The 55,932-nt window shown below is 53.5% G+C and carries 58 protein-coding genes and 1 tRNA gene (1 of these 59 running past the window's edge); 29 read left to right on the forward strand and 30 right to left on the reverse strand.

From position 1 onward, the window contains the following. Positions 1-8: 8 nt before the first annotated feature. From H142_RS0105795 to H142_RS0105830, 8 genes are read left to right on the forward strand one after another with little or no spacing between them, the layout of a single operon-like run. A complete protein-coding gene (locus tag H142_RS0105795) occupies positions 9-1,451 on the forward strand; it encodes a Tad domain-containing protein (RefSeq protein ID WP_169331814.1) in 1,443 nt (480 codons plus the stop codon). After that, entirely contained in the window at positions 1,452-1,928 is a 477-nt protein-coding gene (locus tag H142_RS0105800; RefSeq protein ID WP_017931166.1) for a TadE/TadG family type IV pilus assembly protein, read from the forward strand. After that, on the forward strand, positions 1,925-2,542 hold the full coding sequence (locus H142_RS0105805; protein ID WP_017931167.1) for a TadE/TadG family type IV pilus assembly protein: 618 nt from the start codon (positions 1,925-1,927) through the stop codon (positions 2,540-2,542). Before H142_RS0105800 ends, H142_RS0105805 begins: the two co-directional genes overlap by 4 nt. 9 nt (positions 2,543-2,551) lie before the next feature. Beyond that, positions 2,552-3,412 carry an AAA family ATPase gene (locus H142_RS0105810; RefSeq protein WP_017931168.1) on the forward strand — a complete coding sequence of 287 codons (861 nt, stop codon included), beginning with the start codon at positions 2,552-2,554 and terminating at the stop codon, positions 3,410-3,412. Positions 3,413-3,421: 9 nt separating this feature from the next. Beyond that, on the forward strand, positions 3,422-4,906 hold the full coding sequence (locus tag H142_RS0105815) for a CpaF family protein (protein ID WP_017931169.1): 1,485 nt from the start codon (positions 3,422-3,424) through the stop codon (positions 4,904-4,906). A gap of 59 nt (positions 4,907-4,965) precedes the next feature. Next, a complete protein-coding gene (locus H142_RS0105820) occupies positions 4,966-5,865 on the forward strand; it encodes a type II secretion system F family protein (RefSeq protein WP_233341586.1) in 900 nt (299 codons plus the stop codon). A 9-nt stretch (positions 5,866-5,874) separates the two neighbouring features. Continuing rightward, positions 5,875-6,819: a type II secretion system F family protein gene (locus H142_RS14570; protein WP_083898944.1), complete on the forward strand. Its 945-nt coding sequence runs from the start codon at positions 5,875-5,877 to the stop codon at positions 6,817-6,819. Between the two features lies 1 nt (position 6,820). Further along, the gene (locus H142_RS0105830; RefSeq protein WP_017931172.1) at positions 6,821-7,696 is read left to right on the forward strand and encodes a tetratricopeptide repeat protein; all 876 of its coding nucleotides are present in this window, start codon (positions 6,821-6,823) and stop codon (positions 7,694-7,696) included. A 134-nt stretch (positions 7,697-7,830) separates the two neighbouring features. Here the strand turns inward: H142_RS0105830 and H142_RS0105835 are convergent. Further along, positions 7,831-7,905 (reverse strand) — tRNA-Gly (locus H142_RS0105835). A 189-nt stretch (positions 7,906-8,094) separates the two neighbouring features. On the opposite strand from H142_RS0105835, the gene H142_RS0105840 reads away from it, so the two are divergent. Together H142_RS0105840 and trxA are read left to right on the forward strand one after the other, a co-directional pair. Further along, complete coding sequence (locus tag H142_RS0105840) at positions 8,095-8,601, forward strand: prolyl-tRNA synthetase associated domain-containing protein (protein ID WP_017931173.1); 507 nt, start codon at positions 8,095-8,097, stop codon at positions 8,599-8,601. Between the two features lie 59 nt (positions 8,602-8,660). Continuing rightward, the gene (gene trxA / locus H142_RS0105845) at positions 8,661-9,599 is read left to right on the forward strand and encodes a thioredoxin (RefSeq protein WP_017931174.1); all 939 of its coding nucleotides are present in this window, start codon (positions 8,661-8,663) and stop codon (positions 9,597-9,599) included. 46 nt (positions 9,600-9,645) lie between these two features. On the opposite strand, the gene H142_RS14575 is transcribed toward trxA, so the two are convergent. The 4 genes from H142_RS14575 to H142_RS0105865 are packed head-to-tail and all read right to left on the reverse strand — an operon-like array spanning position 9,646 to position 11,430. Beyond that, positions 9,646-10,005, reverse strand: coding sequence for a hypothetical protein (locus H142_RS14575; RefSeq protein ID WP_017931175.1), 360 nt, complete (start codon positions 10,003-10,005; stop codon positions 9,646-9,648). Beyond that, complete coding sequence (locus tag H142_RS0105855; RefSeq protein WP_017931176.1) at positions 9,998-10,471, reverse strand: hypothetical protein; 474 nt, start codon at positions 10,469-10,471, stop codon at positions 9,998-10,000. Before H142_RS0105855 ends, H142_RS14575 begins: the two co-directional genes overlap by 8 nt. 3 nt (positions 10,472-10,474) lie before the next feature. Next, on the reverse strand, positions 10,475-10,933 hold the full coding sequence (locus H142_RS0105860; RefSeq protein ID WP_017931177.1) for a hypothetical protein: 459 nt from the start codon (positions 10,931-10,933) through the stop codon (positions 10,475-10,477). Then, entirely contained in the window at positions 10,933-11,430 is a 498-nt protein-coding gene (locus H142_RS0105865; protein WP_017931178.1) for a hypothetical protein, read from the reverse strand. Before H142_RS0105865 ends, H142_RS0105860 begins: the two co-directional genes overlap by 1 nt. A 22-nt stretch (positions 11,431-11,452) precedes the next feature. Here H142_RS0105865 and H142_RS0105870 point away from each other — a divergent pair, with 22 nt between their 5' ends. The 3 genes from H142_RS0105870 to H142_RS0105880 all read left to right on the forward strand — a co-directional run bounded on the left by H142_RS0105870 (position 11,453) and on the right by H142_RS0105880 (position 13,702). After that, the gene (locus tag H142_RS0105870; RefSeq protein ID WP_017931179.1) at positions 11,453-11,827 is read left to right on the forward strand and encodes a hypothetical protein; all 375 of its coding nucleotides are present in this window, start codon (positions 11,453-11,455) and stop codon (positions 11,825-11,827) included. A gap of 118 nt (positions 11,828-11,945) precedes the next feature. Beyond that, positions 11,946-12,977: an aspartate-semialdehyde dehydrogenase gene (locus H142_RS0105875; RefSeq protein ID WP_017931180.1), complete on the forward strand. Its 1,032-nt coding sequence runs from the start codon at positions 11,946-11,948 to the stop codon at positions 12,975-12,977. Between the two features lie 50 nt (positions 12,978-13,027). Beyond that, entirely contained in the window at positions 13,028-13,702 is a 675-nt protein-coding gene (locus tag H142_RS0105880; protein WP_017931181.1) for a hypothetical protein, read from the forward strand. A gap of 34 nt (positions 13,703-13,736) precedes the next feature. Here H142_RS0105880 and H142_RS0105885 read toward each other — a convergent pair whose 3' ends face one another. Together H142_RS0105885 and ggt are read right to left on the reverse strand one after the other, a co-directional pair. Further along, positions 13,737-14,486 carry a 16S rRNA (uracil(1498)-N(3))-methyltransferase gene (locus H142_RS0105885; RefSeq protein ID WP_017931182.1) on the reverse strand — a complete coding sequence of 250 codons (750 nt, stop codon included), beginning with the start codon at positions 14,484-14,486 and terminating at the stop codon, positions 13,737-13,739. 2 nt (positions 14,487-14,488) lie between these two features. Continuing rightward, a complete protein-coding gene (gene ggt / locus H142_RS0105890) occupies positions 14,489-16,279 on the reverse strand; it encodes a gamma-glutamyltransferase (RefSeq protein ID WP_017931183.1) in 1,791 nt (596 codons plus the stop codon). A 167-nt stretch (positions 16,280-16,446) separates the two neighbouring features. Between ggt and rimK the strand changes: the two genes are divergently transcribed. Further along, positions 16,447-17,352 carry a 30S ribosomal protein S6--L-glutamate ligase gene (gene rimK, locus H142_RS0105895; RefSeq protein ID WP_017931184.1) on the forward strand — a complete coding sequence of 302 codons (906 nt, stop codon included), beginning with the start codon at positions 16,447-16,449 and terminating at the stop codon, positions 17,350-17,352. A gap of 7 nt (positions 17,353-17,359) precedes the next feature. Then, positions 17,360-18,397 carry a succinylglutamate desuccinylase/aspartoacylase family protein gene (locus tag H142_RS0105900; protein WP_017931185.1) on the forward strand — a complete coding sequence of 346 codons (1,038 nt, stop codon included), beginning with the start codon at positions 17,360-17,362 and terminating at the stop codon, positions 18,395-18,397. 118 nt (positions 18,398-18,515) lie between these two features. Here the strand turns inward: H142_RS0105900 and H142_RS0105905 are convergent, their stop codons facing one another. The 3 genes from H142_RS0105905 to H142_RS0105915 form a co-directional block, all read right to left on the reverse strand. Beyond that, positions 18,516-19,622: an XRE family transcriptional regulator gene (locus H142_RS0105905; protein ID WP_026147830.1), complete on the reverse strand. Its 1,107-nt coding sequence runs from the start codon at positions 19,620-19,622 to the stop codon at positions 18,516-18,518. Beyond that, a complete protein-coding gene (locus tag H142_RS0105910) occupies positions 19,623-20,288 on the reverse strand; it encodes a hypothetical protein (RefSeq protein WP_017931187.1) in 666 nt (221 codons plus the stop codon). A 597-nt stretch (positions 20,289-20,885) separates the two neighbouring features. Beyond that, positions 20,886-21,200: a GIY-YIG nuclease family protein gene (locus H142_RS0105915; RefSeq protein WP_026147831.1), complete on the reverse strand. Its 315-nt coding sequence runs from the start codon at positions 21,198-21,200 to the stop codon at positions 20,886-20,888. Positions 21,201-21,789: 589 nt separating this feature from the next. On the opposite strand from H142_RS0105915, the gene H142_RS16790 reads away from it, so the two are divergent. Beyond that, the gene (locus H142_RS16790; protein WP_156811899.1) at positions 21,790-22,143 is read left to right on the forward strand and encodes a hypothetical protein; all 354 of its coding nucleotides are present in this window, start codon (positions 21,790-21,792) and stop codon (positions 22,141-22,143) included. Here the strand turns inward: H142_RS16790 and H142_RS0105930 are convergent. From H142_RS0105930 to gluQRS, 5 genes are all read right to left on the reverse strand, one after another. After that, the gene (locus H142_RS0105930) at positions 22,138-23,037 is read right to left on the reverse strand and encodes a CheR family methyltransferase (RefSeq protein ID WP_017931191.1); all 900 of its coding nucleotides are present in this window, start codon (positions 23,035-23,037) and stop codon (positions 22,138-22,140) included. The genes H142_RS16790 and H142_RS0105930 overlap by 6 nt on opposite strands. A gap of 3 nt (positions 23,038-23,040) precedes the next feature. Continuing rightward, positions 23,041-23,406, reverse strand: a complete 366-nt coding sequence (locus tag H142_RS0105935; RefSeq protein ID WP_017931192.1) for a response regulator — start codon at positions 23,404-23,406, stop codon at positions 23,041-23,043. After that, positions 23,403-24,371 carry a hypothetical protein gene (locus tag H142_RS0105940; protein ID WP_017931193.1) on the reverse strand — a complete coding sequence of 323 codons (969 nt, stop codon included), beginning with the start codon at positions 24,369-24,371 and terminating at the stop codon, positions 23,403-23,405. The genes H142_RS0105935 and H142_RS0105940 overlap by 4 nt, the downstream gene beginning before the upstream one ends. A 120-nt stretch (positions 24,372-24,491) precedes the next feature. Next, positions 24,492-25,145, reverse strand: coding sequence for a histidine phosphotransferase ChpT (gene chpT / locus H142_RS0105945; RefSeq protein ID WP_033315048.1), 654 nt, complete (start codon positions 25,143-25,145; stop codon positions 24,492-24,494). Between the two features lie 79 nt (positions 25,146-25,224). Next, on the reverse strand, positions 25,225-26,106 hold the full coding sequence (gene gluQRS / locus H142_RS0105950; protein ID WP_017931195.1) for a tRNA glutamyl-Q(34) synthetase GluQRS: 882 nt from the start codon (positions 26,104-26,106) through the stop codon (positions 25,225-25,227). A 204-nt stretch (positions 26,107-26,310) separates the two neighbouring features. Here gluQRS and H142_RS0105955 point away from each other — a divergent pair, with 204 nt between their 5' ends. The 5 genes from H142_RS0105955 (at position 26,311) to H142_RS0105975 (ending at position 29,015) form a co-directional block, all read left to right on the forward strand. Beyond that, complete coding sequence (locus tag H142_RS0105955; protein WP_051048575.1) at positions 26,311-26,886, forward strand: HNH endonuclease; 576 nt, start codon at positions 26,311-26,313, stop codon at positions 26,884-26,886. 5 nt (positions 26,887-26,891) lie between these two features. Continuing rightward, positions 26,892-27,086 (forward strand): hypothetical protein, encoded by a 195-nt coding sequence (locus tag H142_RS16795; protein WP_156811900.1) that lies wholly within the window; start codon positions 26,892-26,894, stop codon positions 27,084-27,086. Between the two features lie 38 nt (positions 27,087-27,124). After that, positions 27,125-27,745 (forward strand): peptidylprolyl isomerase, encoded by a 621-nt coding sequence (locus tag H142_RS14580; RefSeq protein WP_017931198.1) that lies wholly within the window; start codon positions 27,125-27,127, stop codon positions 27,743-27,745. Positions 27,746-27,747: 2 nt separating this feature from the next. Further along, positions 27,748-28,590 (forward strand): TIGR01459 family HAD-type hydrolase, encoded by an 843-nt coding sequence (locus H142_RS14585; protein ID WP_017931199.1) that lies wholly within the window; start codon positions 27,748-27,750, stop codon positions 28,588-28,590. An 89-nt stretch (positions 28,591-28,679) separates the two neighbouring features. Further along, positions 28,680-29,015: an endonuclease domain-containing protein gene (locus H142_RS0105975; RefSeq protein WP_017931200.1), complete on the forward strand. Its 336-nt coding sequence runs from the start codon at positions 28,680-28,682 to the stop codon at positions 29,013-29,015. Between the two features lie 113 nt (positions 29,016-29,128). On the opposite strand, the gene H142_RS0105980 is transcribed toward H142_RS0105975, so the two are convergent. Beyond that, positions 29,129-30,352 (reverse strand): MFS transporter, encoded by a 1,224-nt coding sequence (locus tag H142_RS0105980; RefSeq protein ID WP_026147833.1) that lies wholly within the window; start codon positions 30,350-30,352, stop codon positions 29,129-29,131. 99 nt (positions 30,353-30,451) lie between these two features. Between H142_RS0105980 and H142_RS14590 the strand changes: the two genes are divergently transcribed. Continuing rightward, on the forward strand, positions 30,452-30,904 hold the full coding sequence (locus tag H142_RS14590) for a MaoC family dehydratase (protein WP_017931202.1): 453 nt from the start codon (positions 30,452-30,454) through the stop codon (positions 30,902-30,904). An 11-nt stretch (positions 30,905-30,915) separates the two neighbouring features. After that, positions 30,916-31,854 (forward strand): bifunctional riboflavin kinase/FAD synthetase, encoded by a 939-nt coding sequence (locus H142_RS0105990; RefSeq protein WP_017931203.1) that lies wholly within the window; start codon positions 30,916-30,918, stop codon positions 31,852-31,854. On the opposite strand, the gene H142_RS0105995 is transcribed toward H142_RS0105990, so the two are convergent. The 4 genes from H142_RS0105995 to H142_RS0106010 all read right to left on the reverse strand — a co-directional run bounded on the left by H142_RS0105995 (position 31,851) and on the right by H142_RS0106010 (position 35,440). Beyond that, positions 31,851-32,156, reverse strand: coding sequence for a hypothetical protein (locus H142_RS0105995; protein WP_017931204.1), 306 nt, complete (start codon positions 32,154-32,156; stop codon positions 31,851-31,853). The genes H142_RS0105990 and H142_RS0105995 overlap by 4 nt on opposite strands. Before the next feature lie 68 nt (positions 32,157-32,224). Then, positions 32,225-32,737 carry a hypothetical protein gene (locus tag H142_RS0106000; protein ID WP_017931205.1) on the reverse strand — a complete coding sequence of 171 codons (513 nt, stop codon included), beginning with the start codon at positions 32,735-32,737 and terminating at the stop codon, positions 32,225-32,227. Next, positions 32,697-34,211 carry a tetratricopeptide repeat protein gene (locus H142_RS0106005; protein ID WP_017931206.1) on the reverse strand — a complete coding sequence of 505 codons (1,515 nt, stop codon included), beginning with the start codon at positions 34,209-34,211 and terminating at the stop codon, positions 32,697-32,699. The genes H142_RS0106000 and H142_RS0106005 overlap by 41 nt, the downstream gene beginning before the upstream one ends. A 323-nt stretch (positions 34,212-34,534) precedes the next feature. After that, positions 34,535-35,440 carry a hypothetical protein gene (locus H142_RS0106010; RefSeq protein WP_017931207.1) on the reverse strand — a complete coding sequence of 302 codons (906 nt, stop codon included), beginning with the start codon at positions 35,438-35,440 and terminating at the stop codon, positions 34,535-34,537. Positions 35,441-35,600: 160 nt separating this feature from the next. Between H142_RS0106010 and pheS the strand changes: the two genes are divergently transcribed. Together pheS and pheT are read left to right on the forward strand one after the other, a co-directional pair. Then, a complete protein-coding gene (gene pheS / locus H142_RS0106015) occupies positions 35,601-36,668 on the forward strand; it encodes a phenylalanine--tRNA ligase subunit alpha (RefSeq protein ID WP_017931208.1) in 1,068 nt (355 codons plus the stop codon). Next, positions 36,668-39,058 carry a phenylalanine--tRNA ligase subunit beta gene (pheT, locus tag H142_RS0106020; RefSeq protein WP_017931209.1) on the forward strand — a complete coding sequence of 797 codons (2,391 nt, stop codon included), beginning with the start codon at positions 36,668-36,670 and terminating at the stop codon, positions 39,056-39,058. The genes pheS and pheT overlap by 1 nt, the downstream gene beginning before the upstream one ends. On the opposite strand, the gene H142_RS0106025 is transcribed toward pheT, so the two are convergent. The 4 genes from H142_RS0106025 to H142_RS0106040 form a co-directional block, all read right to left on the reverse strand. After that, complete coding sequence (locus H142_RS0106025; protein ID WP_017931210.1) at positions 39,055-41,739, reverse strand: ATP-binding protein; 2,685 nt, start codon at positions 41,737-41,739, stop codon at positions 39,055-39,057. The two genes, pheT and H142_RS0106025, sit on opposite strands and share 4 nt — an antisense overlap. A gap of 660 nt (positions 41,740-42,399) precedes the next feature. Beyond that, positions 42,400-44,460, reverse strand: coding sequence for a peptidase domain-containing ABC transporter (locus tag H142_RS0106030; protein ID WP_017931211.1), 2,061 nt, complete (start codon positions 44,458-44,460; stop codon positions 42,400-42,402). Further along, positions 44,457-44,708: a hypothetical protein gene (locus H142_RS0106035; protein ID WP_017931212.1), complete on the reverse strand. Its 252-nt coding sequence runs from the start codon at positions 44,706-44,708 to the stop codon at positions 44,457-44,459. The genes H142_RS0106030 and H142_RS0106035 overlap by 4 nt, the downstream gene beginning before the upstream one ends. Further along, the gene (locus tag H142_RS0106040) at positions 44,689-46,266 is read right to left on the reverse strand and encodes a helicase HerA-like domain-containing protein (protein ID WP_017931213.1); all 1,578 of its coding nucleotides are present in this window, start codon (positions 46,264-46,266) and stop codon (positions 44,689-44,691) included. Before H142_RS0106040 ends, H142_RS0106035 begins: the two co-directional genes overlap by 20 nt. Positions 46,267-46,382: 116 nt before the next feature. Between H142_RS0106040 and H142_RS14595 the strand changes: the two genes are divergently transcribed. From H142_RS14595 to H142_RS0106060, 4 genes are read left to right on the forward strand one after another with little or no spacing between them, the layout of a single operon-like run. Beyond that, the gene (locus H142_RS14595; RefSeq protein ID WP_017931214.1) at positions 46,383-47,465 is read left to right on the forward strand and encodes an AI-2E family transporter; all 1,083 of its coding nucleotides are present in this window, start codon (positions 46,383-46,385) and stop codon (positions 47,463-47,465) included. Between the two features lie 54 nt (positions 47,466-47,519). Beyond that, entirely contained in the window at positions 47,520-47,801 is a 282-nt protein-coding gene (locus H142_RS0106050; protein WP_017931215.1) for a type II toxin-antitoxin system RelE/ParE family toxin, read from the forward strand. An 11-nt stretch (positions 47,802-47,812) separates the two neighbouring features. Further along, entirely contained in the window at positions 47,813-48,097 is a 285-nt protein-coding gene (locus tag H142_RS0106055; RefSeq protein WP_233341588.1) for a HigA family addiction module antitoxin, read from the forward strand. Positions 48,098-48,101: 4 nt separating this feature from the next. Further along, positions 48,102-48,677 carry an HNH endonuclease gene (locus H142_RS0106060; RefSeq protein WP_017931217.1) on the forward strand — a complete coding sequence of 192 codons (576 nt, stop codon included), beginning with the start codon at positions 48,102-48,104 and terminating at the stop codon, positions 48,675-48,677. Here the strand turns inward: H142_RS0106060 and purH are convergent. The 6 genes from purH to H142_RS14605 all read right to left on the reverse strand — a co-directional run. Next, positions 48,674-50,308: a bifunctional phosphoribosylaminoimidazolecarboxamide formyltransferase/IMP cyclohydrolase gene (purH, locus tag H142_RS0106065; protein WP_017931218.1), complete on the reverse strand. Its 1,635-nt coding sequence runs from the start codon at positions 50,306-50,308 to the stop codon at positions 48,674-48,676. The two genes, H142_RS0106060 and purH, sit on opposite strands and share 4 nt — an antisense overlap. Before the next feature lie 81 nt (positions 50,309-50,389). Next, complete coding sequence (locus H142_RS14600) at positions 50,390-52,276, reverse strand: polysaccharide biosynthesis protein (protein ID WP_017931219.1); 1,887 nt, start codon at positions 52,274-52,276, stop codon at positions 50,390-50,392. Next, on the reverse strand, positions 52,273-54,027 hold the full coding sequence (locus tag H142_RS0106075) for a heparinase II/III family protein (RefSeq protein WP_017931220.1): 1,755 nt from the start codon (positions 54,025-54,027) through the stop codon (positions 52,273-52,275). Before H142_RS0106075 ends, H142_RS14600 begins: the two co-directional genes overlap by 4 nt. A 12-nt stretch (positions 54,028-54,039) precedes the next feature. After that, positions 54,040-54,699: a ribulose-phosphate 3-epimerase gene (rpe, locus tag H142_RS0106080; RefSeq protein WP_017931221.1), complete on the reverse strand. Its 660-nt coding sequence runs from the start codon at positions 54,697-54,699 to the stop codon at positions 54,040-54,042. Between the two features lie 104 nt (positions 54,700-54,803). Then, the gene (locus tag H142_RS0106085; protein ID WP_017931222.1) at positions 54,804-55,361 is read right to left on the reverse strand and encodes a hypothetical protein; all 558 of its coding nucleotides are present in this window, start codon (positions 55,359-55,361) and stop codon (positions 54,804-54,806) included. Between the two features lie 69 nt (positions 55,362-55,430). Beyond that, on the reverse strand, positions 55,431-55,932 hold the end of the coding sequence (locus H142_RS14605; protein ID WP_017931223.1) for an RsmB/NOP family class I SAM-dependent RNA methyltransferase. It continues 854 nt past the right edge of the window; only the last 502 of its 1,356 coding nucleotides appear in the window; the start codon falls outside the window, past its right edge — the gene reads right to left on this strand; the stop codon is at positions 55,431-55,433.

Here is a 55,932-nt window from a genome sequence, read left to right on the forward strand (position 1 = left end):
GCGGTGTTATGATCTGGGCAGCTGTCGCTGCGCCGATTATGCTGTCTGGCGCGGCCTTGTCCGTCGATGTGTCACGTATTTATAATTTAGATGAGCAATTACAAAGTGCGTCCGATGCCTTGGCCAGAGCGGGCGCTGCTGAACTGGACGGACGTTCAGATTCAATTATACGCTCAACGCGCGCGGTAAATAGTCTTGTCAATAATAGCCAGAGTTATAGCGAGGCCGGATATGGTAAAGTGGAGGTCTCCAGTTTTCGCTTTTTAAAATCCCTTCCCGCCAATGATTACGACGCCCCGACAGCGGATATGGTCACGACCGATCCGCATGAGGCGAAATATATAGAAGTTAGTGTTAAGCCCGTCACCATTAGAACTCTCTTCCCGCCCAAATTATCCCAAGGCATCACGTCCGTGACGTTAAGCGCCACGTCAATTGCGGGGTTTACATTTGGCGTCTGCGGGGTCGCTCCCATCTTTGTGTGCAACCCTTACGAAGGGAGCGGCATATCCTTATTCGAAGCCTTGGAAGATCCGGCGCAGCAACGCCGCCAAATCCGGTTTATTGACGGCAGCGGCCCCGAGAGCAATTTGGCACCGGGCTCATTTGGGTTTCTTGACCCGTTTTCCTCAAACGGCACGAGCGGCGCTAATCTTATGAAAGATGCGATTGCAATGAGTACGCCGCCGACATGTTTTGGCGGTGGAGCCGATGGCGTCAATCTGCGTCCCGGGAATCTTTCCAGTGTCGGTGCTGCGCTCAATGTTCGTTTTGATATATATAAGGGCCGTTACAGCAGCGCGCAATATAGATCGGATCCGCAATACGCACCGGCTAAAAATGTGGTGAAAGGCTATGCTTCTGATAAAAATAAAACTTGTCAGATTAGCGAAAACGAAATGGCATTCGGGCTGCCTAAAGATGCGTGTTTCGCGACGAATAGTTGCACGGGCCTTGGCGGCAGCATGGGAGACGGTAATTGGAATTTTCTTGAATATGTCAGGATTAATCATAACGCTGCCCCGACTCTGGATATTTTCGGAACAGTCTATCATTTCAATTATAGCTCCGAAACGGTCACACCATCTGTGCCGCCAAGCCGGTATGCCATGTATCGCTGGGAAATCGAATCTGACCGCATTCCGGGCGAAATGTCTTATGGTATAGGCAATACCAACACGCCCGAAGAAGGCGCGCCGCAATGTCATGACTCAGGCGGCAGTTCCGGCGGAGCGGACCGCCGCATCATTCACGCCGCTGTGCTGAATTGCGGCGAACTGGCCCAAAGTTACGATAGTAAAACACAAAACCTCCCAGCGCAGGCTTTTGCAAAAGTCTTCATCACCGAGCCTATGGGGAATGGCGAAGATAATACAATTTACGGCGAGATGGTTGGAGTTGTTTTAGGCTCCGACTTTGTATCGCGTGATAATATTGCCGTCACCCGATAGATGCGGGCGCTCAATAATACCGCCTCCCGCTTTTTGCGGGATAAATTAGGGGCGATCACAGCCGAAGCCGCCTTGATCTTCCCTGTGCTCATCTTACTTGGATTGGGCGCAGTGGATTATTCCAACTTGCTTTATCAAAAGCATATGATGGAAACATCATTGACATCAGCGGGAATTTATTTGTCCAAAACACGCGACCCTCAGAGCCGTGAGGGCCAAGCTAAGGCGCTGGCGATAACCGGTCACATTATGGGCGGTGAGGCTAAGCTTCGTAATTGGACAGCTGATGACATCACGATTTCTTACGCCATAGTGGACAATACGAAGGGGGATTATCGTAGCGGCGAAACTGTCACGACTGTACAGCTTTCCACAGAGCTTGCTTATACCGGAATGGGTTTAATCAACGCGGTTGCGCCGGGCGACATCATAATGCGGGCGAATTATGAAGAGCGCATTGTCGGAGAAGGCGTATGATCGGTCTCTCCAAATTTTGTAAGGATAAACGCGGCGTCTCCAGCGTTGAGTTCGCTTTGCTCTCAACCGTCATGATATCTATAACGGCAATTGCGATTGATCTGGCCAGCGGCTTTTTCCAATATAATACCGCGCTTCAAGCCGCGCGCATTGGCGCGCGTCTCGCCGCAACCTCTGACCCTGTCTCCGATGATTTGAAAGATATGACCGGCATGGAGGACGGCGCGCAATCCGGGGACCCTCTTCCGGATTATACCCGCATTTGCAAAGCCTCAGAACGCACGTGTTCCGGTGGTCAGTATCACGCAAAAGCGATGAGCGATCTGATCTACGGAACGGATAACGACCAAACCTGCGGCTCTACAACGAAACGTCGGCGGGGCATGTGTGATGTCTTCAAGCCTCTTACCGAAGACAATGTTCATATTGAGTACCGCAGCTCCGGTCTGGGCACAGCAGGTTATCCCGCCACGCCTGCGCCTATGATTACAGTTAAGCTTACAAATGTAAGATTTAATTTCGTCCTCATTGGCGCGCTCACACCAAAAAGAATGGAAATTATGCCCGACATTGAGGTCACCGTTATGGCCGAAGATTTGAAGTCAGGTGCATAGGTCTAAATCATGAACCATTTTGACGCCGATATGATTATACCGACTCCTGTGCAAACACACGATGCGCAATGCTGGGCGTTTATGGGCGCCATGGGCGGGGCGGGCGTGACCAGTATAGCGATCCAGACCGCTTATAGCGCTATGAAAGCCCTTAGCGCCCGCGCCGGGGCGCCGGGGCGTGTGTGTTTGATTGATTTGGATTTTGAGGGAGGAGCGGTTGCACCCTATCTCGATCTTATTGCAGGCATAAAGTCAGAGCATTTAATGGGCGATGCCAGCCGTATCGATACGGATATGGCTTCGGCTTTTGTGTGTAAACATGAGACCGGCTTGCATGTGCTGGCTGCGCCGAATTTGTTAGGCGGAAATGACCGCGTCAGTCCGGATTGTGTCTTGGCGCTTATGGATGCGGCGAGCACATTATATGATATTATTGTGCTGGATATACCGCGCATCTGGCGGCCATGGACGCATGCCGCCATTGCTGCTGCGGATAAGTTTTATCTGGTGACAGAGCTCAATATTCCGGCCTTACATATAACCCGAAAACGGGCGCGAGATATTGAAATGCAGGCCAGTCTTCAAGATGGCGTCAAGATTATAATCAATAAATATGAGCGCAGGATTTTGCGGTCTTCCTTAACAGTTAAAGACGCGGCGCATGCACTTGAGCGCGAGATTGATCACTTAATTTGCGTTCACGAAGATGCGACGCGCGATGCCATGAATTGTGGCAAACCCGCAGGCAATCTGGATGCGGGCGGGCGTTTCGTCAAAGATGTAAATGCGCTGACGCAAAACTTTTTGAGCCTGCATGAACAGGGCATAGCTGAATATAAACGCAAGCTTTTAAAACATAGTGCGGCATAGGAGTAAGATATGGGACGGTTTAGTCAAATTATTCATGGGACGCCACAGGCCAAAGAGATAAAGGTTACAGATAAAACCGGATCCGCGCAGCGTATTGAGCCTGAATTGGTTTCTAACGCCCGGCCCATAATGCAGAGTCCCAAAGCTATTGACACAAAATCGGCCGTCGATTCTGAACGCGTCGATGCTAAAATGCGAATTCACAGTCGATTGATAGATGAAATTGATTTGTCCATGCTTGACCGTCTGGACGATGATGAATTGCGCGATCAGGTTTATGGTGTCGTGAAAGACCTCGCATCCGACGAAAAAATGATTCTCAACGCGAAAGAAAAAAAACAATTCGCCAGTGAAGTCTACGACGAAATGGTGGGCCTTGGTCCTCTCGAGCCTCTACTGCAAGATGATTCAATTGCCGATATTTTGATTAATGGCCATAAGCAGGTATATATTGAACGCGGCGGCGAGCTTGAAATAACGCCAGTGCGGTTCCGCGATGATGCACATTTGCTGCGCATTATTAACCGCATTGTCAGCCAGGTGGGGCGCCGAGTCGATGAGAGCATGCCGATGTGTGACGCACGTCTTTTGGACGGATCGCGCGTTAACGTCGCCATCGCGCCCATTGCGGTCGACGGTCCTCTTGTCTCTATTCGGAAATTTTCAAAAAAACCTTTTACCTTTGACAAGCTGGTTGAATTTGGCGCCATGCCCAAAGAGGTCGCCGAATTTCTTAAGGCGGCCTGCGCCTCGCGGGTCACAATCCTTATATCGGGCGGCACCGGGTCGGGAAAAACAACGCTGCTCAACGCCCTGTCTCAAAGTATAAGCCATAAAGAACGTCTCATCACGATTGAGGATGCGGCAGAGCTGCAATTGCAACAGCCCCATGTTGCGCGCATGGAGACCCGCCCGCCAAATATTGAGGGCAAAGGCGAAATCCGCCAGCGTGAACTGGTTAAAAATGCGCTGCGTATGCGCCCTGATCGCGTTATTTTAGGCGAAGTCCGTGGCGAGGAGGCATTTGACATGCTTCAAGCGATGAATACAGGCCATGAAGGCTCTCTCGCAACATTGCACGCCAATACGCCGCGCGATGCGATTACCCGTCTTGAGCAGATGGTGGCGATGGGCGATATGAAAATCACACCGGAAGCCGTTGCCGGACAAATCGCATCAGCTATCGGTATGATTATCCAGGCCACACGGTTGTCCGATGGTCAGCGCAAAATTACGTCTGTTGCCGAAATTACGGGCATGGAGGGCGCGATTATTCAGATGCAGGAGATATTTAAATATAAAAAGCTCGGAACGGACTCAGAAGGCAAGGTTATTGGCGAGCATCGCGCCACCGGCATTCGCCCTAAATGCTTGGATCACATTATAACGCGGGGCCTGAATGTTAATACGGACATTTTTGAGCCTAAAACACTTGGGCCTAAAGGGGTTATGCCTCAATCGGCGTCAAATTTAACGCATCCCGGTTTGGCTTAATGACTCCAAGCATCTCATATATCATTTATATTCTTATTTTCGCGTCGGCTTTCTTAGTCATGCAGGCAGTAATTGGAGGCGGGCGACAAGCCGTCGTTAAAGTGCGCCTGGCTAATGCGCGGCTCAAAAAGTTAGAGGCCGATGAGACGCGTATTCTTGTCGTGGAAAAGATGCGTAAAAGTCGGAGCCTGAACGCTGACGGAGATTTAGATGCCGTCAACAGATGGCTCAATACATTAGTTCTCCAATCCGGAGCCCCTCTGGGTAAAGGCGGCATTTATGTTATAATGGGCGGCTTGTCGGTAGCCTTGCCGGCCATATTTTTTACTCTGACCCAAAACTATTATTACGCTTTGGCCGGATTGGCTTTGGGGGCCCTTGGCCCCATATTCGGCCTGAAGGTCCTGGTGAAGCGCCGCCGCGCAAAGATCGGGTCGCAACTTCCCGAAGCTTTGGACGTCATCGTACGTTCGCTTAGCGCAGGGCATCCCGTACCCGTCGCTATGAATATGGTTGGGCGCGAAATGCCCGATCCTATTGGTTCTGAATTTGGCATGACAAATGACGAAATATCCTTTGGCGCAAGTCTTGGCGAAGGCATTCAGCGTATGGCGGAGCGTGTCGGTCATGCGGATTTTGATCTCTTTGCGGCCACTGTTCGCTTGCAAGAGCGCACGGGCAGTAATTTGGCGGATTTATTGCGGGCCAACTCCAAAACAATCCGTGACCGCCAGCGTATGCGCCTAAAGATCAAGGCCGCCTCTGCGGAAGGGCGCATGTCTGCGATGATCCTGAATCTCGCGCCTCTGTTGCTCTACATATCTATCCGCCTTGTCGCGCCTAATTTTTATGGCGAAGTCGCAGACAACCCTATGCTTAATTACGGCCTCGGCGCGGCCGTTATTTGGATGATCATTGGGAATCTTGTCATGCGAAAAATGATTGCTTTTCGGATTTAGGAGCGCGCTATGGATTTCCTCACATTGACTGTGCCACCGATGGCGATCATTACGATTTCAATCGTATTTTTAGCGGCGTCAATCACTTTGGTTTTTATGTCGATTAAAACGACATTGGAATATCAAAAAAATATTAATCGCCGTTTGAAGCCCCATACTACGGCCGGGGTCAAAACGTCTCAAGAGCCTTCATCAAGTATTTTCAAAAGATATAATCTAGCTAAATTCGCCACTAAGATCACTCTGCCTCATGAGGCAGAGATCACGCGTACACGTTATTTATTGTCACAAGCCGGATATTTTTCACCTAGCGCTGTCAAAACATTTTATGGCTTGCGGACGCTGGCTGTCATTGTGCCGCAATTTATCTTGATATCCTCATGGGGGTATCTTGCCAAGAACTATGAATTTTCGACACTTATTTTTACGTCTGCGACTTTTGCTATTTTAGGGCTTTTCGGCCCGGGCTTCATCGTTAAACGCAAAAAAAAGCGCAGGACATTACTATGCCGTGAGGGTTTTCCGGACATGATGGATCTGCTTGTCGCTTGCATTGAGGCCGGCTTGGGACTGGACGCAGCGATGAACCGCGTGGCGGAAGAGCTGGGACAAAGATATCCACCGCTCAAGGTTGGCCTGGACCTTATGAATTTGGAGCTTCGCGCGGGCCGGCCCCGCCACGAGGCCATGCTCAATTTCGCCAACCGGGTTGACCTCGAAGAAGCGCGGGCCCTGACCACCATGCTGAAACAATCCGAAGATATGGGCAGTTCTTTAGGCACGGCGTTACGCTCATTTTCAGAAGAAATGCGGTCCAAGCGTATGCTCTTGGCAGAAGAAAAAGCGCTCGCCTTATCCGCTAAGCTGACCGTACCTTTAATTCTATTTATTTTTCCAACAATCATCATTTTGCTACTCATGCCGGCCGGCATTCGCTTAGCCGGCGCGTTTTAAAATGCGCTATAGCTTTATAATTTTTGCAACTCTTCTTGCAGGCTGCGCCAGTTCTTCCACTCTATCCAAAATAGATGCATCGGCGCCTGATACAAAAATCGATGTGCGGCGGGTCGAAACGCCTCACCTTAGTGCCGAAGAGCGTAAGAATTTATTTATGCAAGCTCACCTATTTGTTGAAAATAACGCATGTGACAAGGCTTATGAAACCTTGCAGACGCTACACTGGGATGATCCCTCAGACTTAACCGTTCACCTGAAAATGGGGGATTGCGCGCTTGCCCTGTCCAATTTTCAGAGCGCGTTTGAACACTATGCCCAAGCGCCGGACAGCGCGCCGCGCTTAGCCGGTCAAACCTTGGTCGAAATTGCTCTGGGAAAAACGAAGACTGTCGAGCGAGACATTAATAAGGCGATTATTGTTAATCTGGCCGACCACCGTCTTTGGAATGCACGGGGCCGGTATCAAGACAGTCAAGGCCGGTGGATCGAGGCTGTGGAGAGCTATGTGCAAGCCTTAAGAACCGGCGCAGACCGCGCGCCGACAATTAATAATATGGGCGTATCGCTTATGATGCAGGGCCGCTACGCCGAGGCGCGGGAAAAATTTAATCAAGCCCTAAGCTTAAAGCCCGGCGTCATGATTTTTGATAATAATCGCCGCCTGAGCTTTGCGCTCGAACAAAATTATGACCGCGCCTTTGCGGGCTTAACACCGGAATTATCTGCGATACTTTTAAATGATGCCGGCTATATTGCGCTTCAAAACGGCCACACAACATTAGCGCGCCGTATGTTTGAAGAGGCATTAGTTCTCAGTCCTGTTCATATGCCCCAGGCGCAAGCAAATTTGGACGCTTCAAAGTCGCCGCCCTAGGAATAGATGCGTAGCAAGGTTAAGAGAGTCAAATACGACGCTAATTCACGCCACTACCTGCTTCTAAATAGCAATGTACACCAATTAAGCTTCACCACGAAAGCACATAAAGATCTGAAATATAGGATTAAGTCTGGAGCGGGCGATGAGATTCGAACTCACGACCCCAACCTTGGCAAGGTTGTGCTCTACCACTGAGCTACGCCCGCTCTTAGACGTTATATATGCAGCATGGGTAATCCGTAGCCAAACGGGAGCTGCAAGAGCGCGGTATATGTCAAATCGTAGCTGTAGAATCAAGCCGCTTTTACGGCAAAGCCAAAGTTTCTGCAGCCCGATTTGGCCGTTCACCGCGGCCGCGAATTGCGCTATGCCCCCTTTAAGCGCGGAGTAGGATTATGATCACAACGCAACAGGGCTGTCTGGCGCAGCTCACCGATATGGGCATATCGCATCAAACCCATGACCATCCGGCGGTGTTCACCGTCGAGCAGGGCGCGGACATCAAATCACGCCTGCCCGGCGGACATACCAAAAATCTGTTTTTAAAATCCAAAGACGGGCAATATGTTCTGGTTTGCGCTCTGGGCGGGACGGCGATTGAGGTCAATCAGCTCCATAAGCAGATCGGGACAAAGCGCCTCTCCTTTGGCAAGCCCGAGGATATGACCCGCCTGCTGGGCGTGACCCCCGGCTCAGTGACGTTATTCGGCCTGATGAATGATGCAGGCGGAAAAGTGCGGCTTGTGATCGATGCCGCGCTGGCAGCCTGCGAAATTGTGAATTTTCATCCGCTGCAGAACACAGCCACGACCGCCATCAGCAGCGCGGATATGATGCATTTTGCGCGCTCCACCGGACATGACCCGCTTGTAATTGATTTTTCTGCGACCCCATCACCTTAATAGCCCTTGCAAGCGCGCCGGGCGCGCCCACATAAGCCAGATAGATAAAGAGGTTTATTATGAATGATGCAGCCCCCGTTTCCACCGATATGATCAAAGACACTGATACAGCCAGCTTTGCTGCGGATGTGATTGAGGCGTCTAAAGATGTTCCGGTGATTGTCGATTTTTGGGCGCCGTGGTGCGGGCCGTGTAAACAGCTTATGCCCGTATTGGAGCGCGTTGTGCGCGCCCAAGAGGGCAAAGTTAAAATGGTCAAAGTCAATATTGACGATAACCAAGAGCTTGCCGGACAAATGCGCGTGCAGTCCATTCCGGCCGTATTTGCCTTTAAAGACGGACAGCCTGTTGACGGATTTATGGGCGGACAGCCTGAGTCTGAGCTGAAGAAATTTGTCGCGCGCCTGACCGGCGAAGCGGATACCGGGCAGGAAGCCGAGGCGCTGTTTTCGCGTGCCATGGGCACATTGCAATCCGGCGATATTGGCGGCGCGGCGCAGGATCTGGCGCAGGCCATTCATGTCCATCCCGAGCATACCGGCGCGCGCGCGGCGCTGGCGCGTGTTTATTTAGAGAGTGGCGGAATGGATGAGGCCCGGGCTTTGCTAACCGATGCGCCCGAAGAAGTGGCTGACCATCCCGACCTGGCGTCAGTGCGCGCCGCGCTCGATCTGCGCAGCGGCCGCGAAGGCGACGAAGACGGCGACGCTATTGATGAGGGGGAGGCGCAAGCTGATCCTGCTGTAACAGCGGCTTTGGCCAAGGTCGAGGCGAACCCCGATGATCTGGACGCACGTCTTGAGGCCGCCAAAGCGCTGGCCGCGACAGGCGATAACGGGGCGGCGATGGATCATTGTCTTTACGCCGTGGCGAAGAACCGCGCCCATGATGATGAGGCGGCGCGAAAATTCCTGCTGACATTATTTCAGGCTGAAGGCAGCGAGAGCGAGCTGGCCCGTGACGGACGTGCGCGCTTATCCTCAATCCTATTTGCCTAGGCTGAGAGGATTGCCCCTGGCGGGCAATCTTTAATTAAAACCCGGCTTAATCCACACACAGGCCGGGCTGGACCTCGCCGCCAATGATCTCGCTATTACAGCCAAACGGATTGGTGTCCGCCTCGCATTGGCCTGTGGCGTCATAGCCGGCCGCGTCGAAATCATTGGCCAGACAGCGGCCCTCACATTGACCGCTATCCGTGCAGACCTGGCCCGCATCACTATAGGATAAATTACAATAATCCATACCGGCTAAACCTGCGGGGCCATAGCTGCCGCCTTGGGCCTGACAGGCGGCCTTTTCACTCATCGCGCCATTCCCCGTAGCCCCATTCCCGGGCGCTGCGCAGGCTCCAAGCCAGAGCGCGGAAAGTATAAGCGCGGACGCGGTTTTAAATTTAGCCATAATAATCTTCACATGTTGAATAGTCGCCATTGGCGACGGATTTACTGCCCCAATTTGCCGGATTGAGCGGGGCGTCACCCGCAAATGTGACATTATCATAGCTATAAAGGCAAGACCCGCTGCGAAATTCGTAAAAACAATGAGCAAAGGCGCGGCCCTGCTCATCATATTCAAAACACATTTGATCATTTTCGATATACCAGATGCCGCCGGAGCGAGAATCGCCCTCGCGATAATCTGTTGTGCCGTTCGCTCCCATGGTTTCGGTAAATTGTTTCGTCACGCTGCGCGACGTCGGGTTTTTATAGACGCCGTAAATCGTTTTACCTGAATAGGCGGCGCGCAACTCATCGCCGCGCAGCCGCTCTAACGTCGCCGGGTCAGGAACATGGGACATGTCCTGCGCAAAAGCGGGAATGACGGAGACTAAGGGCAGAAGCAAAGCAATGCTTAATAAACCCCGCATGACCTATCCAATCAAATCATCACAGGTCGACACGTCGCCTTTGCGGATGGATTTAACGCTCCACGCATTGGCATTAACAGGGCCGAGCGCCGTGGTATCGCGCGGGTTATATCCATAAATACAGGTGCCGGAGCGGTACATGCGAAAGCAGTGGCGCCCCGGAAAATTTTCATATTCAAAGCACATGACATCGTCGACCAGAATATCCCAATAGCCTTTCAGGCGCATCGGGCCTTCGCGGTAATCTGTGCGCCCGTCCACACCCATCTTTTCGGTAAAACTGTCTGTGCCGGTTTCCTCGCGCGCGTCTTTATAAGTGCCGTAATGGGTCTTTCCGGCAAAGGCTTCGCGCAATTGCTTGCCTGATAACAGCGTCATATCTTCTGCGCCATTGAGCGTATATTGCGCTGAAGCGGGCATCGCGAAAAGACACGCCGTAAGGATCAAGAGCCGCGCGCGCATTAGCCGATCACCGGATCACAACTGGCGGTCTCGCCGGTTTTGACGGAGCGCGCTATCCAATACAGGCCGTCTTGCGCGCCCATAATCCCGGCAGCATTGCTGCCGTAATAATAATAGCAATTGCCAACCTGGTAGACATAGAAACAACCGCCGGCCATATGGTCTTGTTCGTAAGAATAGCAGATGCGCTCGCCAAAGCGCCGCCATTGTCCGGTCGCGACCATATCGCCTTCGTTATAGGTGACGGTTCCGTCGGAAAATGTGGTTTCGGTATAGTCTTTCGTTCCGGTGTTTTCGCGCAATATGGCGTAGCTGCCCTTATGGGTAACGCCTGAAAAAGCGGCGCTTAAGCTCTCGCCCGTCACCTGCTCTCCGGTCGGGCGGATATCAATATCCTGTGTCGGCTCGCCGGCATGGGCCGGAGCGGCAAAACCGGACGCGGCTACAAAGATAGCTGCGACGCGCAAAAACTGTGAAAGCGTACTCGTCAATCTCATATCGATAGCGTAACATAGCTTAATGACAGGCCAAAGTAACAAATCCGAAAGCCCCCCCGCGCCGCGAGTAAACCCTGATGCGCCGCGCGTACGCCGCAAAGACCGCGTTTTTCGCCGCAGCCGCGCCGCCCGCGCCCGCCGCGCGCAGCAAGATAAGAAAGACTTCCGTCTCGTCGTGATTATGCTGCAGCTCTCCGTTCTCGGCGCATTGGTTCTGGCCGCGCTGGGAATTGCCGGCGTTCGGGTTTTATCCGGCGACGGCGCGTCAGATCAGAACTGGCTTTATGCGGTGTCGGCGCCAGTCTTTATGGGATTGTCTTTGGCAGAGATTGGCGCGGGACTTTTCTTTTTCATTGTTATCGGCGCGCTGCTGTGGCGGGTGCGCCGCCCGCGGTAAAATATTCCACCGCCGCGAATTATCGCCGTCACTGCAGGCAAAACATTGCGCAAGGTACGAAAATCGCCTAAAGCGCGCCCCGCAAGCCCGCCCGCTTAACCCCATCCAAGGACATATTATGAGCCTGAATTACGCAATCGTCGGCGCGACTGGAAATGTCGGCACCGAAATGCTGCAAATCCTGTCTGAATCCGCTCTGGATATTGGCCAGGTTTATGCCGTGGCCTCACGTAAAAGCATTGGCCGCGAAGTCAGTTTTGGTGACAAATCGCTGAAATGCTACGATCTGGAAACCTTTGACTTTAACAAAGTCGATCTCGTTTTGATGAGCGCAGGCGGTGATGTATCCAAAAAATGGTCACCCGAAATTGCCTCCACCGGCGCGGTTGTGATCGACAATAGCTCGGCCTTTCGCATGGATCCCGATGTTCCCTTGGTCGTGCCCGAGGTGAATGCTGACGCGGCGATGAATTATAAAAAGAAGAACATCATCGCCAATCCAAACTGCTCGACGATCCAGATGGTTGTGGTGTTAAAGCCGCTTCATGACCATGCCAAAATAAAGCGCGTTGTCGTGTCCACCTATCAATCCGTCTCCGGCGGCGGCAAGAAAAACATGGACGAGCTGTGGCTGCAAACCAAAGGCATTTATTCCAATGACGCGCTAGCGCCGCATAATTTTCCCAAGCAAATCGCCTTTAACGTCATTCCGCATATCGACGTATTTATGGCTGACGGCCAGACCAAAGAAGAATGGAAAATGAATGTCGAGACCAAGAAAATTCTCGACCCCAAGATTAAAGTGACCGCAACCTGCGTGCGCGTTCCGACTTTTGTCGGCCATGCTGAAGCCGTCAATATTGAATTTGAAAACGACATCACCGCGGACGAAGCGCGCGACATATTGCGCGAATCTCCAGGCTTGATGGTGGTCGATAAACGCGAAGACGGCGGCTATATCACGCCGATTGACTGCGTCGGTGAATTTGCCACCTTCGTCTCGCGCATCCGTGATGACAGCACGCAAGACAACACCATCAATCTCTGGATTGTGTCGGATAATCTGCGCAAAGGCGCGGCGCTGAACACCGTCCAAATCGCCGAAGCCATGGTCAATCGCGGCTTTAAAGGACGGCTGGGTAGGGTTTAAATTTAATTGATCGTTAGTTCTTTGATCTCTTTGAGTCTAGAGGATATTTAATGGATAAATTACCCGCTTTTCAATATGCAATTCCTCTAAATGATGATGGCATTGTACCGCACATAACTTTTGAATTATCGGAAATCGAATACGCCGCACTGGGGCGGGTTTCAATTCAATGGTCATTTTTAGAGCATGTTTTGTCGGAAATATGCCTAAGGTTTTATAGACTTATACAAATTGAACCACCAGAGGGTATTAAGAACTTCGCATTCAAAAAAAGGCTGCAACAATTTAACAAACTCATAAGTTTGCTTGATGAGCATGAACTGCCAATATCTAATCTTCAACAATTACATAAGGACATGGCAAAAGCTGCCCAAAAACGAAATAAGCTAATACATGGGATTTGGGACTACAACCATACTAATCCCTTTGGTCTGGAAATTTATGGCGACAAACCAGAAGGTGCGTACTCTGGAAATGAAGATTTAGATTCAATATATCAGCTTTCAATTGACATTGGTTTTTTAAATTTTTTCATGATCGAAATGAATATTGACGGCGAGAAAATTTCGGACTTACCTAGAACAGGTGTAGTTTATGGAAAAGATGGAGAACTAATGGGACACATGCACAGGTCGATGATGTTATCTTCGAAAAATCAAGACCGTCTTTATCCAAACATGCTCCCTGACACGAAAGAAAATCCTTCAAAAAAGAATGAAGATTGACTTTTAGAATACCTTTTCAGGGCGCGCGGGCTAACTAACCCAAATCCCCCTGCACCGCCTGCCAGAGCGTCAGCAGGGATAGCGCCGCCGTATCGGCGCGCAATATCCTCGGTCCGAGCGACACCGGCGTCACGAAATCACAGTCCCGCAATCTAGCGCGCTCGGCATCGGTAAACCCGCCTTCGGGGCCGATTAAGATGGCGGCGGGGGCGGGGCAGTTCGGAAGCGCCTCAAGCGCGGGCTTTGCTTCCCATTCTGTGTTCGAGGAGGCCTCGTCCGCAAAGATCAGCGCCCGTTTTGGATCCCACTCATCGAGTAATTTACCGAGCGAGACTGTATCGACGAGCGCCGGAATATCCAGCCGCTCTGTCTGCTCCGCGGCCTCGATCAGGGTCAGCTCCAGCTTTTCCAGTCCCATTTTAGGAAATTGCACACGCTCTGTCAGAACTGGCTGAAGCCGCGCTGCGCCCAACTCGGCGGCTTTCTCTGCGATGAAGGCATTACGCGCTTTGCGCACCGGCGCGAAGCACAGCCAGATATCGGGCGGCGTGGTTTGCGGGCGGCTTTGCAGTCCGATTTTGAGCTGCGCGGCTTTGCGGTTAACGTCGGTTATTTCCGCCAGCCATTCGCCGTCACGCCCGTTAAACACGCGCAGGCTGTCCCCAACAGATTTGCGCATCACGCTCGACAGATAATGACTTTGCGCGCGGTCAAGCAACAGTCCCGCGCCTGCGGTCAAATCCGCGTCCACATAAAGGCGCGGCAGGGTGTAATTTTCGCGCATCGTTATTTCGGATTAAGATCGGTTTGCGCGTCTAAATCAGATAATGTCCACGCTACGCCTTCGCGGCGCGGATCGGCGCCGCCCTGTAGCGTGCCGTCCGCATTTTTGCGGATAATGTGGATGCCGGACGCTTCGCCCTGGCTGCGCTGAATGTCGTGACCCATAATCTCCAGCGCGCTTAAGGTCGCCTCGTCCATACGGTTTTCTTCAATCCGTACGCTCTCGCCTCTAGCGATAACATTGGGCAAATTAGCGGCCTCCTGCGGGGTCATGTCCCAATCCAGCAGGGCGACCATGGTTTTGGCCGTATAGGCGATAATCGAATTGCCGCCCGGCGAGCCTGTGGCAATATAAAAATCGCCGCCGTCTTTGTTCAAAATAATGGTCGGCGCCATAGAGCTGCGCGGGCGCTTGCCAGGCTGGACGCGATTAGCGACTTTGCGGCCCTGCTCATCGACGGAGACAAAGGAGAAATCGGTCAGCTGGTTATTGAGGATCATGCCCGCCGCCATACGCTGGCTGCCAAACCCGCCCTCGACTGTTGTCGTCATCGACACGACATTGCCATAGCTGTCGAGAATAGAAAAATGCGATGTTCCGGGACTGTCCGGCGTCGCGTCTTTGCCGGCCTGCTCTGCGCCCGGCGGGCGGCCCGCCTCCACCTTAGCCATAACGGCGTCGTCTTGGATTTTAGCCGCGCGGAGCGCCAGATAATTCGTGTTCAGCATGCCGGCGATCGGCACCTGAACAAAGCGGTCATCGCCGACATAGTGGTCCCGGTCGGCATAGGCGAGGCGCGAGGCTTCGATAAATCTGTGCCAGCCTTGAACGTCATCACGGCTTTCGCGCATATCAAAATTAGACAGCAGCCCCATGACCGCCTGCGTCGCCACGCCGCCGGAGCTGGGCGGCTGCGCCCCGCAAATCCTATAGGCGCGGTAATCACTGCATAGCGCGGCGCGGCGCACGGGTGTATAGGCGGCGAAATCCGCTTCGGTTAGCCCGCCCGGGCGCGGCTCGTCACGCGTGGCGGCAATGATAGCGCGGGCAATGTCGCCCTCATACAGCGCGCGGTAATCGGCTGAGATAGCGCGCAATGTGGCGGCGTAGGGCGCATTGGTGCGGCGCTCTCCGTCTTGCAGCGGCGTCTCGCCGTCGCCGGGGTAGAAATAATCGCGCGCCGCTTTTTGGTCATTGAGCAGGCCATAGCGCGTCGAGCGCGCCAGCGATCCGGCCATGCGCGGGGAGACGATGAACCCCTCATCGGCCAATGTGATGGCATCCTTAAAGGCGCGCGCCCAGGGCAAGCGGCCATGATCGTCATGCGCCATAGCGAGCATAGCCACCGCGCCCGGCACGCCCGTCGATTTACCCGACGCAATGCCCTGCACATAGGGCAGGCGGTTGCCATCTGCGTCTAAAAACAGGCCCTCATCCGCCGCCATAGGCGCGGTTTCGCGGCCATCATACATAGTCACGGATTTGTCGGCAGCATTATAAAACATCAGAAATGCGCCGCCGCCTATGCCGCTGCTTTGTGGCTCCACCAGACCCAGCACGCTTTGCACGGCAATGGCGGCGTCCACCGCTGTGCCGCCCTCTTCAAGCACGCGAAGCCCTGCGCTAACCGCGCGCGGATCGGCGGCGGCGACCATGACGCTGTCAGGATTGACAACGCGGCTCTCCTTAGGCGCTGTTGTGTCGACATCGTGCGGGGCGGGCGCGCAGGCGGTCAGGCCCATAGAAAAGAGGGCGGTCAGGCTAACGCTAAGAAGCGCGGATTTCAGGGTCATATATCTATCCTTATTTGCGCCAGAATAGCGCCGCCCGCGCTGTGAGGGAAGGGTAAAGTCGGGCGGTATGACGGTCAAATATAGGCGTAGATATATCCGCGTGACGCGCCCGATATACCGTGCATAAGGCGCGCGGGCTGTGCTAGCATGCCCTATTGGAGATATATATGAAACTTGCCCTATTGTGCCGTAACGCGAAACTTTATTCCCATACCCGTCTGGTGGAGGCGGCGCAGGCGCGCGGTCACACCATGGATGTGATCGACCATTTGCGCTGCCTGATAGATGTCGCCTCGGGAGAGCCGAAGGTCGTCTATAAAGGCCAGGAGCTCCCGCATTATGACGCGGTCATTCCGCGTATCGGCGCGTCAGTGACATTTTACGGTACGGCGGTTTTGCGCCAGTTCGAAGTTATGGGCGCTTATCCGGTTAACGAGTCCGTCGCCATTACCCGTTCGCGCGATAAGCTGCGCAGCCTGCAGCTGCTAAGCAAGCGCGGCATCGGTCTTCCGCGCACCATGTTTGCACATAAAACCAATCATCCGCGCGAAATCATCGAGCGGCTGGGCGGCGCGCCTGTCGTGATTAAATTGATCGAAGGCACGCAGGGGATCGGCGTCATGCTCAGCGATACCGACCGCGCGGCCGAGAGTATTATCGAAGCCTTTGGCGGGGTCGGCAGCAATATTTTAGTGCAGGAATTTATCAAAGAAGCGGGCGGCGAAGATGTGCGCTGCCTCGTCATTGGCGGCAAGGTCGTTGCGGCCATGCTGCGCAAAGGCGAAGAGGGCGAGTTTCGCTCCAATCTGCATCGCGGCGGCTCGGCCAAATCCATTAAAATCTCGCCCAAAGAGCGCGAGACAGCCACCGCTGCGGCCAAGGCCATGGGCCTGAATGTCTGCGGCGTCGATCTGCTGCGTTCCTCGCGCGGCCCTGTCGTGATGGAAGTCAATTCCTCGCCCGGATTGGAAGGCATTGAGAAAGCCACCGGCATTGATGTGGCCACAAAAATCATTCAATTTATCGAAAAAAATGCCGCGCCCAATAAAACCAAGACCAAAGGCAAAGGCTAGGCCCGCAATGTCAAAACCGTTTAAAATCGGCGATGCGGTAATCAAGCCGGGCACGCGCGACACCGTTATGATCCCGCTCAGCCGGCTCGCCGATCATACCGATATGATGCTCAAAGCCATGGTCATTCACGGCAAAAAACCCGGCCCGACCATGTTCATCAGCGCCGCCATTCATGGCGACGAGATTATCGGCGTCGAGATTATCCGCCGTCTTGCGGGGATGAAAACCCTGTCGCGGATCAAGGGCACGCTCATCTTAATCCCGGTTGTCAATAATTACGGCTTTCTGGGCATGTCACGTTATCTGCCGGACAGACGCGATCTAAACCGGGTGTTTCCGGGGGTCGAGTCCGGCTCTCCGGCCTCACAGCTGGCCTATACCTTTATGAAAGAGATCGTGTCCAAATGCGAATTTGGCCTCGATCTGCATTCCGGCGCGATCCACCGTGAAAACCTGCCGCAGATCCGGGCTAATCTCGCCAATCCGGTGGTCAAAGATATGGCTGTCGCCTTCGGCGCGTCGATCATGCTTAACTCCAATTTACGCGACGGCTCATTGCGCGAAGCCGCCAAGACCGTGGGCTGTAACATGCTACTGTATGAGTCCGGCGAAGCGCTTCGCTTTGACGAAACGGCGGTGCGCATCGGCGTTAAAGGCGCGCTGGGCGTGATGCGCTATATCGGCATGCTGCCCAAATTAAAACCGTCAAGCCGCAGGGTCACCCCCGTCCAGCCCGTCTCCAGCCATTGGGTGCGCGCCCCCATTAGCGGCCTGATGCGCGCCGCGCACGGCCTCGGTGATGTGGTTGAAAAAGGCGCGGTGATTGCCAGCATTTCCGGCCCGCTGGGCGAGGTCGAGGCCAATGTGCTGGCCCGCTATTCGGGCGTTATTATCGGACGCACCAACCTTCCCATTGTCAATCGCGGCGACGCCCTGTTCCATGTCGCCCGCGTCGATGACCTCGAAGACGCCGAAACCACAATCGAAACCCGCGTCCAAAACGCCGAAGTCGACCCGCTCTTTGACGGCATTGAGATTGTTTAGGGGGGGGTAAACTCGAAGTTAGAGCTAAGATGCCTATATTTTATAAAAACACTGCGAAATTAGAGTAAAATTTTATTACAACTTTTGTAAGAAATGTATTTCATAAAATTGAGCGGTTTTATGTAGTATTGTCTACAACTATTGAAATATGGTTTTTTATATTTTTATTGTTTAACTTAGGACTTGGATTGGAAGGAAGTCCAATAGTTACTAAATCAAAACATAATTCAATTAAGTCATTCTCTCCAACTTGTAATTCATTACTTATTTTGGCCAAAGATATATTCTCTGAGCGTAAGTCATTTAAAACAAATTCTAACAATTTCGATTGCTCTTTCTGGTGATCATAAGGTTCTTTTTTTCTGTACCCTCGTTGGCTGAGTTGCTTAAATAAAGACCTATATTGCCACTCCGTAATTTGCTCTAAACTATGCATCCTTACGACGTAAGCCGCTAGAGAAACTCCCCATTCCTGTTTTGCCTTGATCGAATTGTTAATATCTAAAAGTCGAGGTTTAGTTGGAATAACTCCATCTCTAGGCATTAGAAAAGCAGATGCAAATTGATCAGCTTCTCTTTCTGTCTCTCTGCCAGAATAATTACCGTGTCTATGCAAAACTAAGTGAGCGAGCTCGTGTGCTGCATCAAATCTTCTTCTCGCGTTAGACTTTTTTGTGTTCAGAAAAACGAAAGGAGTTTCATTACGCCATGTGCAGAAAGCGTCTACCTCCAACATGTCCAAGGCCAATGAGAAAACTTTTACGCCTTTAGACTCAAGTAGATGAATCATATTTGAAATAGGTTGATTGCCTTGACCCCATTCATTACGCAAAATTTGTGCGGCTTCAGTTGGGTCACTTATATCTCGCAAATCTGGAACATCGAAGACTGGTAAATTATAAGCTTGCTCTAACCAATTGGAAAAAGAGAACGCGATTGAACTTGTTGCTAAAGCCATGTCACGCTTAGAGGCAGTAAGTTTCGAAATTGCTCTAAAACTAACTTGTTCCGGTTCAGGCATTTGACCTTTGAAGTTTGAAAAGAACTCCGGCGGCAAATTTAAAACTTCTGATAATTGAAGTAAGTTATCACCTAAAGGAGCTGCGGTTCCAGCCTCCCATGCGGATACAGAGCGTAGATCGACGCCAACGAGAGTCGCTAATTCTGTTTTATTAACTCCTCGTCTTTTTCTTCCAATTTTCAAGTTTTCTGGATTAAATAGCACTTATACCGAACGTTTCTTGCGTGTAATACTTACGACCGATTCATTAGGTATTACAGCAGCCGAAGTAGGTGTGTGATCATCTATATTAACATCAGGCAGGATAATTCTTTCATGCCAATCCGCTATGTGCTTGTCGGCCGACAGCCCAAGTGGCAATGATAGCTCACCTTTAATTTTATTGCCCTCAACATAATACAATAGATACCAAGTGTGACGCCCATCGGAATTCATTGCAGTTTCAATTTCGTTTATTGGCGGCGGCGGAAGATCAAACATCAGCTGTGCATTGCAGTCCACAGCATTTACAGTTTGCGGGCCGCGAGAATAAGCTGTTTCTACATTAAGTTCGCTATTGCCAACAGCTGAAGTTCCTTTCGCTATGTTTAGAGCTAAGTCTTGATTGTCATCAGAATAAACCGTCAGTTCAAAACTGCTTTCCTCTTCCCGCATCCAGCCTCTTGTACGTAGCAGCGTTCTTAGCATATATACGCCTTCACCTGCCGCAGAAATACCAATCATCCATGTTGGATGATCCAAGGTTAAACCTCTTTTATGAGAGACTATGTGTGCGAGTACATCAAGAAGAGGCTTAAGTTCGAGATTAAGTTGTTCCAACCGCTGCTCTACTAGTGCTGGGTCATCGACGATAATTGCTGTAGCTGTCATAAGTCTTCCTGTTTTTCTAACACATTTGTGGTTTAAAAACAGGAAGAGGTCAATAGATAATATTATTTTTTACACTCCTTAGCGTGGGTAGGGATCCAGAGCGTTTGAATGCGGTACGTGAGGCTTTAGATTCCCGCCTCCGCTGGAATGAGCGGGAGGGGTGGGTGTTTCGCGACTATATCCTGCGAGTTCCGGCGCTGCGCGCGGCCTCAGCCGGGCCGCCGGAGCGGATGAGGCTTAGTTTTGCACTTAGACTTACACTCCCAACTCTCCGTCATCCTCGGGCCCAGACCCGAGGATCCATCTATCGTCTCATAATTGACGGTTGCGTTTATTAGCTGCTCCTCTCGTTCTTCGCTTTTTAAACACAGTTGGTGTTGAGCAATAGACCCTCGGGTCAAAAGCCCGAGGGTGACGGCGCAGGGGGGGGGGGCACCTGTTGGGCGGGTGAGGCTCAGTTTTGTACTTGAGCTTACACCCCCACCACCGTCATCCGGTGCGCCGGTTCGACTCGGGCCCAGACCCGAGGATCCATCTCTCCTCACGCACCGTGCTTCGAGAGTATGATTCAAACGGACCGCGATAACCAAAACCGATCTAGCTCCAATCCCCGTCATACATAAATTCTCCGGTGTCAGGGTTTATGGGATGCCACTGGGGGTTAGTCTTTTCGATAAGCTCAATTTTCCAGTCCCTATACCAGCGCTTCAGGCTTTTTTCGCGCTGAATGGCGTCGGTCATAATCTCATGCTCTTCATACCACACAAGGTATCGGGCATTGGTGCGGGCCGTGAAGCTCTTCGGATTTGCGCGCGACCAATGCTCCCAATCACGCGAGGCCAAATCAGAGGTGACGCCGATATAAATTGTGCCGCGGCGCTTGGAGGCCATCATGTAAACACAGGGCTGCATGGCTCATTATTGCGAGATGGATCCTCTGGTCAAGCCAGAGTTGAACCGGCGCACCGGATGACGGTTGAGGTGGGAATAAGGTTTCTCGAAGTCTCAAAGCCACACCTTTACCCTGACCTTCTCCCCATAAAACCTTTGCTAGACAATAATGTCGCTCGGATATTCATCCTCGCGGCTTTGCGCATTAAGTATTTGATTCATTGGATCAAATATTTAATGCATCCCCGCCCCTCAAAACTCCCGTACTTTATAATTCTCTTTTGCGTCAGGGCCGGGTGTCGACGTTCGAAACTCGCAGGGGAGCGGTATTGGATTTGGGCGAGGTGAGGTTACGGCTCACATCAAACAGGTTTGGAGTGTGGCTCCGCCGGGGCCGCATATCTTAGCGCGAGCCCGCGCTCTGACAAGAGAGGGCCGTGAGATACCGACCGCGAAGCGTCTCTTTGCGAAACATATTCCCCTCGGTCTCCGGCAAGGAGATCGCTTCGCGGTAGAGCCCTATATTGCGGCGTCTCTCCGCCAGCCGGATAGACGCCGCCCTTTGTTGGCGCGCGGGGCTTCGTCCTGCGCCATATTTAAAGAGGTCTTTATGACGCGACACCATAAATCATCAAAACACTCTGGCCCCTCACAGACGGTCTGTCCCGCTTGCGGGCGATCTGCGCTGCCCCCCGCGCAGGAACTGGTCATGGTCAAGCTGCGCGCCGAGAAAGCGCGGCTGGCGCAGCTGGAGTCGCAGACCCGCGACTGGCCGCCCAAATATCTGGCGTATGAAGATCTGCCGCCGCCCTCACCCGAAGACCGCCAGCGGTTTATCGGGCGCCTTTTAGAGTTGACGGACCGCATTGAAGCGGGCCGGCCCGTGCCGGATTATGCGGCCTATCCCGAGACGGGGTGGCCGCCCGCAGACGCCGGGGGCGCGGCAGAAGCGGAAACGCTATAAATTATTAAAACTGGTGCGCTCGGTCGGGCGTTTGCGGCCCGCATAAGGATCGACAGGGGCCTTGATTTCTTCGCGCTTTTTCATCAGCCCCGCCCGTCCGTCCACGCGGTCATAGCCAAAATTCATATCGGATAATTTGTCATAATCGCCGAGCATTAAATAGCCATGGGGCAGAGTGATCGGCGCCATATTACGCAGCAGGCGCACTTGGGCGGGCGCGCTGTAATGGCCCAGCGCATTGCCGAACAGGATGATATGAAATTTGCCCAGGGCTTCGGGATTGGACAGCAGGTGGAAATCTGTGAACTCGACGCGGCCGGACAGCAAATCATTAACGCGCCAATCTGTGCCGTTGCGGGTGAAATAGGTCACCAAATCCATGATCGGCAATCCGCGCTGCACTTCGAAATGGGTGTAGCTGCCCCGCTTGGCCCGCTCGAGCGCCCAGCTGGGATAGTCGACGGCCACGATCTGGGTGCGCAATCCGGTCATCTGCGATTCGAGCCGGTCCAGCGTCATGGCCAGCGAATAGGCGTCCTGCCCCGATCCGCAGCCAAACACCAAAATGCGCAGATCCGCGCCGCCATATCCGGCCATAAGCTGCGGAATGACATAATCGGTCAGCAGCGCAATGCCGGGTTTGTCGTCGAAAAAGCGGCGCTCGCGTTCCAAAAGCGCGCTGACGACATTGACGGCCAGACGCGTTTGTCCGCGCGCGAACAGCTCTTCGACCATGTCATGCAGGCTGCCAAAACCTTCGCGGCGGGCCAGCGCGGACAGCCGCGTTTCAATGGCGAAATGATGGTCATCGCCCAGCGCGACGCCGGTCAATTCCAGCGTCAGGCGGCGAAGCGCCTCATAATAACTGGGGGTAAGGGAGAGCGCGGCAGCCATGGATTATAAGATCCCGGCCTCTGCGAATTTGGACTCGATAATGTCCGAGTCAAACGGCTTCATGACATATTCATTCGCGCCCGCTTCCATTGCTTCGATGATTTTATCCACGTCGCGTTCGGCGGTGCAAAATACCACGACAGGGGCGTCGCCGCCCGGAGCTTTGCGCAAGGCTTTGAGAAAGGACAGGCCGTCCATGATCGGCATATTCCAGTCGAGCAATATCGCGTCGGGCATGGATAGCCGGCAAAATTTCATCGCTTCTTCACCGTTTTCGGCTTCCGCGGATTCAAAATCGAGGTCTTTGAGAATGCGTCCGGCAACGCGGCGGATCATTTTGCTGTCATCGACAACGAGACATTTTTTCATGCCAGGGCCTCCATCATCGTATCGGCCAGAGACGGCTCTTGCGGCGCGTCATGCGCTTGCGGCCCGGCGGGCATGGCGCTCGCCGGGCGAAGCGGGCAGTGCAGAATAATCGCGTCACCGTCATTGGCGAGCCAGCCGCCAATCGCGTCAAGCGCGACAATATCGGGCAGCTCGTCCAGTCTTGCGCTTTGCTCCGCTGCGCCGCCATCAGCGTAACGCACGGTCAGGCCGGAGGCGCTTTGCTGCGCGGTCAGGGACATGTGATGCAGGCGCGCGGGATTGCGGCGCAGCGCCGTTTCAATCCGGTATCGCGTCAGGGTGCACAAGGCGGTTTCAAGCGCCGGCGCGAGGGCCTGGGACAGCTCGCTGTCATGGCCTTCATAGGACAGGCTGACACGCAGGCCGTGATGATGGGCGGATGACAGCGCGGCATTGGTGACCGGCAGCATCAGCGCCTCGAAAGGCTGCATGGCGATATCGGCGCGCGGCGCGGGCATAGCCGCGTCATTGGCCGCGCGCGACACGGCGATCAGCTTTTGCAGGGCCGGACGCTCCGTCTCTGTCGCCAGATGGATGACATTGGCCAGCCGCTCGCGCGCGGCGCCGGATGTGTCAGGCAGAGGCGAGGCGGGGTGCGGGTGGCCCGCGCTTTGCGGCGTGTGCTCTGCATAAATCGCGGTGGCCTCCCGGGTATCGATCTCGGCCAGTCCGGCTGCATATTGGTCGGTCAGCGTGACCAGCGCTGTGAGCATATGCGCGCACAGCGTTTCATTTTCGGCGTTTGCTGCTGCGCCGCATTGCCGGGCGGCCAGAGCGATGCCGCGGGCGCGGACGGATTGTGCGCTCTGGGTGAGAATATCACAGGCTCCGATAATGATCTGCCACTGCAAAAGCGGCAGCGCGCCGCGGAGCACATCAAGATGCGCGCGGGACGTTTTTACAAATTCGCGTTCGGCTTTGAACATGTTGCGTTTTCACCTCTGCGCAGGCGCAATGGCGCGCCCGACATAATATGGGTCAAAACATGGGTAGATTTGGTTAAGGACGGCCTAAAATTTGCCGCCGCGGGCAGGTTTATTTCAGGCTTAGGATTCGGACGGAATCAGCGCGGTAAAGACGACGCGGTCTCCGTCTATGCGGGCTTCAACGCGGCCTTTGGCTTCACGCGCGATCATGCCGGTATAAAAGGGCTGCACCGTGCGGCCATCCCAGCCATCGTCAGGCGCTTTGCCGGACAGGGTCGCGACAACGGCGTCGGCGAGGCGGGCTTTGGGGCCTTCGGCGGTCAGGGTGAGGCGGGACATACCGCCTTGGTCTGTCGCCTCAATGGTCAGATCGCCGCCGCGCGGAATGGCTTGCACGGCCAGCATGGTCAGGTTCAGCAAAAGCCGCGCCGGCGCTTTGGGCAGGCCGTCGGTTTGCAGTTTCCAGCGTAGGCTGGCTTTGCCTTCGCCATACATACCTTCGGTCAGATTGCGCAGCTCCTGCGTGCCGATGACGCCCGGCGCCGAGCCGCCCGCGCCAAAGGCCAGGCGCAGAAATTGCAGCTTGTCCGCCGCTTGCCGCGAGCTGACGCGAATAAGATCCATCGCGTCCTCTTTCATATCGGCATTATCGTCATCGTCAAAAACTTCCAGCGCCGCGCCCAGCGCGCTGACCGGACTGATCAGGTCATGGCAAATCCGCGCGCATAAAAGCGCGGCCAATGTGGCAGGGGTCAGTTTTTTGGGATCGCTCATAAAGTCCTCAGTCATGCGGGTCAGCAGGCCATGCGTGCCAATGTGTTAGGCGCATTTGCGCGCCTATAGCAAGCGTAGATCATGGGGTAATTCCGGCCATGGCCAACACCGCTGCGGGACTGTGGCCAGCGGCGCGCAGCTCAGCAATGGCGGTGCTGGCTTTACGCTTGGCCAGTTTTTCGCCGTCTTGATCGCATATCAAGCCGTGGTGATGATAATCCGGCACAGGCCAGCCCATCAAGACCTGCAATAAAACATGGATATCGGTGCTGTCGACCAGGTCTGTCCCTCTTACGATATGGCTGATGCCTTGCAGCGCGTCGTCATGGGTCACAGCCAGATGATAGGACACGCCGATATCCTTGCGCGCGAGAATGACATCGCCAAAGCGCTCCGGATTTGCGGCGCGCCAGCCCGGCTCTGCTGCGTTAAAGGCCGCGCTTTCGTAATAGGTCAGCTTATCAAAACCCGCCCCTAGCTCATGGCGCGCCCCCCGCATAGACAGCCGCCAAGCAAATGGCGCTGCGCTAAGCAGGCGCGCGGCTTCATCAAAGTCCGCTTCGCCCGTATATATACCGGCTGAAGATAGAGCATCGACCTCGCGGCGTGTTTTAAAACAGCGGTAAATTAATCCGCGCTTTCGCAAATTTTCAATGACAGCGGCATAATCTTCATAATGCGCGCTTTGCAGTCGCACAGGCTGCGGCCACGCAAAGCCCAGCCATGACAGGTCGTCATATATGGCGTCCGTCAGTTCCGGCTTGCACCGTATATGGTCGATATCCTCGATCCGCAGCAGGCACGTTCCGCCCATGACGCGCGCAAAATCAAACGCCTCGAAAGCGGCGCGGGCATGGCCAATATGCAGATATCCCGTAGGCGACGGCGCAAAGCGCGTTCGCACGGCTCCGCTTTTACGCACAGCGGCGTATTTATTTGGCTTGTCAAAAAACTGTGACATAGGCTAGCTATTGATTCTAAATAGGATGATCAAAAGGATATTCGTCTTCAGTTGCTGTCATAACCACATATATCACATGTCTATGCGCCGCGCGTTAAATTTGATTGCGCGCCGGGCAGGTTCGGCATTTGCCTTGCAGGCGGCCGGCTAATGGGACTGATCAATAATCCGCTGCTCAGCCGCGAAATGCGCGGCGACCATATTATGGCCAACCCGATTGCCGAGCCTGATGCGGTGACCTCCGGCGCCTATCCCTGCCTGATCTTAAATGCCGACTTTCAGCCGCTCTCTTATTACCCGCTCTCCCTGTGGAACTGGCAGGATGCGGTAAAGGCCGTATTTCTCGACCGCGTGAATGTGGTCAGCGAATATGACCATATTGTGCGCTCCCCGAATTTCCATATGCCGCTACCCAGCGTGGTCAGCCTGAAAGACTTTGTCAGCCAGGGGCGCGACCCCGCCTTTACGCGGTTTAACCTGTTTCTGCGCGACGGATTTGAATGCGTCTATTGCGCAAGCGGACAGGAACTGACCTTTGACCATGTTTTGCCGCGCCGTCTCGGCGGACGCACCAGCTGGAAAAATATTGTCGCGGCCTGCTCGCGCTGCAATCTTAAAAAAGGCGGCCGCACCCCGCGCGGGGCGGGCATGACGATGCAAAGAAAGCCGTTTCGTCCGACCATGCATCAATTGCAGGCCCAAGGCCGCCGCTTCCCGCCGAATTATCTGCATAAAAGCTGGCTGGACTATCTTTACTGGGACGTTGAATTGGAACGTTAGTCCTTGTGACTCGGCCGCGTCGACCCTATATTCTGATTATGTATAAACGCATCCATCCTTACGCTATAATCGCGGCACTGGTTAGCTTCATCGGGCTTTTCCTGATGTTGCGTCATCCGCTCTTTGCCTTATTTGGCAGTTTGATTATTTTCTATTTTGTCGACGTCGCAATTAAAGTGGTTGACCGCCGCGGCAATTAACGGCTTTTCACGACAGGCCGAAATCATCAAGGCAACCTATGCAAATCGCCAGCGCTAATATAAACGGCTCCATGCGCTCTTTTCTCCTCACATTATCCGCCCTTTTCTTCGCCGCCTGCTCGGGCAATCCGGTTGTGCAGCTGCAAACCGATCAGGGCGTGATCGAGATTGAAGTCTATGAAGATAAGGCCCCGAAAAGCGCCGCTGATTTTCTCTATTATGTCGATGAAGGCCTGTATGACGGACAGGGGTTTTACCGCGTCGTGCGCCCGGATAATGACAATCTCGACATGGGTATGAATATTGTGCAGGGCGGACGGCTGGATCTGGCGCGGCTTATGCCTGAGGTTGATCACGAACCGACCTCGCAAACCGGCCTGACCCATCATGACGGGGCCGTGTCACTTGCCCGCGACGCGCCCGATACAGCCAGCGCAGCCTATTTCTTCGTCTCTATTGGCGAGAATAAATTTCTCGATCATGGCGGGACGCGAAATCCCGACGGACAGGGCTACGCCGTCTTTGGCCAGGTCACGAAAGGCATGGATATTGTGCGCGCTATACAGGCGCGGCCAACCGATGTGAACGGGCATCCCGAAATGCCGCCCCATCAAATGCTGGCGCAGCCGGTTACTATCATTTCAGCAAAGCGAAAATAAATATGGCTCAAGACTTTATTCCTATATCCGGTCTCGGCCAAATCGCCGACGATTATGACGTCTTAATTTGTGACATTTGGGGCGTTATTCACAATGGCAAAGTGCCGTTTTTCGAAGCCTGCGAAGCGCTAAACCGGTTTCGCCAATCGCGCGGCACGGTCGTGCTTGTCTCCAACAGCCCGCGCCCCAGCCGCGCTATCCCGGAACAGCTCGACGATTTGCGCGTGCCCGAAGGTATTTACGACGCCATTGTCACCAGCGGCGACGCCACTATTGACGAATTATCGCGCCGTGCGCCCGGTCCGGTGTTCAAACTCGGCCCCGACCGGGATGACCGCATCTATGAAGGCCTGGAGCTGCATTTCAGCGGTCTGGACGAGGCGGAATTTATCTCCTGCACCGGCCTGTTTGAAGATGATCACGAAACGCCCGATGATTATACCGAGCTGCTCTCACAGGCGCGCGACAATGGCTTGCCGATGGTTTGCGCTAATCCTGACATCCGCGTTAAACGCGGCGATCACATGATTTATTGCGGCGGCGCACTGGCGCAAAAATACGAAGATATGGGCGGCGAAGTGATTTATGCAGGCAAACCGCACAGCCCGATTTACCGCCTGTCGCGCGCCTGGCTCGAAGAAGTGCTGGGCTATGTCCCGGGCGCGGAGCGTATCCTCGCTATTGGCGATAATATCCACACTGACCTGCTCGGCGCGCAAAATGAAAACTTTGACTGCCTGTTCATTGCTGACGGCATGGACACCGCCAATAGCGAAGCCGCCTTCGATCTCATCCGCGATCACGGTATATCCGCGCGCTACGTGATGGGCAGTTTGGAGTGGTAGGGGATATTTATGTTTTTGATAAAATCTCTCGGTGATTGGCCTTCTCCCTAATGGGAGAAGGTGCCCGGCAGGGCGGATGAGGGGACATAATGGACAGGGTTAGCTTCGCTAGACAATTACGTAAATCGCAGAGTGATGCTGAGACTATATTTTGGCAAAAAATCAGATCAAGACGATTTTGCCGATTAAAATTCAAACGCCAAGTTCCGATTGATAAATATATTGCAGACTTTGTTTGCGAACATGAAAAATTAATTATTGAATTAGACGGCCACCAACATAACGAAAATATTGCGTATGATGACGCCCGTACAGAAATAATGCAGCGCTATGATTACCGTATTTGGCGAATTAGAAATGAAGATATATACGACGATGTCGACCAAGTCCTCTATGATATGAAACAATTTTTAGGCCAGAAATAATCTCCCCTCACCCGCCCTGTCGGGCACCCTCTCCCGTTAGGGAGAGGGACGATGATCTTAAATTTTTTGATTTATATTTACCAGCCTACGCTGGGATGAGCGGATAGAAGAGGTTACTCCTCTTTCTCCAACCGCCGTGCATTGCGCAGGTCTGGGAATAAATAAGCCCATAGACCCGCGACGCCGATTGCGGCCACGCCGCCGCCGGCGACGGTGAGTATGGCGCCGAGGCGGGCGGCCATGAATCCGGCGCGCGCTTCGCCAAGCTCGTTAGACGCGCCAAGGAAAATGGAGTTCACCGCATTGACCCGCCCGCGCACATTATCCGGCGTCCAAAGCTGTAGCAATATCTCGCGGATATACACGCTGATCATATCAAAAGCCCCGACGGCGATGAGCGCGAGAACGGACAGCCAGGGCAGAGCGGATATGCCGAACACGGCCGTCGCCAGACCAAATAGCCCGACCGTCACAAATAGGATTTTACCGGCGTGATCGCGAATGGGGAATATCAGCAAAAGCCCGATCATGGTCACGGCGCCGACGCCCGGCGCGGCGCGCAGAAGGCCATTGCCGAGCTTGCCGATATTTAAAATCTCGTCGGCATAAATAGGGAGCAGGGCGACCGCGCCGCCGAGCAGCACGGCAAATAAATCCAGCGAAATTGCGCCCAGCACGATTTTGGTTTTCCAAATATAACGAAAGCCTTCCGTCAGCGTGTGCCAACTATTCGCTTTTGTCTCATAGCTCTGCTCCGGTTTGGGAATAGAGAATATTAGCGTCATGCTAACCGCGAACAAGACGCCCGAAATGCCGAAAGCCAGCTTGGCACTCAACAGATGCAGTACGCCGCCAATGGCCGGGCCGATAATCGAGGCGAGCTGCCAGGTCAGCGTGACCCAGCCTATGGCGTTGGCAAAGTCGGGTTTGGGCACCAGATTAACGACCAGCGAAGATGAGGCCGGCGAGAAAAAAGCCCGCGCCGTACCGAATATCACGAGCACGCCAAGCACGGGCACGGCGCGGAAATTGCCTGTCAGCGCCAAAGCCAAAATCGATAGCGCGCAGAGCATTTCCACCCCGATTGACGTGCCCATCACGGCGCGCCGCCCTAATTTATCGGCGGCCAGTCCTGTCACCATGACCAGCAGCAGGGCCGGCAGGAACTGCACCAATCCGATCATACCGAGCATAGCGGCGCTTCTTGTGACCTCCCAAATCTCAAAGGCCACGACGGTTGCGAGGATTTGCGTGCTGCAGGCCGTTATAAACCGCGCGGCAAAATAGCGCCTGAAGGCGCTATGCCTGAAAGATGAAAATCGTGCGCCGCGCTCCATGACGCGGCCATAAACGGGCGGCGGCAATTTATCAACGTATTACGGCTTGATAGATTAAACGGCCCCGCTATTGTGGCCCGAACTTTTACGGGGTGAGTAATGGGCTATCAACGCGGATATTATTTGGACGAGCTGTCAATCGGCATGACGTCCGAGAAGACGATGGAAATTACGGATGAGGCTGTAAATACTTTTGCCCGTCTGTCCGGCGATTTCAATCCGATCCATGTCGATGAGGACTATGCCGCGAAGACGGCTTTTGGCCGCCGCATTGCCCATGGCGCCTTTACCGCCAGCTTGATTAGCGCCATTTTAGGCAATGACTTGCCCGGACCGGGCTCGATATTTTTGGAAATGAATATGAAATTCCGCAAGCCGGCGTTTTTGGGCGATATCGTCACAGCTGTCGCGGAAGTCGAAGACATTAACCAGCGCACGGGCCGCATCAAAATGCGGGTGAAATGCATAGCTGACGGCGCAACGCTCATTCGCGGCGATTGCGGCGTGCTGGCACCGAAACGCCCCGAGGGCGATACGAGCCGCCGCGACTAGCGGGAGCCGACATGGACATATTTTCCGACTATCGCGCCGTGCCGGTATCAGGCCAGGCCGCCGTGATTGCGCTGGGTAATTTTGACGGTCTGCACCGCGGCCATCAAGCCGTTATTGCTATGGCCAAAGACATCGCGCTTGAGCGCGGCTTGCCTTTGGCGATCGGTGTATTTACCCCGCATCCCCGCCGGTTCTTTGCCCCGGACAGCCCGCCCTTTCGCTTGATGAGCGGGCGCCGCCGCGCTCATATTTTGCCGCAGCTCGGCGTGGACCGTCTTTACGAGATTAATTTCAACGCAGACCTGAAGAATATGAGCGACGAAGAATTCGTCGAAACAGTTCTTCACAAAGGTCTGGGCGCGGCGCATATATTGGTCGGCGATGATTTTCGCTTTGGCCGTGACCGCGTCGGGGATTTTGACAGCCTTCGCGCTCATTGCGCCGCGCGCGGGATTGACGTCAGCGGATGTGAGCCTGTCGGCCTGCACAAATTCTACGGTAAATATGGCAGCACGGAAATCCGCGAGGCGCTTAAAAACGGCGATGTGTTTCATGCCGCCCATATGCTGTCGCGCCCGTGGACAGTGGACGGCATCGTCAGCACAGGCGCGAAACGCGGCCGCACGATCGGGTTTCCAACGGCCAATGTCGGTTTTGCCGATTTGATGCGGCCCAAATTCGGCGTTTATGCTGTCGAGCTACGCATTGACGGTGAGGATATCTGGCGGCCTGCTGTGGCCAATACAGGCACGCGCCCGACAGTGGACGGCACAGAGGCGCGGCTTGAGGCGCATATATTTGACTTTGACCGCGATATTTACGGCCAAATGGTGGATGTGCGCTTTCGCTCATTCATCCGGTCTGAGCAGAAATTTGACAGCTTTGACGTGCTGGCGGCGCAAATTAAAAAAGATGCGCGCGGCGCGCGGGCTGTGCTCGGCGCGGGCTAAAAGCCAATGCCTGACATATAAAATGCGGCGAGCGCCATAATTAAAATAAGCATGATGAAAAAGCTGCTGATTATCATGCGTCCGCGCCGCGTCGCGTTCATCTTTGTAGCCAAATGCATAGCGCCATACATAGCGGCCAGCGCAATGACGAGCGTGATCGCAAACGGAATAAGCACGCGCCGCTGCGCCATAATACCCTGACTTTCCATCAGGAAATAGGCCAGCACCATGGCAAAGCCCATGCCGAGAACGACAATCTTTCCGGCAAGTGATGCGCGCGGCTTTGGATCAATTTGGGTCATGGCAATCTCGCTTTTCTGCCTGAGCTCATAGGCTTAATCTGCATGGTTCGCAAACTGCCTGTGCGGGCTTAATTGCCGCGCAACCGGGTCACGAGCGCGATAAACAGCATAACCGCGAACACAATCGCCGGAAGCAAAAGCATTAACAGCCCCAGCCCGATATCGGTGGCGCTTGCTGCATTCGTGGTGTGGTGAATATACACGCCGCGGTAATACCACGCCCATCCTGCAAAGGTCAGCGCTAGCCCGGCCGCGCTAGACAGCAGCAGGTTTCCGCATTTATCAAGTGATTTATGAAACGACCAGATCAAAGCAAAGGGCGTCGCCGCCCATCCTGCGTTAAATATTAAAGTGGCCGGCTGGTCTAAAAACCGCTCCGGCAAACCCAGCGCCCGCCACATAATATACTCGCCCAGAACAACGATGATGACCGCGTCAAGCATAGATGTTTTGGGCCAAACCAGTGAATGTCTCGAATAATCTTTTTCCGGAATGCTCATCTTTAAATTAGACCGCGCCGCCGCGCGATAATCAAGGGGGTTAATCTGTGTTTGGTTTGTCCCAGCGCCGGTCAATTTCATCTATCATTTGGCGTGCTGCGCTGCGCGCCCGCATAGTGGGTCCCCAGACCGAGGCGGCAACCAAAGGGCGGCGGGCCTCTTCGTATTCACCCCCGAAAAACAGCACTTGTGACATGTTTAAATTGCTCCCGGCATAATTCGGACTGCGGTAATATTGTAGCGCGTTATAAGCCGCTTGCAACGCCTCGACAGGCGGGCTGGTATCCGTGCGATAGGATAGAGCATAATGATAATTGGCGCTGGGATCATTTGGGTATTTCGCCAAGACGTCGGATAAATATTTGCGGCCCAAACCCAAACTGTCCGGCGTATGCTCTCCGGCATCATAGCGCATTATTTCGGACGCGCCGCCGACGCGGCGGGCTTCCATATTAGACGGGTCCAGCTCCAAAGCTTGCTTTATAAGGCTCTCAGCCTCAGCATAGTTTCCACTTGCAAGAGCCATATCGGCGCGCCCAACCAGGATTGGCGCGGTCAGCCCCAGCGCCTTTTCAGCCTTGTCATAGGCAGCGCTAGTGCGCTTAGCGCCTGAAAAGGCCAATGTCACATCGGCGAGATGACGATAGCCCTGCGCTTTGGTCATTTTACGGACGGTCAGTTTGACGTCGTCGGGCTGAAAATCAGTTGTGTAAGATACTTTTTGAAAGCGGTTGGACTTATAATAGCGATATATAATTTCATCAAACTGATCGACGGTCATGCCCATATGCTTTTCAAACGCTTCAATGCCATCTTCACCCCGGTTTAAGGCTTCGATATAAGCGGCAAATTTTGGCGACATCCCATCTGTTGTAATAATGTAATGCGCCATTAACCAGCTTTGCGCGTAGAATAAGCTCCGGCCATTTGCCGCGGATTGACCGCCATCGGTAAACGAAAACGGATAACCGCGAACCGAAGACAGCATAATATTCATGGGAACCCAGTATCGGCGTTTAAACGCGAGTACAGGACCATAAGCCTGTTTCGGCGCCCCCACATCGAATTGGCCTTTTTTCTGCTCATATGTGGCCAGAAAATTGGCATAGCCTTCATCATACCATCTGGGAAAGTTCAGCCCCGTATAGGCCGCGATCAAATGATGCGAATATTCGTGAAACGCGATATAGCGCGCTTCATTTCCGCGTCCGAAACCGCGCTGCGAGCTGAGCAAAAATATCGGGCCACGCAAATCGGTGTTGTAAACTCCGCCAAGATTATCCGTGCCAACAACGCTGCGCATCGTTTTTTTGTCGCGAATGGTATAGACAGGAACGGGCACGACTTCGGGCCGCGGCGTAACACCATACAGGCTCAGCACATTATAGCGAAAGCCCTCAAGGTCTTGGACAAGACTTATCGCGTCGCGTTCGTTTAGATCGCCGCGCAAAACAAAATTCTCTGAGCGCACTTCGACCCAGCCGGCTTGGGCCTGCGCGCAGAGCATGAATGTAAAAATAAATGTGATAAATATGGAAGAAATACGATTCAGCATAGTCTGTTCTCCTACCCTTCCCTGACTTAAAGTTTAAATTCCGCGCGGGGTATGTCAAGCAGATCGCCGTAACGCCCTGTTGACCGCCTATGTCAGTTGCGAAAACGGGCCAAATTTTTATAGGGGTCTATCTCAATTTTTCAGAGTAACATAAGAAGTGACCCCTTCAAGAACTAAGGCGCCGCCGCCCAAGCAAGCACAAATTAATGTGAAGAAAATGGTTGGGCGCGCGTCTAGAGCGACTCTGTCGGGTGCACTGAGCCGCTTCTCAAGTCATATATAGCCGTGCGAACTAACTCTAAATAGAGACATATAAAATGAGACTATTGGGAGGTCTGCTGCGACTTCATTTTCTCAAATCCGGTGAGCGCTTGACTTGCGGTCTCCTCATCAACAGTCGAATATTTTCCGATCGTGACCCTGTAAGCTGCCAAACTGTCTCCGGATGCACCAATCTGAATACAATTACTGGGTTCTACGTGATCTGTGACGCCCGTTAGATCCCCATATGTATTGTAGGTCCAAGCTTTGCCTTGTGGGTCTGCGACCGTGTTCATACAGGACGTTACCCGCTGACCTGCACGGCCGGACCAATATTTAGAATTCTGCGTTTGACGACCATTCGTGTCAAATACACCATTTGAACCAAAATAATAATAATGGCCTCTATCATACAGCAGACTACCCTGATTTGCCGTGCCATCTGCAGATATCGTCAAGGGTGTTAGGGCGACAGAATCGGGCGCCAAACTCTTAGAATTTTTCCAGTTTTCCAGATCCGATATGATCTCTGCGCGTTTGGCACCGATAGGATAGGTGGCGTCAATTTTGTTCCATGTACTTATTGCAACACTTTCATCGGTAACACTTTCAATGAAATGACAGCTTATATCGTCACGCCATTTCGTAGTATATGCGCGACCATCGGGATTGATCGATTGATCATTACACGACGTCACGACAGTTAATTCAGTCTTCCTCCACCGGTCAAACGGGTGAGCATTATCCTGGGTATACAACCCGCCTTCCTCAAAAATGTGTATACGGTTCCCGGCTTCTAAAAAGCGACCCGACATGTCTTTAAAGCTTGGAGCGGTTGAGCGGTCAGTAGCGGTTTTAGACATCAAGGTTTCATATCGCGTTGCCCAAGACTCGTCTTCGCTGGTCAGAAAGAAGTATCCACCAATCAGCAAAACAACGAGAAGCAATAGCCAAAATAATTTTTTCATTGTAAACCCCCATATTATTTTAATAAATTATTATTTTATGGAGACTGAAGTCAAGTCAAATTTCGCATGAACCGTTCTAATGAGAGCGTCGCCCCACCGCGTCTTCAACTTGACCTGCGCTCTTGCGCAGCTAAAACGGGCCAAATTTTTAGAGGCGAGCATGTCTGATCTTGATGAAGTAAAAATCCGTTACGCCGCGCAAATCAGCGATGTGTCTGACCTGCGCGCGCTTGACGATATCCGCGTGGCGGCGCTGGGCAAAAAAGGCGAGGTCAGCCGGATGATGTCCGGCCTTGGAAAAATGACGATTGAAGAAAAGAAAGTCATGGGCCCCGCGCTGAACGGTCTTAAAGACGCGATCGGCGTTATGGTCGAGACGCGCAAAGCGCAGCTGGAAGCCGAAGCTCTGGACGCGCGGTTAAAATCCGAATTCATGGATATGAGCCTGCCGGTCAGCGCCCCGCAAGGCCGCCTGCATCCGGTGCAACAGGTCATGGAAGAGATGGCGGTGATATTTGCCGATATGGGGTTTGCGGTCAAAGAAGGCCCGGATATAGAAGACGACTTTCACAATTTCACGGCGCTGAATTTTCCGCCCGGCCATCCGGCCCGCGATATGCATGATACATTCTTCTTCCCTGAGGATAAAAGCGGCGAGCGTAAAGTGCTGCGCACCCATACCTCGCCTGTTCAAATCCGCACCATGATGAGTGAGAAACCGCCGATCCGTATCATTGCGCCGGGGCGCACATATCGGTGCGATAGTGACCAAACCCACACGCCGATGTTTCATCAGGTCGAAGGTTTGGTGATCGATAAAAACACGCATATGGGTCATCTTAAAGGATGCTTGATGGATTTCATCAATGCGTTTTTTGAAACCGAAGTGCAGGTGCGCTTTCGCCCGCATCACTTCCCGTTCACCGAACCGAGCGCGGAAATGGACGTGCGCTATGAACGCGACGGCGCGGCGATTAAAATCGGCCAAGGCGAAAACTGGATGGAAATCCTCGGCTGCGGCATGGTGCATCCCAATGTGCTGACGGCCTGCGGTCTTGACCCGAATGAGTATCAGGGCTTTGCTTTCGGCATGGGCGTAGACCGCCTCGCTATGCTGAAATACGGCATGCCGGATCTGCGCGATATGTTCGCCGCCGATCCGCGCTGGCTGTCTCACTATGGCTTCGACCCGCTGGTTCAGGCCAACCTCGCATCAGGACTGTCATAATGAAATTCACACGATCATGGCTGCTCGAGCATTTAGAGACGGACGCGGATATTGACGCGATTGTCGAGGCAATGACGCTTGCCGGCCTCGAAGTCGAATCCGTTGAAAATCCGGCTGAAAAACTTGCGCCATTTTCCATCGGCAAAGTCAAAACCGCCGTTAAGCATCCGGATGCCGATAAGCTGAAAGTCTGCACGGTTGATACGGTTGACGGCGACGTACAAATCGTCTGCGGCGCGCCTAATGCGCGCGCGGGCATGACTGTCGCCTATGCGCCGATGGGCGCCTATATCCCGGGCGCGGATTTCAGTCTTGATAAAAAACCGCGCAAGATCCGCGGCGTGGAGTCCTCCGGTATGATGTGCAGTTCACGCGAGCTGGAGCTGGGCGATGACCATGACGGGATTATGGATTTGGACGACAGCCTGCCGATGGGCATGGCGTTGGCCGACGCGTTAAAGCTCAATGATCCCGTCATTGATTTTGAAGTGACGCCAAACCGCCCTGACTGGCTGGGCGTCGATAATATTGCGCGCGATTTGGCCGCGACAGGCCTCGGCACATGGAAAACGCCTGCGGTGAAAGAGATTGTCGGCAGCTTCCCCTGTCCGATTTCAATTGAAACAACTGTGCCCGACGCCTGCCCCGTCTTTGCGGGCCGTGTGGTGCGCGGCGTCAAAAACGGCCCCTCGCCGAAATGGCTGCAAGACCGCCTCAAAGCCATCGGTCTTCGCCCGATCAGCGCGCTGGTCGATATCACCAATTTCATTACCTATGACCGCGCGCGGCCTTTGCATTTTTACGATGTCGCCAAGCTGTCCGGCGACGTTACTGTCCGTATGGGCGCTGGCGAGACGTTCAAAGCGCTGGATGATAAAAGCTATACCGCTACAGCCGATGACATCGCCATTTGTGACGCGTCGGGCATTTTAGGCCTTGGCGGCATTGTCGGCGGTGAGAGCACAGGCTGCGGATTAGAGACAGTTGATATCCTGATTGAGAGCGCCTATTTTGATCCCCTGACCATTCGTAAATCAGCTAAGCGCCTTGGCGTGAACAGCGACGCGAAATACCGCTTCGAGCGCGGCGTAGATACAGGCTTTGTGCGCGGCGGGTTGGATATGGCGACGCAAATGGTTCTCGATATTTGCGGAGGAGAGCCTTCCGAGGTCGTTATAGCGGGCGACATACCAGCCGCGCCGCCATCGGTACACTTCGATCCGCGCCGCGTCGAAGCGCTGCTTGGCTTTGCGCCCACATATGACGAGATGAAAACCATCCTCGAAACTTTGGGATTTGGCGTTGATGCTAGCGTTGACGTCTGGACAATTCAGGTTCCGACTCATCGCCGCGACGTGACCATGCAAGCCGATCTTGTCGAAGAGATTGCGCGTATTGCCGGTTTTGATCACTTACCCGCAACCTCTCTGCCGCGCCTGCCGCGCAGCGAGCCTTTATCCACGCCGCAGCAAACCCGCATCCGTCTGGCGCGCCGCGCTTTGGCTTTGCGCGGCCTGAACGAGGCTGTGACATGGTCGTTTTGCGCCCGCGATCATGCCCGCGCCTTTGGCGGTGGCGAGACGGACTCGATCATTCTGACCAACCCGATTAGCGCAGATCTGGACGTGATGCGTCCCTCCGCGTTGATCCATATTTTGCAAGCCGGACAGCGCAGTTTCCAGCAGGGCTATCCCGGCGCGGCTCTGTTTGAGAGCGGCGGCGTTTATCACGGCGACGGCCCGGACGGGCAACGCGCCGCGCTGGCCGGCATGCGCCGCGCTGACCCGGCCCGCGACTGGACGGGCGCACCCGCAATAGACGCGTTGAGCGCAAAGGCCGACGCGTTGGCGGCGCTTGCCGCAATGGGCGCCAATATCGATAACCTGAAAATTGTGCAGGGCGCTTCGGATCATTATCATCCGGGCCGCTCGGGCCGTCTGCAAATGGGTCCGAAGAAAATCCTCGCTGAATTTGGCGAGCTTCATCCCGCTGCTTTAGCTGCGCTGGGCGTAGAAGGCCGGGTGGTCGGGTTTGAAGTCTGGCCGGACGCTCTGCCTCTGCCGCGCAAGAAGAATGCGGGCAAGGCGAAGAGCGCGCTTGCCTTATCCGAATTCATGCCTGTACACCGTGATTTTGCTTTTATCGTGTCTGATGATGTGGCTGCGGGCGACATTCTCAAAGCCGCGAAAGGCGCAGATAAAGAGCTTATTTCCGATGTGTCATTGTTCGATGTTTACCGCGGGGCGGGCGTAGCCGAAGGATATAAATCGCTGGCGATTGATGTGACCCTCTCGCCAAGCGGCGCGACGCTGACAGATAAAGAGATCGACGCTGTGTCCGACCGAATTATTGCTCAGGTAAGTAAGGCGGGCGGAGAGCTTCGGGCCTAAGCGGAGCGGCGGCGCATGCGCTGCTGCTCAGCCTGTTTCAAGACAAAGCGGATAGAGCCGAACAGCTCGGCCGCGACAATAGGCTTGGTCAGAAAGACATTGGCGCCCGCCGCCATGCATTTTGCATTATTCTCCGCAGAGGCATCAGCGGTCAGAGCGATAATCGGAACGCTGGCCTGCTGTGTGCCCAGGCGTCTGATCTTTGCCGTGGCTTCAATGCCGTCCATTTTCGGCATGCGGACATCCATTAAAACAATATCATAATGGTCGGTTTCCAGCGCTTTAATTGCTTCGGCGCCGTTAAAGACGCAGGTCACAACGGCGCCTACGGGAGTCAAAAAGACCTTTAGAATGTCCTGATTGGAGGCAATGTCCTCGGCGATGAGAACCTTAAGACCCTTAAAGGACTCACTGGAATGCACGCTACCGGTTTTGGCCTTGAGGGCGGGCACATGGCCGGACGGGTCACCATCACCTTTTGGCCGGTCTTTTGGTTCGGGTTCAGGCGCGGGCTGCAGACCGCTTTTGGTCTTCTCCGGTTCAGGGGATAAAGGTAAAGGCGCAGGCGCGCGCAGCCACGCGGCGTCTGTTTCAGACTGGGGCTCATTCACAACAGCCGGAGCGTCATCTGCGCCGCGCAGACCCTGATTGGCGGCCTGATTGGCCGCCGCGATAGCCGCGTCGATTTTATCAATGCGCTGGTTACTCGCGGTCAAGCCTTGCGAAGCCTGTTCTGCCGTCAGCATAATTGTTTTGGGCGATAGCTTTTCGGGGGCGCGGGCCTCACGTGATATTTGCGGCGCCTGTGCGAGGCGCGCCCGGATTGTCATGTTGAACTCTGTGCCCCGTCCCTCACTTGATTTTATCGTCACGTCGCCGTCCATCATTCGCGCTAAAGAGCGGGTAATCGCCATTCCCAGACCCGATCCGCCAAATTCGCGGCTAATTGTGGTGTCGGCTTGGGTGAAGGGTTCAAACACATGATCAATCTGGCTCTGATTCATGCCCCTGCCCGTATCAGCGATAATAAATGTCAAATCCAACATGCCGTCAGGACCGGGCGGCGTCGCTGTGACATGGACATGGACGCGGCCTTTATCCGTGAATTTGAGGGCGTTGGAGATCATGTTTTCTGCGCATTGGCGCAGCCGCATGGCATCAATCATCAAATAGGGCGGCACGTTTTTATCGACATGCAGTGTTAAGGCCAAATCCTGATTTTGCGCCTTGGGCATCCACAGCTCACGCAGATTATCGATTAATTCGCGGATGGACATCGGCGCCGGCGTCACCGCCAATTGGCCGCGCTCCATTTTGGAGATATCTAAAATATTCGTCAGCAAATCGAGTAAGGTCAGCCCCGAGCGCATGATAACGCTGCTTTTGAACTTCACATCTTCGGCTTCGGCTTCGCGTGACAAAATATCCGACAGCCCGATTATGCCGTTGAGCGGGGTACGCAATTCATGGGACATGACGGCCAGGAATTCTGATTTTGACCGCTCGCCCGCCATTGCTTGATCCCGTAGCGCGGCATTTTCGTGCGACGTTCGTTTGTAAAACCGCGCCATTAACAGGCCGATAGACGTAAATACGCCGAACAATACGGTCAGAAGAACCATGAAGGCGAGCTGTTTGGTCCGCACGTCGCGTTGTATCGTCACGGATTCCAGCACGGCCCGTTGTTTGGCTTCACGCACGCGGGTCAAGGCCTCAGACTTTTGCAGGCTTTGAAGGTACTCGTTATTTGATCTCTCATTGGCATGGAGCTGGCGCTGCATGTCTACTTTATTATAGGTCATAAGCGCTGAAAAGACTTCAGATGGATTTCTTTCAGCGACAGCCATCAGCGCGTCAATTCGTAAAAAGCTTTTTTGAAATACTGCTTCAAAACGCGGGTTATCCTGAGAGGCTAATTTGATTTTCTCCACGGCAAGCTGGGCCTTTTTAACTTGTCCTGCTCCAGCCAGTGCAATCGCGTTTTCGACCTGTAGATTAATAGCCCAGTTATCCGGTGGATTTAAAGCAAGTCCTGCCTCTGCGGCTCGTCCGGCCTCCGTAAATTTGCCTAAACTATTAAGTGATTGCGATAGGCGCATATATCCAATAGCTCTGTCATGATCGGTTAGGTTGGACATACTGAGAAGCTTGCGTGACATGTCGGCAGATAGCTCATATTCGCGCCACTTCAAGGACAGATAGATCAGATTGTTAAAATGCGAAATGCCGTCCACGGGTTCGCCCATTTCTCTGCCCTGCGTGATAATTTGCTGGATCGCATTTGTTGTTGCGGCTCCATTGCCTGTCACACCGTAAATGTAAGCTAAAACTGTACTTTGCTCATATGACGCTTCGCGTGTTTGCTTGTCGACATTTGACGGGATTATCTTTGCACCCGCATTAAGCTCCCTCAACGCGCCATTAAGGTCACGCTGCCGTGCGAGCAATGCTGCGTGCAAGACATGAGCGCGATGTCTGACAAACCAGTCTCCGCCCATTTTAGCCCGGACGATCTGAGCCATATCTTTTGCAGCGTCCGGGTGCTCCGGACCGATCGAGCGCACATATATATATTGGTCAAATAACTCTGAAATCGCTAAATCACGGACGCTACCTGTTTGTTTGGCTGTGTCCTTATAAACGGTAAAGACATCCGAATTTTCGACTTCGCGACGCTCCATCAAGACTGCGCTTGCAAGTCGTCTTAAGGCTATAAGGCTTTGCGAGGTCTGCAAATTTTGGGCGCGCTGTGTGTGAGCGCGCGTAATATTCGATGTAGTCAATTTTTGAGTGACGATAATGTCACCTAATCGAGAAATTTCGCTTTTTGTACTAACGGCTAGCCCTAAATTCTCAGAGGTTTGAGCTAATGATGACGTTGTAAATAACACCATGCTTAAAACGCAAACCGTTAGCTTCACAAATGCTAAAGTACTGCGGGTCCACCCGTAGAAAAATGTTAAATAACCCAACATGGGTAAAGTGCTACGATTATAGTCTTAATTTTGAGTGTTAATTTAGAGCCGTTTAAAACAGAAAAGGCCCGCCGGAAGCGGGCCTGAAATTATCTAAGAATTAAAAAACTCTATACTTCGATATCAATGGGGAATGTGCCAACGACAACTTCAATGTCGATTGGGAATCCACCAGCAACTGTTTCGATTTCTTCAAATGTTAGTTCACGCATAAAGAAAATCTCCTCTCATCCCTAACGTTAATCGTTAAAGGATATGCTTAAGTAATACATAAGACACTGAAAGGTTGCAATAGCTGGCTGATATATTAATTAAATATTATCCACAACTCTAAGGTATTGATTAACCATATTTTTTAACCATATTTTAAATTGTTGCAATTTCAAGAATTCTGTCTGATCTATTCAAAAATTCGGGCCTGTGAGCGACAATTATCCGCGTTTGCGGGAGGTTTTCGACGACATCGGCGATCTGCGCTTCGGTGAGAACATCCAGATTGGCGGTCCCTTCATCAAGAAATAACACGTCTGGATTGTGATATAAAGCCCGCGCCAAAATGACGCGCTGCTTCTGACCGCCGGATAGAATCGATCCCATATCGCCCACCATAGAGAGGTAATTCATCGGCATGGACGCAATATCTTCATGAATTTGAGCGGCTTTTGCAGCGCGAATGACAGTTTCCATCTCCATTTCGGGATCAAAAAAGCTGATATTATCAGCAATTGTGCCGCTCATGAGTTTGTCATCCTGCATCACCACGCCCAGACGGCGCCGCCAGTTTTGAATGCCGAAATCCGCCAGAGGCATACCATCAATCAGAATGCGCCCTTCACTGGGCTCATAAAGCCCCAGCATAAGCTTCATCAGCGTCGTTTTCCCGCCGCCGGATTTACCGGTAATGGCCAGCATCTCTCCGGCTGGTATAACCAGATTGACATGACGCAAAATCCACGGGTCGTCTTCGGAATAGCGAAAGCTGACATTATCAAGCGTAATCTCTCCGGCAATAGCCTTTTCAAGGCCGCCGCTGTGATCGGTAATCGCCTCAGGCGTGGCGTAAACCACATCGGACAGACGCTCGAGATGTAATCCGAGCAGGCGAAACTGGATACCTTTGGTCAACAGCATCGTGGCGCTTTGCGCAAAAAGCTGTCGGTACATCATAAAGGCAAATAGCATGCCGATGGTAAACCCGGCCTCGCCTGTCATAATCAGGCGCGCGCCGAAATAGACGACGGCAACCAGTTGCAGACCGCCGATCAATGTATCGGCGAATTTCTGCCAAATCATCCACTGACCGTATTTGATATTGGCGTTGATAAAGTCGGCATAGAGATTGCGCCACGCCCCCTCGCGGGCGGTCTCGCGCCCGAACAGTTTAATCGTGGTTGACGCGCGGATCGACTCGATCAGATGCGTGTTTTCGACGGCGCGGGTGACAATGGCGTCTTCTTGCGTGCGCCGCATATGCGGGTAAATCAGTAATGTGATCAGCGCCAACACAGCCGTTGACCCGGCGACAATTGCGGCGAGCAGCGGCGAGAACATAAACATCACCGCGAGCGTAATAACCGCCATCACCCCGTCAATCAGCACGGCGACCGCGTCTTGTGTGAGGGCCTGCTGTATCGGCTGAGTTGAATTCATCCGCGAGATAATGTCTCCGACATGGCGTTTTTCGAAATAGGCAGCGGGCAGGCGCAAAAGATGTCGAAAGACATTTGCTACCATCTGATAGCTCATCTGATTACCGTAAATCAGGATGGCCCAGCTGCGCACGCCTTCACTGACGGCGCGGATAATGGCGAGTCCCGCAAAGCCAATCGCCAGCGCCGCGAGCAGCTGAAAATTATTGCCGGGCAGCGCCCCGTCTATAACGAATTGCAGGAAGAACGGCGTGGCCAGCACCATGAGCTGCAGGACTGCAGAGAGCAGCAAGGTTTGCACAACGGCGCGCTTTAGCCCGATCAGTCGCGACCAGAGCTGTGACATGCGCGCCCGCATACGCGATGTGACCGGCGTGAAGTCTGCCGACGGCGTGACTTCAAGCGCGACGCCGGTGAAGTGATCCGAGAGGGCGGCGAGCGACATGACCACCAATCCGCGCCCCGGATCATGAATGTGGGCTTTGCCGCGCGCAATCTTTTTCAAAACCACAAAATGGTTCATATCCCAGTGCAATATAGCCGGACATTGAAGCTGCGTGATATGGTCCATATCCAGACGCAGAGCGCGCGTGCCTAGGCCCAAATCGCCCGCCATTTGCATGAGCGATTTTAAAGTCGCGCCTTTCAGACTGACCGAGACGCGCTGCCGCAAGGCGTTTAAATCCAGATCATGACCATGATAATTGGCAATCATAGCGAGGCAGGCCAGACCGCATTCCGTCGCCTCGGTTTGGTGAATAACGGGCAGGCGGTTCATCCACGCACCTGCGCCAATAACCAGCGATATGCCGGCTGGCCGTCAATGTGAACGCAGACAGCAAAAGCCAGCGCGCCGATGACGAGCGCGCACAGCAGAGCGGTGATAATCCAAGCAGGCAGGCTCCCGCGCAATATGACGTCGCCATAAAGCGCGCGGGTACGGTGCATGACCGCCTCTCGCCGGAAAAGCGGCGTGGTATCGGATTTTTCCGGCGCGCTCACAGGATCAGCGAATAATCGCGCCAAGAATACCGCGAATAATTTTTCGCCCTTCTCTGCGCATAAGCAGCCGGCCTTCGCGCTTAATTTCTTTTATCACAACATTTTCTTTTTTGCGTGTTGTGCGATGACGCGTCGTTGTGCGTGACCGCGACCTCGATTTCTCTGCTTTCGCCTTTTCGCGTTCAGTTTTTTGCGCCGCTTTTTCAGCCGCTTCCGCGGCCTTTAATTCTTTAGCCGCCAATATTTCATAGGCGCTTTCGCGGTTAATAGGGTCATCATACAGGCCGCCTACCGGGCTGGCGGCAATAACGGTTTTGCGCTCCGGCTTGGTGGCGGGCCCAAGCCGTGAGGCCGGCGGGCGGATAAGCGTGCGGCCGACCACGCCGGGCACGCCCTTTTCATCCAGCAGCGATACGAGCGCTTCGCCTATGCCCAGATCGGTTATGACCTCTTCGGTATCCAAATTGGGATTTTCCCGAAATGAACTGGCCGCCGCGCGAATGGCTTTTTGCTCTTTGGGCGTATAGGCGCGCAGGGCGTGCTGTATGCGGTTGCCGAGCTGCCCGAGCACGCTGTCCGGGATATCCATAGGGTTTTGCGTCACGAAAAATACGCCGACTCCTTTGGAGCGGATCAGGCGCGCGACCTGTTCGATTTTATCGATCAGAGCGTCCGGTGCATCGTCGAAGAGTAGATGCGCTTCATCGAAAAAGAAGACAAGTTTTGGCTTATCGGGATTACCGACTTCGGGCAGCTCTTCGAATAGTTCAGAGAGCAGCCACAGCAGAAATACGGAATAGAGCTTGGGTGAATTAATCAGCTCGTCTGCGGCCAAGATGCTGACAATGCCGCGTCCCGCCTCGTCGGTTTGCATTAAATCGTCCAGCGTCAGGCCGTCATTGCCGTCACCTCGTTTTTTGCCGTTCCCATTGACGCGCATCAGATCCGCCAGCTTTAACGCGGGCTCGCCGAAAAATTCCTCCGCGCCTTCGCGCTCCAGCGTCAGAAGGCTGCGCTGTATGGCGGCGACGGACTGGCTGGTTACATTTCCGTATTCGCGGCTAATCTCTTTTTTATGATCGGATATATAATTCAGAAGTGCGCGCAAATCCTGCAAATCAAGCAGCAACATGCCTTCGTCATCGGCAAGCTCGAACGCAATTGTTAAAATGCCTTCCTGAGTCGGGTTCAGATCCATGAGGCGCGCCAGCAAGGTCGGTCCCATTTCGGAAATTGTTGCGCGAATAGGGTGACCCTGTTTGGAGTAGAGATCCCAGAAAATCACCGGCATGGCGCTGTAGCGGTAATCATCCAGTCCGATCTTTGCCGCCCGGGACAAAAGCTTGTCATGCAGCTTATGACTGACGCTTCCCGGCTGTGACAGACCGGAGAGGTCACCTTTCACATCAGCGCAAAAGACGGGCACGCCCGCTTTGGAAAAGCCTTCAGTGAGTATCTGCAGAGTCACGGTTTTGCCCGTGCCCGTAGCGCCGGCGATCAGGCCGTGCCGGTTGGCTTTGTTCAGCAGCAACACCTGATCGAGGCCGTCCGTGTCTTTACCTACAAATATTGATTTGCCCATGCTTAGTCTCCCGCTCTTTCTTCAGGCTTATGCTGTATCAAAGCTTAACGCAAAGAAAAGCAGGCTCTTTTACTTCGCGCTAAACCGTCTATGCTGGCGTGCAAATAGGATATTTCATGACCACCACCACGACCCGCGCCAGCTTACTCTTCATTGCTTTTCTAGGGGCCATTGGGCTGCTTTATGTCGGGCGCGATGTGTTCACGCCCTTTGCGCTGGCCGTATTTATCTGGCTGATTATTGATGCCTTAGCGCGCTGGATTGACCGGCTTCACTCTAAAATACCCTACTGGACGGCGCTTATCATCGCGGTGCTCATCGTCGTTGCGGGATTGGTGGGTATTGTTTTTATCATCGCCGACACGGCCGCCAGCGTCGTGGACCAAGCCCCGCGCTATGGACGGCGACTGGATGAGATATTCCATTGGGTTGGCAGCCTTGTTGGGCAACCGGATTTATCGGTTTCGAACTTCATGAATAAATTAGGCCTGAACGACAAAATACAGTCCGGTCTGGCCGGTTTTGCAAATTCGATCCAGGGCGTCTTTGGCAATTTCCTCTTAATCGCGATCTATGTTGCGTTTCTCTTTGCGGCGCAAAGCAGTTTTCCCAAGAAAATGGATGATTTATTTCCTGACCAAATGGCCCGCGCCCGCGCCGGCAAAGTCGGCCTGCGTATGCGCCATTCGATTGAAAAATATCTGGGCGTGCAAACCATTATCAGCCTGATGCAAACCGTCGTATCCTATGGATTTATGGCAGCGGTCGGGCTGGAAAATGCTTTGTTCTGGGCGCTGGTGATATTCATCCTAAATTACATTCCGATTGTCGGCGGTTTTGCCGCTGTCTTGCTGCCCGTCGTATTCGGTCTTGTGCAATTTGAAACTCTAACACCCATTATAATCATGGCTTCAGGGCTTCTCGGCGCGCAATTTGTTATCGGCAATACGATTCAGCCCAAAATGATGGGCGATAGCATGAATTTATCAGCCCTCGTGGTCGTGCTGTCCCTGACATTATGGGGCGCGCTCTGGGGCGGGGTCGGGGCGTTTTTGTCGGCGCCGCTGACCGTGATCATTATGATCATTTTGGCGCAATTTCCGTCTACGCGATGGATTGCTATTTTGCTCTCTGCTGACGGACAACCCGACCTCGACCCGGATGAAAAAGCCGCCAAGAATGCGACGCCGGGTATGTAGCTTTACAGGCTACACAATATTGACAATTTAAGTGTTGTTCGTTAAGCAACGCATATGATTGAGAGCTTTGGTGACAAACGAACGGCAGAAATTTTTGCCGGGCGAAAAGTAAAGCGAATTGAATCAGGCTTGCAAAAGAAAATCTTGCGGCGGCTTCGATATATTAATGCTGCGCAAAAAATTGACGATTTAAAAATCCCGCCATCAAACCGTTTAGAGAAAAAGGCGGGGGATTTAAAAGAATTTTATGCCATTTGGGTAAACAGTCAGTGGCGAATAATTTTCAAATGGTCAAATGGCTCTGCCCAAAACGTGCAGCTAATAGACTATCATTGATGGAGAAAATTATGATTGAGATCGAACATCCGGGCGTTATGCTCAAAGAAGACTTTCTAGATGATCTGGGCGTAAAGCCCGGTAGTTTCGCACGCGCTATCGGCGTAGACCGCGCCGCGATTAAAAAAATCATAGACGGGCAGCGCGCCATAACAGCGGACATGTCCTTGCGGTTCTCTTTATTTTTCGGAATGAGCGAAGGCTTCTGGTTGAACCTGCAAAAAGATTATGAACTGCGAATTGCGAAACGGGACAAATTGCCGGAGTTGGAAAAGCTCGTGGAGAGATTTGGGTAATGTTATGAAAGCGAATAAACAAAAAGTAATCGCGGCAATCAAACGCTTTAATTCAGGCGAAAGACCAGAAAATTACAGAAAACCAGATTGGTGGTATACAGCAGATTTTGATGGCACTCTATACCCAGCAAAAGGGATCTGGGCTTTAACTATAGGGGAGAGACCAGGAAGTTTTAATACGAGTGACGCATTAGCTGGTTTAGCAGATGCGGGATTTAGTTTGATCGATATCAGAAATACAGCTGACTCTCACAAATTCGAAAAATCCGTTATAAAATCTCTAAAAAATTCAGATAAACGCCGAAAGGCTAGACTTTTAAACGCCCCCAAAAAACCAGCAAAAATGATGAAAATCATTTCTGATTTTACTAGGAACCCTGATGTTGTAGCGGAAGTTTTAAAACGGGCAAACGGAAAATGTGAATTTTGCAAAGCCAAAGCACCGTTTATACGGCGCCGAGATAAAACCCCATATCTTGAAGTTCACCATGTTATTAATTTAGCAAATGGTGGTGATGACACTGTCGTTAATGCTGAGGCCCTTTGCCCAAATTGTCACAGGGAAAAACATTATTCCTAGTGCCTAAAATGCCGCATTCCTGTAAACACCATGGCAATCCCTTGCTCATCAGCGGCTTTGATGACCTCGTCATCGCGGATAGATCCGCCCGGCTGGATAATGGCGGTGGCTCCGGCGGCGGCGGCGGCGAGCATGCCGTCGGCAAATGGGAAGAAGGCGTCGGAGGCACACGCACATCCAGATGTGCGCGGCGCGTCCCATCCTGCGGCCTCTTGGGCGTCGACGGCTTTGCGCGCGGCAATGCGGGCGGAGTCGATACGGCTCATCTGGCCGGCGCCAATGCCGGCTGTGCTGCCGTCTTTGACATAGATTATGGCGTTGGATTTCACGTGCTTGGCCACTGTCCACGCCATGCGCAGATCGGCCATCTCGGCCTTTGTCGGTTTGCGCTTGGTCACGACTTTGAGCTCGCTATCAGCCACATGACCGTTATCGCGGTCCTGCACCAAAATGCCGCCCGCGACATTGCGCATGGTCAGACTGGGCGCAGCGGGGTCCGGCAGGCCGCCTGTGGTCAGCAGGCGCAGGTTCTTCTTCTTAGCAAAGACGGCGATGGCGTCCTCATCGGCGCTGGGCGCGATGACGACTTCTGTAAACACTTTGACGATCTCTTTGGCGGTCTGCGCGTCCAGATTACCGTTGAGCGCAACAATGCCGCCAAAGGCGCTGACGGGGTCGCAGGCCAGGGCTGCTTTATAGGCGTCAATAAAGCTGCCTGCGACAGCAACGCCGCAGGGATTGGCATGTTTGATAATGGCGACAGCGGGTTTTGATCCTTCGGACTGATCGCCAAATTCCGCCACCAATTCATAGGCCGCGTCCGTGTCGTTGATATTATTATAAGACAGCGCTTTGCCTTGATGCTGGGTGGCTGTGGCGACGCCAAAACGGTGGCTGCCATCTGCGTAAAACGCGGCCGCTTGGTGCGGGTTCTCGCCATAGCGCATTTCCTGTTTGAGCGTTCCGCCCTGCGCGCGATATATCGGCACGGCAACGCCGGCCTGCGCGGTCAGGTAATTGGCAATTGCCGCGTCATAGGCCGCGCTGCGGGCATAGGCTTTGGCGGCTAATTTCTGACGCAGCGCGCCGCTTGTCTTGCCGTTATTGGCGTCCAGATCGGCCAGCACATCGGCCACATCATCGGCGTCAGTGCAGACGGCGACATGGGCGTGGTTCTTCGCCGCGGCGCGGATCATGGCCGGCCCGCCAATGTCGATATTCTCGACGCACATTTCATAACTGCCGCCCGATACGACGGCCTGTTCAAACGGATAGAGCGAGACGACCAAAAGGTCGATAGAGAGGATGCCGTGGGCATGCATGACGTCTTTATGACTTGGTAAATCACGATCTCCGAGCAGGCCGCCATGCACCATGGGATGCAGCGTCTTGACGCGGCCATCCATCATTTCAGGAAAATGGGTCAGCTCTGAGACATCTTTAACAGGAATGCCCGCAGCAGCGATGGCCTTGCGCGTTCCGCCGGTAGAGACAAGCTTAATTCCGCGCTCATGCAGCGCGCTGGCCTGCTCAATCAAACGGCTTTTATCGGACACGCTGATCAGCGCGCGTTTGACCGGCGCCAGTCCGTTAATATTAAAAGGTTTTAAATTTGGATTGGGGGCGGGCATACATTCTCTCCTGAGCCAAGACCGCGCAGCTATCACAGGCGGGCGTGCGAATAAAGACGTAGCCGCGTTTGAAGCGCGGGCCTAATGTATTTTTCCGGATAAATTGCCGTTGGGTATATATTCGGGCAGCAGTTTTTTAAACGCCTCGCGCATAGCGGGTCTGTCGCGCGCATGCGTCGCGGCAATCAGCTTGTCAATGCGGCGTAGAACGGAGCTGGGGTCGACCAGTTTTCCGGTGAAACGCTGTACGCCATCGACATAAGTGCTGATGAGGCTTTCGCGAATATCCGTCAGTTCTTCGGTCAATTTCTCGCCTGCCCGTAATCCGGTATAATCAATCAATATATCACGGTCCGGCACATAGCCGCGCAGCCGGATAAGCTGCCGCGCCAGCTGCGCAATATTCACCGGCTGACCCATATCCAGAACGTAGACGGCGGCCATCTCTTTACGCTGTACCGAAGACAGGGCGCTGGCTTGGAGCACGAGCGATGACGCTTCTTCAACCGTCATGAAAAACCGTGTTGCGTCGCGATGGGTCACGGTGACGGGCCCGCCGCGGCTGATCTGTTCTTCAAATAGAGGGACAACAGATCCTGTGCTGTCCAAAACATTGCCAAATCGCACGGCGCAGGCTGATAATGTCGGGCTTTGCGTTGCTGCGGCCAAAGTCATCATTTCCGCGACCCGTTTTGTCGCGCCCATAATATTAGACGGTTTGACAGCTTTGTCGGTGCTGATGAGGGTGAAACTGTCCGTGGCATATTTTGTGGCCATGTCGATAATTATTTTAGAACCGAAGACATTCGTATTAACCGCTTCGACCGGGTTGTTTTCAGACAACGGCACATGTTTCATTGCGGCGGCATGCAAAACAATATCCGGGTGCTCAGCGGCAAAGATCTCATCCATACGCTCGCTATTGGTAATATCGGCCATATAGGATTTATACTCGACCGAATATTCTGAGATGTCTTTATCGACACGATAGAGGTTATATTCGCCCAACTCGACTAAGATTAAACGCGCTGGTTTGTGACGGCTGACCTGCTTGGCCAGCTCTGAGCCGATAGTGCCCCCGGCCCCGGTAATCATAACACGCTTATTTTCGATAAATTGGCGGACCGCCGTATCGTCCAGCTGGCGTTCTTCCCGCCCGATCAGATCGGCGGCCTCCAGCGGCGTCAGTCGCTCACGCGGGCTGCGCTCCAGGCGGGTTAGAGGCACCCCGGCTTCAGCAGCGATTTTAACCAATTTATTCAGATGTTCTTTATCGGGATTTTTATCGACAAGCACGAGGCTAGGTGAGACGTTATTGTTGCCTCGGGTCAGGCTCTCGATCTCGCGCGGAATATCTTCGAATGTACCCATGACCGGAACGCCGCGGATAGAGCGTCCTTTAAACTGGCCGCTGGTCTCGATAAGGCTGGCGACATAAAAACTGACGCCTTGAGGCGTGCGGGATTTATCGCGCAAATAGTCATGAAGACGATCACTGCGTCCTACCAATATGACGGCCCGGCGGGAGCCATTGCTACGCCGAAAAAGGCCGCCTAGATTACGTTGATAGGTCAGCATGATAAGCGCGCGAGATGCCATTGCTACAATGAAAAAGGCCGGACCAGCAATAAATGCCGCGCTGCGCGGAAGATTATTGGCGCGGTCAAACAGCACAAACAATATTAACGGCGTCATCAGGCTGATTACAATAACGGCCCGGCCCAAAGACAGGATATCATCGCGCGAGGTATAGCGCCAGACGGCGCGCGACATCGAAAACATCAGCCAGATGATTATGCATGACAGCGCAAAGACCGCTGCAGATTTTTCGGCAATCTGATCCGGTGCGATATCACCGTCCACGTAATAACGGCCCATTATGGTGAGCCACATAATAACATATGCGCAGAAGGCATCCCATAAGGAGACCAATATGCGGGCAATCATCGTTGTTTTTATCTTCGTCATTCTAAAACATCATCCGCTGCAGCTTGGTCCGCGTTCTTTTGACCTTCATCTTCAATTCGGCGGAACGTCCATAGCACACGGTTTGATCGGTCTTGTCCATCATTATCCGATAGCGCATTCGCGCTAATAATAAGTTGCTGACAGCGTTCAGGTTGTGCCCCGCGTCCCAAATAGACCGATTTTTCAAGCGTGAGGGCTTGGCCGCTGGTCTTAAACTTCCAGCCTTCACCATTTTTTAAGATTAAAATCGCGCCGCTGCCATCGCGCGACAGAGAGGCGCGCACATCCGGATGGATGTGAAAGCGTATGGCATAGGGATAGGTCGCGCCCATAACTTTGGGAGACTCCCCGACAGGGACATACAGGCTGTCCTCGCCGCGAATATCAATGCCGTCATCATCCATATAGATCCGGCGGCTATGGGCCAGTCCGGTGCTGTCGACATATCCATCATGTCCGGCTTCAAGCCAGATGCCACCGGCCTGTTCTTTGCGGCTGGCGCTCACCCCTTCAATACCGACGCGAATGGCCGGGCCGTAAATTTTTTCAATGAGCCCCCCGCTGACTAACTGTCCGGCAGAACAGTTATCAATCACCAGCGTACTGTGCGCCGCGGTTTCGCGCATAGCTGCATGCCAGCTTTCCGGCTGTAATTCGGAAAATCCGCAATTCACAATCAAGCGTCCGCCTGGCCGCGACAGCTCAAAGGCCAGCGCGGCAAGATGAGCCTGTCGGTCATAAGGGCGAGGCGGACTTTCGCCCGTATCCATGATAAAGACTGTGCCGCGGCGCTCCAGCCGTTGATAACCACTATGCGGCATATAGCTGAAAGTGCGCGCCTTGACCCCTGAGCGTTTCGCCAATTCGCGCAGATGGCGGCGCGGCGTTTCTCCGCTGCCGTTAAATCCGGCCATATTGCCGTCAGCCGAGGTGAAAAAGTCCAATGCCGGAGCCAGACGGTCCATAGCGCGGCGCATCGGCCGGCTTGGGGCGTCTTTGCGGGCTTTCAACACACTTTCAATCAACAGCAGCATATGCAGGCATTGCTGCGCCGCGCGGGGATTACGGCTAATATGGCCACCATCGCCCAAAATCTGTACATCCAGAAGATCGTCTAGATGGTCCAAGGATTTATCCATTAGGGTTTTATCAGCCAGCATAACGCCGCCAAGTGACAAAGCGCCTGCGCTGAGAAGTTCAGGCAGGCCGCGCGGAACACGTCCACGGATTTTTCTCAAATATCCAACCTGCCGGGCGAAGCTACCGCGCCGTGCCGCGGCGCCGTCGTCATCAGTATCGAGCAAATGCGACCAACAGGCTGCAATTGCGATGATCCGCCCCGTAAGGAGGTCGGATCCCCATGAAAAGCTGTTATATTTGCCGTAAGTCGCCATCCATCGGGCCACCAATTCGCGCGCCTTTGGCCCGCCGCTCGGTGCGCCGGCGGCGGCAAGATCATAAAGCCAGCTAAAATCGTGAATGCGCTTGGCAAACCCAAGCGAAGGCAGCGGGATTGTCCAGGGGTCGCCGTGAACGCCGATTTCAATGCGTTGACCGCCAACGCTATAGTCTCCGCGAATTATGGCTTCCCCGCGCTGACGGCGGCCCTGCGGGATATAGACGGGCGCGGCGGCAAAAGGCTCTTTACGCAGCAGGCGTGATGCGGGCCGCGCCATTTGCGGCATGATATGCCCGGCTGCATAGACCAGTGTTCGGCCCAGCGTCGATATTAGCGGAAGGCGGCGCGACATGGCTCGGCGGCCCTAGCCGCGCAGCGCAGTGATATTGGCCGCGTAACTGCCGTGATGGCCTCTGAACACGGCTGATCCCGCGACCAAGGCGCTTGCGCCCGCGTCGCGGCACTGGCGCGCGGTTTCGGAGTTTACGCCACCATCGACTTCTAAGATAATATCGCGCCCGGTTTGGTCGATCATAGCGCGCAGGGCCTCGATTTTTCGAAGCTGGCTGTCGATAAAGCTTTGCCCGCCATAGCCCGGATTGACGCTCATGACTAAAATTAGGTCAAGCTGGTCCATGACATAATCCAGTTCGGAGGCCGGAGTGGCCGGATTAAGCGCTGCGCCGCAGCGCGCCCCCATGGCCTTAATCGCCTGCAGGCTTCGGTGCATATGCGGGCCGGCGTCAGGATGAAGCGTGACGATGTCTGATCCGGCTTCAATAAAGGCTTCGAGCAAATGATCGACGGGGCTGATCATTAAATGGACGTCGAACGGTTTATCGCTATGAGGCCGCAATGCTTTAACGACCATAGGGCCGATGGTCAGGTTCGGCACGTAATGGCCGTCCATAACGTCAATATGAATCATATCCGCGCCTGCGGCGTCAATGGCTCTGACTTCTTCGCCTAATTTAGCGAAATCAGCGGATAATATGGATGGGGATATCAAGACATTTTGGCTCATAGCTGCCCCATAACAAGAGCCCCGCCGCCGTGCAAGTTCACGGGGCGGGGCGCAGTGTGTTTAATAACCTATCGCAAAATCTGCGTTAAGCCGATATATCATATTTACTTGCGAACCGGACGGTAATCTGTCGGTGTGTAGTCAACCGGCTGTGAGTAACCTGTCATTATACATGAGCCGTCAGATTGTAACGTCGTTCCGGCCGGACAAGTTGGCGCGGTATAGACCGGTGCGGGTTGATAGACGGGCGCCGGCGGGCTGTAACTATCTTGCAAACATGTGCCGTCACCGGCAGCTGTTGTGCCAGCCGGGCAATTTACCGTAACATCATAAGTTGGCGTGGTGTAAACCTGTGCGGGCTGATAGACGGGCGCCGGACAGGCCATGTCGTTAATAACAGAGCAATCGGCGTAGATCACGTTTTCAGTCTGCGGCGTGTAAACCGGTGCAGGCTCGACATAAACGGGGGCGGTTGCAACGCATGGATCATAGCATGGATTAGCCGCCACACAATTTTCAACGCAAGGTCCGCCGCCCTCGAAATCATAAACATTGGCATAGCGCGCGCTTTGGCCGGAATGACTACAGGCAGACAAGGCCAGAGCCGCTATAGTTCCACCCAGAAACGTGCCGGAACGGATAACAGATTTAAAAGTGCTCATCGGAGCCTCCCATTTTGGTACATATTGTACACATCTTTGCAAATCCTAGACCAGAACAGTAAACTAGGTCTAAACAGACTTACGTAAACATGCGCTAAAGAAGCCGTCCATACCACCTAATTTACCCAAATCATGCGGCAAAGACCTTAAAACCCCTGACTGTTCCGCGTTGCGGTGAGCGTCAGGGTGAAAAGCGCGTGTCTCCGCGTTTAAGAACGGATTGCGGCTAAAGTCAGGCGCGCGCTTTAAAAAGTCCCGAATTTGATCCTCGCCCTCCTCACTTTGAAGTGAGCATGTGCAATAGAGCAGCAGCCCGCCGGGTTTGACCTGCCGCGCCGCCGCGTCCAGCATTTTGATCTGGAGCTCTTCCAGCTCGCGCATTTGCCCGCGCCGCTTAATATGTATGGCCTCGGGGTGACGGCGAAATGTGCCGGTCGACGTACACGGGGCGTCCAGAACAACAATGTCAAAGCTGTTATCGGCGACGCCGCGCCATTTTAAAACGTCGGCGGTGATTAATGTGGCGTCCAGCCCGACGCGCTCCAAATTTTCGCGTGTGCGCGCCATGCGC

This window comes from Robiginitomaculum antarcticum DSM 21748 (assembly GCF_000365025.1).
Lineage (GTDB): Bacteria > Pseudomonadota > Alphaproteobacteria > Caulobacterales > Maricaulaceae > Robiginitomaculum > Robiginitomaculum antarcticum.

What these genes read in the sequence shown, in the direction of transcription:
- H142_RS0105795 (WP_169331814.1), top strand. Translation starts at nt 9, where the DNA reads ATGATCTGGGCAGCTGTCGCTGCGCCGATTATGCTGTCTGGCGCGGCC.
- H142_RS0105800 (WP_017931166.1), top strand. Translation starts at nt 1,452, where the DNA reads ATGCGGGCGCTCAATAATACCGCCTCCCGCTTTTTGCGGGATAAATTA.
- H142_RS0105805 (WP_017931167.1), top strand. Translation starts at nt 1,925, where the DNA reads ATGATCGGTCTCTCCAAATTTTGTAAGGATAAACGCGGCGTCTCCAGC.
- H142_RS0105810 (WP_017931168.1), top strand. Translation starts at nt 2,552, where the DNA reads ATGAACCATTTTGACGCCGATATGATTATACCGACTCCTGTGCAAACA.
- H142_RS0105815 (WP_017931169.1), top strand. Translation starts at nt 3,422, where the DNA reads ATGGGACGGTTTAGTCAAATTATTCATGGGACGCCACAGGCCAAAGAG.
- H142_RS0105820 (WP_233341586.1), top strand. Translation starts at nt 4,966, where the DNA reads ATGCAGGCAGTAATTGGAGGCGGGCGACAAGCCGTCGTTAAAGTGCGC.
- H142_RS14570 (WP_083898944.1), top strand. Translation starts at nt 5,875, where the DNA reads ATGGATTTCCTCACATTGACTGTGCCACCGATGGCGATCATTACGATT.
- H142_RS0105830 (WP_017931172.1), top strand. Translation starts at nt 6,821, where the DNA reads ATGCGCTATAGCTTTATAATTTTTGCAACTCTTCTTGCAGGCTGCGCC.
- H142_RS0105840 (WP_017931173.1), top strand. Translation starts at nt 8,095, where the DNA reads ATGATCACAACGCAACAGGGCTGTCTGGCGCAGCTCACCGATATGGGC.
- trxA (WP_017931174.1), top strand. Translation starts at nt 8,661, where the DNA reads ATGAATGATGCAGCCCCCGTTTCCACCGATATGATCAAAGACACTGAT.
- H142_RS14575 (WP_017931175.1), bottom strand. Translation starts at nt 10,005, where the DNA reads ATGGCTAAATTTAAAACCGCGTCCGCGCTTATACTTTCCGCGCTCTGG.
- H142_RS0105855 (WP_017931176.1), bottom strand. Translation starts at nt 10,471, where the DNA reads ATGCGGGGTTTATTAAGCATTGCTTTGCTTCTGCCCTTAGTCTCCGTC.
- H142_RS0105860 (WP_017931177.1), bottom strand. Translation starts at nt 10,933, where the DNA reads ATGCGCGCGCGGCTCTTGATCCTTACGGCGTGTCTTTTCGCGATGCCC.
- H142_RS0105865 (WP_017931178.1), bottom strand. Translation starts at nt 11,430, where the DNA reads ATGAGATTGACGAGTACGCTTTCACAGTTTTTGCGCGTCGCAGCTATC.
- H142_RS0105870 (WP_017931179.1), top strand. Translation starts at nt 11,453, where the DNA reads ATGACAGGCCAAAGTAACAAATCCGAAAGCCCCCCCGCGCCGCGAGTA.
- H142_RS0105875 (WP_017931180.1), top strand. Translation starts at nt 11,946, where the DNA reads ATGAGCCTGAATTACGCAATCGTCGGCGCGACTGGAAATGTCGGCACC.
- H142_RS0105880 (WP_017931181.1), top strand. Translation starts at nt 13,028, where the DNA reads ATGGATAAATTACCCGCTTTTCAATATGCAATTCCTCTAAATGATGAT.
- H142_RS0105885 (WP_017931182.1), bottom strand. Translation starts at nt 14,486, where the DNA reads ATGCGCGAAAATTACACCCTGCCGCGCCTTTATGTGGACGCGGATTTG.
- ggt (WP_017931183.1), bottom strand. Translation starts at nt 16,279, where the DNA reads ATGACCCTGAAATCCGCGCTTCTTAGCGTTAGCCTGACCGCCCTCTTT.
- rimK (WP_017931184.1), top strand. Translation starts at nt 16,447, where the DNA reads ATGAAACTTGCCCTATTGTGCCGTAACGCGAAACTTTATTCCCATACC.
- H142_RS0105900 (WP_017931185.1), top strand. Translation starts at nt 17,360, where the DNA reads ATGTCAAAACCGTTTAAAATCGGCGATGCGGTAATCAAGCCGGGCACG.
- H142_RS0105910 (WP_017931187.1), bottom strand. Translation starts at nt 20,288, where the DNA reads ATGACAGCTACAGCAATTATCGTCGATGACCCAGCACTAGTAGAGCAG.
- H142_RS0105915 (WP_026147831.1), bottom strand. Translation starts at nt 21,200, where the DNA reads ATGCAGCCCTGTGTTTACATGATGGCCTCCAAGCGCCGCGGCACAATT.
- H142_RS16790 (WP_156811899.1), top strand. Translation starts at nt 21,790, where the DNA reads ATGACGCGACACCATAAATCATCAAAACACTCTGGCCCCTCACAGACG.
- H142_RS0105930 (WP_017931191.1), bottom strand. Translation starts at nt 23,037, where the DNA reads ATGGCTGCCGCGCTCTCCCTTACCCCCAGTTATTATGAGGCGCTTCGC.
- H142_RS0105935 (WP_017931192.1), bottom strand. Translation starts at nt 23,406, where the DNA reads ATGAAAAAATGTCTCGTTGTCGATGACAGCAAAATGATCCGCCGCGTT.
- H142_RS0105940 (WP_017931193.1), bottom strand. Translation starts at nt 24,371, where the DNA reads ATGTTCAAAGCCGAACGCGAATTTGTAAAAACGTCCCGCGCGCATCTT.
- chpT (WP_033315048.1), bottom strand. Translation starts at nt 25,145, where the DNA reads ATGAGCGATCCCAAAAAACTGACCCCTGCCACATTGGCCGCGCTTTTA.
- gluQRS (WP_017931195.1), bottom strand. Translation starts at nt 26,106, where the DNA reads ATGTCACAGTTTTTTGACAAGCCAAATAAATACGCCGCTGTGCGTAAA.
- H142_RS0105955 (WP_051048575.1), top strand. Translation starts at nt 26,311, where the DNA reads ATGGCCAACCCGATTGCCGAGCCTGATGCGGTGACCTCCGGCGCCTAT.
- H142_RS14580 (WP_017931198.1), top strand. Translation starts at nt 27,125, where the DNA reads ATGCAAATCGCCAGCGCTAATATAAACGGCTCCATGCGCTCTTTTCTC.
- H142_RS14585 (WP_017931199.1), top strand. Translation starts at nt 27,748, where the DNA reads ATGGCTCAAGACTTTATTCCTATATCCGGTCTCGGCCAAATCGCCGAC.
- H142_RS0105975 (WP_017931200.1), top strand. Translation starts at nt 28,680, where the DNA reads ATGGACAGGGTTAGCTTCGCTAGACAATTACGTAAATCGCAGAGTGAT.
- H142_RS0105980 (WP_026147833.1), bottom strand. Translation starts at nt 30,352, where the DNA reads ATGGAGCGCGGCGCACGATTTTCATCTTTCAGGCATAGCGCCTTCAGG.
- H142_RS14590 (WP_017931202.1), top strand. Translation starts at nt 30,452, where the DNA reads ATGGGCTATCAACGCGGATATTATTTGGACGAGCTGTCAATCGGCATG.
- H142_RS0105990 (WP_017931203.1), top strand. Translation starts at nt 30,916, where the DNA reads ATGGACATATTTTCCGACTATCGCGCCGTGCCGGTATCAGGCCAGGCC.
- H142_RS0105995 (WP_017931204.1), bottom strand. Translation starts at nt 32,156, where the DNA reads ATGACCCAAATTGATCCAAAGCCGCGCGCATCACTTGCCGGAAAGATT.
- H142_RS0106000 (WP_017931205.1), bottom strand. Translation starts at nt 32,737, where the DNA reads ATGAAATTGACCGGCGCTGGGACAAACCAAACACAGATTAACCCCCTT.
- H142_RS0106005 (WP_017931206.1), bottom strand. Translation starts at nt 34,211, where the DNA reads ATGCTGAATCGTATTTCTTCCATATTTATCACATTTATTTTTACATTC.
- H142_RS0106010 (WP_017931207.1), bottom strand. Translation starts at nt 35,440, where the DNA reads ATGAAAAAATTATTTTGGCTATTGCTTCTCGTTGTTTTGCTGATTGGT.
- pheS (WP_017931208.1), top strand. Translation starts at nt 35,601, where the DNA reads ATGTCTGATCTTGATGAAGTAAAAATCCGTTACGCCGCGCAAATCAGC.
- pheT (WP_017931209.1), top strand. Translation starts at nt 36,668, where the DNA reads ATGAAATTCACACGATCATGGCTGCTCGAGCATTTAGAGACGGACGCG.
- H142_RS0106025 (WP_017931210.1), bottom strand. Translation starts at nt 41,739, where the DNA reads ATGGAGCGTCGCGAAGTCGAAAATTCGGATGTCTTTACCGTTTATAAG.
- H142_RS0106030 (WP_017931211.1), bottom strand. Translation starts at nt 44,460, where the DNA reads ATGAACCGCCTGCCCGTTATTCACCAAACCGAGGCGACGGAATGCGGT.
- H142_RS0106040 (WP_017931213.1), bottom strand. Translation starts at nt 46,266, where the DNA reads ATGGGCAAATCAATATTTGTAGGTAAAGACACGGACGGCCTCGATCAG.
- H142_RS14595 (WP_017931214.1), top strand. Translation starts at nt 46,383, where the DNA reads ATGACCACCACCACGACCCGCGCCAGCTTACTCTTCATTGCTTTTCTA.
- H142_RS0106050 (WP_017931215.1), top strand. Translation starts at nt 47,520, where the DNA reads ATGATTGAGAGCTTTGGTGACAAACGAACGGCAGAAATTTTTGCCGGG.
- H142_RS0106055 (WP_233341588.1), top strand. Translation starts at nt 47,813, where the DNA reads ATGATTGAGATCGAACATCCGGGCGTTATGCTCAAAGAAGACTTTCTA.
- H142_RS0106060 (WP_017931217.1), top strand. Translation starts at nt 48,102, where the DNA reads ATGAAAGCGAATAAACAAAAAGTAATCGCGGCAATCAAACGCTTTAAT.
- purH (WP_017931218.1), bottom strand. Translation starts at nt 50,308, where the DNA reads ATGCCCGCCCCCAATCCAAATTTAAAACCTTTTAATATTAACGGACTG.
- H142_RS14600 (WP_017931219.1), bottom strand. Translation starts at nt 52,276, where the DNA reads ATGACGAAGATAAAAACAACGATGATTGCCCGCATATTGGTCTCCTTA.
- H142_RS0106075 (WP_017931220.1), bottom strand. Translation starts at nt 54,027, where the DNA reads ATGTCGCGCCGCCTTCCGCTAATATCGACGCTGGGCCGAACACTGGTC.
- rpe (WP_017931221.1), bottom strand. Translation starts at nt 54,699, where the DNA reads ATGAGCCAAAATGTCTTGATATCCCCATCCATATTATCCGCTGATTTC.
- H142_RS0106085 (WP_017931222.1), bottom strand. Translation starts at nt 55,361, where the DNA reads ATGAGCACTTTTAAATCTGTTATCCGTTCCGGCACGTTTCTGGGTGGA.